Annotated in this window: 46 protein-coding genes (1 of these 46 running past the window's edge); 18 read left to right on the top strand and 28 right to left on the bottom strand. The window is 33.1% G+C overall.

Features of this window, described 5'->3' with window-relative positions; genetic code table 11:
* The 11 genes from D3P13_RS14100 to D3P13_RS14050 form a co-directional block, all read right to left on the bottom strand.
* Positions 1–1536, bottom strand: the 5' portion of a protein-coding gene (locus tag D3P13_RS14100) for an ABC transporter permease (protein ID WP_117883519.1). 867 nt of this gene lie to the left of the window's left edge; the window shows 1536 of its 2403 coding nt (coding positions 1–1536); the start codon lies at positions 1534–1536; its stop codon lies beyond the left edge, outside the window.
* A gap of 321 nt (positions 1537–1857) precedes the next feature.
* On the bottom strand, positions 1858–4272 hold the full coding sequence (locus D3P13_RS14095) for an ABC transporter permease (RefSeq protein ID WP_117883518.1): 2415 nt from the start codon (positions 4270–4272) through the stop codon (positions 1858–1860).
* Positions 4273–4286: 14 nt separating this feature from the next.
* Positions 4287–6677, bottom strand: a complete 2391-nt coding sequence (locus tag D3P13_RS14090) for an ABC transporter permease (RefSeq protein WP_117883517.1) — start codon at positions 6675–6677, stop codon at positions 4287–4289.
* A 94-nt stretch (positions 6678–6771) separates the two neighbouring features.
* Positions 6772–9201 carry an ABC transporter permease gene (locus D3P13_RS14085; RefSeq protein WP_117883516.1) on the bottom strand — a complete coding sequence of 810 codons (2430 nt, stop codon included), beginning with the start codon at positions 9199–9201 and terminating at the stop codon, positions 6772–6774.
* Between the two features lie 117 nt (positions 9202–9318).
* Complete coding sequence (locus tag D3P13_RS14080; protein ID WP_117883515.1) at positions 9319–11673, bottom strand: ABC transporter permease; 2355 nt, start codon at positions 11671–11673, stop codon at positions 9319–9321.
* A gap of 84 nt (positions 11674–11757) precedes the next feature.
* Entirely contained in the window at positions 11758–12516 is a 759-nt protein-coding gene (locus tag D3P13_RS14075) for a head GIN domain-containing protein (protein WP_117883514.1), read from the bottom strand.
* Between the two features lie 95 nt (positions 12517–12611).
* Positions 12612–15044, bottom strand: coding sequence for an ABC transporter permease (locus D3P13_RS14070; protein WP_117883513.1), 2433 nt, complete (start codon positions 15042–15044; stop codon positions 12612–12614).
* A 50-nt stretch (positions 15045–15094) separates the two neighbouring features.
* Positions 15095–15790 carry an ABC transporter ATP-binding protein gene (locus tag D3P13_RS14065; RefSeq protein WP_117883512.1) on the bottom strand — a complete coding sequence of 232 codons (696 nt, stop codon included), beginning with the start codon at positions 15788–15790 and terminating at the stop codon, positions 15095–15097.
* Between the two features lie 82 nt (positions 15791–15872).
* Positions 15873–18296 carry an ABC transporter permease gene (locus D3P13_RS14060; protein WP_117883511.1) on the bottom strand — a complete coding sequence of 808 codons (2424 nt, stop codon included), beginning with the start codon at positions 18294–18296 and terminating at the stop codon, positions 15873–15875.
* Positions 18297–18317: 21 nt separating this feature from the next.
* Entirely contained in the window at positions 18318–19565 is a 1248-nt protein-coding gene (locus tag D3P13_RS14055) for an efflux RND transporter periplasmic adaptor subunit (RefSeq protein WP_117883510.1), read from the bottom strand.
* Positions 19566–19806: 241 nt separating this feature from the next.
* Positions 19807–21165, bottom strand: a complete 1359-nt coding sequence (locus D3P13_RS14050; protein ID WP_117883509.1) for a TolC family protein — start codon at positions 21163–21165, stop codon at positions 19807–19809.
* Positions 21166–21396: 231 nt separating this feature from the next.
* Here D3P13_RS14050 and D3P13_RS14045 point away from each other — a divergent pair, with 231 nt between their 5' ends.
* The 16 genes from D3P13_RS14045 (at position 21397) to D3P13_RS13970 (ending at position 39999) form a co-directional block, all read left to right on the top strand.
* Entirely contained in the window at positions 21397–22761 is a 1365-nt protein-coding gene (locus D3P13_RS14045) for a sigma-54-dependent transcriptional regulator (RefSeq protein ID WP_117883508.1), read from the top strand.
* On the top strand, positions 22761–24110 hold the full coding sequence (locus D3P13_RS14040) for a sensor histidine kinase (protein WP_117883507.1): 1350 nt from the start codon (positions 22761–22763) through the stop codon (positions 24108–24110). Before D3P13_RS14045 ends, D3P13_RS14040 begins: the two co-directional genes overlap by 1 nt.
* Positions 24111–24193: 83 nt before the next feature.
* Positions 24194–25339: a beta-ketoacyl synthase N-terminal-like domain-containing protein gene (locus D3P13_RS14035; protein ID WP_117883506.1), complete on the top strand. Its 1146-nt coding sequence runs from the start codon at positions 24194–24196 to the stop codon at positions 25337–25339.
* A gap of 1 nt (position 25340) precedes the next feature.
* Positions 25341–25961 (top strand): 3-oxoacyl-ACP synthase, encoded by a 621-nt coding sequence (locus D3P13_RS14030; RefSeq protein WP_117883505.1) that lies wholly within the window; start codon positions 25341–25343, stop codon positions 25959–25961.
* The gene (locus tag D3P13_RS14025) at positions 25962–26219 is read left to right on the top strand and encodes a phosphopantetheine-binding protein (RefSeq protein ID WP_117883504.1); all 258 of its coding nucleotides are present in this window, start codon (positions 25962–25964) and stop codon (positions 26217–26219) included.
* Positions 26220–27416: a beta-ketoacyl-[acyl-carrier-protein] synthase family protein gene (locus D3P13_RS14020; protein ID WP_117883503.1), complete on the top strand. Its 1197-nt coding sequence runs from the start codon at positions 26220–26222 to the stop codon at positions 27414–27416.
* Complete coding sequence (locus tag D3P13_RS14015; protein WP_117883502.1) at positions 27417–28478, top strand: beta-ketoacyl synthase N-terminal-like domain-containing protein; 1062 nt, start codon at positions 27417–27419, stop codon at positions 28476–28478.
* 128 nt (positions 28479–28606) lie between these two features.
* On the top strand, positions 28607–29236 hold the full coding sequence (locus D3P13_RS14010) for a polysaccharide deacetylase family protein (protein WP_232829201.1): 630 nt from the start codon (positions 28607–28609) through the stop codon (positions 29234–29236).
* On the top strand, positions 29229–29852 hold the full coding sequence (locus D3P13_RS14005) for a LolA family protein (protein ID WP_117883718.1): 624 nt from the start codon (positions 29229–29231) through the stop codon (positions 29850–29852). Before D3P13_RS14010 ends, D3P13_RS14005 begins: the two co-directional genes overlap by 8 nt.
* Positions 29833–30450, top strand: coding sequence for a hypothetical protein (locus D3P13_RS14000; RefSeq protein ID WP_117883500.1), 618 nt, complete (start codon positions 29833–29835; stop codon positions 30448–30450). The genes D3P13_RS14005 and D3P13_RS14000 overlap by 20 nt, the downstream gene beginning before the upstream one ends.
* A 115-nt stretch (positions 30451–30565) precedes the next feature.
* On the top strand, positions 30566–30931 hold the full coding sequence (locus D3P13_RS13995; RefSeq protein WP_117883499.1) for a 3-hydroxyacyl-ACP dehydratase: 366 nt from the start codon (positions 30566–30568) through the stop codon (positions 30929–30931).
* Positions 30932–31138: 207 nt separating this feature from the next.
* Positions 31139–31636: a hypothetical protein gene (locus D3P13_RS13990; RefSeq protein ID WP_117883498.1), complete on the top strand. Its 498-nt coding sequence runs from the start codon at positions 31139–31141 to the stop codon at positions 31634–31636.
* Positions 31637–31654: 18 nt separating this feature from the next.
* On the top strand, positions 31655–32851 hold the full coding sequence (locus D3P13_RS13985) for a DUF2062 domain-containing protein (protein WP_117883497.1): 1197 nt from the start codon (positions 31655–31657) through the stop codon (positions 32849–32851).
* A complete protein-coding gene (locus D3P13_RS13980; RefSeq protein WP_117883496.1) occupies positions 32844–36536 on the top strand; it encodes an MMPL family transporter in 3693 nt (1230 codons plus the stop codon). The genes D3P13_RS13985 and D3P13_RS13980 overlap by 8 nt, the downstream gene beginning before the upstream one ends.
* Positions 36537–36540: 4 nt before the next feature.
* Positions 36541–38064, top strand: coding sequence for a phytoene desaturase family protein (locus D3P13_RS13975; RefSeq protein WP_117883495.1), 1524 nt, complete (start codon positions 36541–36543; stop codon positions 38062–38064).
* Between the two features lie 315 nt (positions 38065–38379).
* Complete coding sequence (locus D3P13_RS13970) at positions 38380–39999, top strand: C45 family autoproteolytic acyltransferase/hydolase (RefSeq protein ID WP_394336466.1); 1620 nt, start codon at positions 38380–38382, stop codon at positions 39997–39999.
* A 156-nt stretch (positions 40000–40155) separates the two neighbouring features.
* Here D3P13_RS13970 and D3P13_RS13965 read toward each other — a convergent pair whose 3' ends face one another.
* On the bottom strand, positions 40156–41847 hold the full coding sequence (locus D3P13_RS13965; protein ID WP_117883493.1) for an acetylxylan esterase: 1692 nt from the start codon (positions 41845–41847) through the stop codon (positions 40156–40158).
* A gap of 478 nt (positions 41848–42325) precedes the next feature.
* The gene (locus tag D3P13_RS13960) at positions 42326–42922 is read right to left on the bottom strand and encodes a porin family protein (protein ID WP_117883492.1); all 597 of its coding nucleotides are present in this window, start codon (positions 42920–42922) and stop codon (positions 42326–42328) included.
* Positions 42923–43466: 544 nt separating this feature from the next.
* On the opposite strand from D3P13_RS13960, the gene D3P13_RS13955 reads away from it, so the two are divergent.
* Entirely contained in the window at positions 43467–44621 is a 1155-nt protein-coding gene (locus D3P13_RS13955; RefSeq protein ID WP_117883491.1) for a N(5)-(carboxyethyl)ornithine synthase, read from the top strand.
* Positions 44622–44730: 109 nt separating this feature from the next.
* Positions 44731–45798: a methyltransferase gene (locus D3P13_RS13950; RefSeq protein WP_117883490.1), complete on the top strand. Its 1068-nt coding sequence runs from the start codon at positions 44731–44733 to the stop codon at positions 45796–45798.
* A gap of 79 nt (positions 45799–45877) precedes the next feature.
* Here D3P13_RS13950 and D3P13_RS13945 read toward each other — a convergent pair whose 3' ends face one another.
* The 15 genes from D3P13_RS13945 to D3P13_RS13865 all read right to left on the bottom strand — a co-directional run bounded on the left by D3P13_RS13945 (position 45878) and on the right by D3P13_RS13865 (position 57413).
* Positions 45878–46348, bottom strand: coding sequence for an OsmC family protein (locus D3P13_RS13945; protein WP_117883489.1), 471 nt, complete (start codon positions 46346–46348; stop codon positions 45878–45880).
* A gap of 57 nt (positions 46349–46405) precedes the next feature.
* Positions 46406–47068: a hypothetical protein gene (locus D3P13_RS13940; protein ID WP_117883488.1), complete on the bottom strand. Its 663-nt coding sequence runs from the start codon at positions 47066–47068 to the stop codon at positions 46406–46408.
* A 139-nt stretch (positions 47069–47207) separates the two neighbouring features.
* Positions 47208–47489 (bottom strand): hypothetical protein, encoded by a 282-nt coding sequence (locus D3P13_RS22240; protein WP_232829200.1) that lies wholly within the window; start codon positions 47487–47489, stop codon positions 47208–47210.
* A 406-nt stretch (positions 47490–47895) separates the two neighbouring features.
* On the bottom strand, positions 47896–48834 hold the full coding sequence (locus D3P13_RS13930) for an alpha/beta fold hydrolase (protein WP_198680032.1): 939 nt from the start codon (positions 48832–48834) through the stop codon (positions 47896–47898).
* A gap of 188 nt (positions 48835–49022) precedes the next feature.
* Entirely contained in the window at positions 49023–50042 is a 1020-nt protein-coding gene (locus D3P13_RS13925) for a serine hydrolase domain-containing protein (protein ID WP_232829199.1), read from the bottom strand.
* Between the two features lie 252 nt (positions 50043–50294).
* Positions 50295–50702: a hypothetical protein gene (locus D3P13_RS13920; RefSeq protein WP_117883484.1), complete on the bottom strand. Its 408-nt coding sequence runs from the start codon at positions 50700–50702 to the stop codon at positions 50295–50297.
* A gap of 138 nt (positions 50703–50840) precedes the next feature.
* A complete protein-coding gene (locus tag D3P13_RS13915) occupies positions 50841–51230 on the bottom strand; it encodes a hypothetical protein (protein WP_117883483.1) in 390 nt (129 codons plus the stop codon).
* A gap of 676 nt (positions 51231–51906) precedes the next feature.
* Entirely contained in the window at positions 51907–52179 is a 273-nt protein-coding gene (locus D3P13_RS13905) for a hypothetical protein (RefSeq protein ID WP_117883481.1), read from the bottom strand.
* A complete protein-coding gene (locus D3P13_RS13900; protein ID WP_117883480.1) occupies positions 52180–52680 on the bottom strand; it encodes a hypothetical protein in 501 nt (166 codons plus the stop codon).
* A 22-nt stretch (positions 52681–52702) separates the two neighbouring features.
* Positions 52703–53047 carry a cyclic-phosphate processing receiver domain-containing protein gene (locus tag D3P13_RS13895; protein WP_117883479.1) on the bottom strand — a complete coding sequence of 115 codons (345 nt, stop codon included), beginning with the start codon at positions 53045–53047 and terminating at the stop codon, positions 52703–52705.
* Positions 53044–53277 (bottom strand): hypothetical protein, encoded by a 234-nt coding sequence (locus tag D3P13_RS13890; RefSeq protein WP_117883478.1) that lies wholly within the window; start codon positions 53275–53277, stop codon positions 53044–53046. Before D3P13_RS13890 ends, D3P13_RS13895 begins: the two co-directional genes overlap by 4 nt.
* A 37-nt stretch (positions 53278–53314) precedes the next feature.
* Positions 53315–53644: a DUF6984 family protein gene (locus tag D3P13_RS13885; protein ID WP_117883477.1), complete on the bottom strand. Its 330-nt coding sequence runs from the start codon at positions 53642–53644 to the stop codon at positions 53315–53317.
* Between the two features lie 531 nt (positions 53645–54175).
* Entirely contained in the window at positions 54176–54871 is a 696-nt protein-coding gene (locus D3P13_RS13875) for a cyclase family protein (RefSeq protein ID WP_117883475.1), read from the bottom strand.
* A 166-nt stretch (positions 54872–55037) separates the two neighbouring features.
* On the bottom strand, positions 55038–55481 hold the full coding sequence (locus D3P13_RS13870; protein ID WP_157972923.1) for a hypothetical protein: 444 nt from the start codon (positions 55479–55481) through the stop codon (positions 55038–55040).
* Between the two features lie 267 nt (positions 55482–55748).
* A complete protein-coding gene (locus D3P13_RS13865; RefSeq protein ID WP_117883473.1) occupies positions 55749–57413 on the bottom strand; it encodes a S41 family peptidase in 1665 nt (554 codons plus the stop codon).
* Between the last annotated feature and the right edge of the window lie 258 nt (positions 57414–57671).

The raw sequence follows: 57671 nt of genomic DNA, 5'->3' as shown, positions 1-57671 counted from the left end.
ATATCCACTTCTGTTTGACCATATTTGTGTAGTAGGACTACTGGAGGCTGACATTTCAATCACTGCACCAGAATTTAAAAATTCGCTTCGCATTAAATCATATTTACCTTGAAAGTCTTGACTGTATGTCGGAATTTGAACCAATCCTTCTTTGTCGTAACCTACAGGTCTGTTTTTAGCATAATTTATCTGTTGCATAACAATTACTGTCCCTATAATAAAGGCAACAGAAACCGTAAATTGAACTACTACCAAAATTTTTCTGGGTAAACCTGCATGTTTGCCAGTTTTAAAAGTTCCTTTTAAAACATCAATAGGCTTGAAAGAAGATAGGTAAAGTGCGGGATAACTACCTGCCAATAATGTTGTAAATAGTATAAAAGCTAAAGATATTAGCCAAAAGTTAACATTGCTCCACGGAAATAGTATCTCTTTTTTTGCTAGGTCATTAAATCCGTTCAAAGAGAATAAAATTATTAATAATGATACCAAAAAAGCCAGAACTACCACCAAAAAAGACTCACTTAAAAATTGGTATATCAACTGTCCTTTTTGAGAGCCAATTGATTTTCTGATACCTACTTCTTTAGCTCTTTTTTCTGAACGAGCAGTGCTTAGGTTCATAAAATTAATACATGCTAATAATAGTACAAAAGCACCAATAATAGCAAATAACCAAACATATTTTATACGTCCACCTCCATCGTTTTTACCATTTTTAAAGCTGTTTCTTAAATACCAATCTTTCATAGGAAATAGAAACAATTGTGGATTGAACGCTGCAGTGTCTTCGTTTAATGTTTTCTTTACATCTTTAATAGTAGTAGATACTTTATCCATATCAACGTTGTCAGCCACTTGCACAAACATCTGAAAAGAGTTATTGCCCCATTGGTCTTCTGAATTTTGTACCCATTCTCTTGTAGCCACATATTGTTCCCATGGAATGATATAGTAGGTGTCGTTAAAAGTAGTATTAAGAGGAATGTCTTTGTAGACACTGGAAACCACTAAATCGTCCTGATTTCTAACTTTTACAACTTTACCAATAGGATCTTCAGTTCCAAAAAGGGCGTTTGCAATTGATTCAGATAGCATGATGGAATTTATTTCTCTTAGACCATCTTTTTCTCCTTTTATAATTTCTAAATTTAATAATTCAGGAGCGTCTCTTTGCATATAATTTCCAGACTTATAAAGACTGGTTTCTTTATATTTTAGATACACTTTATTCGTCCATGACGACATTATTAAATATTTAAAACTACTTCCATAATCTGTTCTTAATGCTTTTTCTAAAGGTCTTGGAATTGCAGGGCCAGTGCCCGTATTACCATTAAATGTTTGGGATTGGAATACAATGGCTATTTTATCTTTATTTTCAAAATGATTATCATAGGAAAGCTCGCTCTGAACCCATAACCCAATAATTATGGTTACCGCTATGCCTAAGGCTAGTCCGCCAATATTTATAGCAGAATATCCTTTATTTTTAGCTAAATTTCTCCAGGCAATTTTTAGATAGTTTTTAAACATGGTTAATTGTTTTATTAATGACAATAGAATTTTTTTTAAAAGAGTATGCAATTGTCATATTGTCGCTTTAAGTATTCTGAATTTGTTATACCTATAGTTGTGCCAAATATTTAATCGATTGTTTGTTAGGTTTTTATAAGAAATTAATTTTTAATTTTTTTTTAATATGTAAAATAATTTGACAGAAAGTGTCCAATATTTTTACAGTTCTTTTGAAATATTTCAATAGAAACGTTTACTAAAACATAGAATCCAATTTTAGTAAAGATTGCTTAAAACAATCATCTGATTAAAGAACGCCTTAGGCTACCTGTTCGCTTTTTATTCAGTTTTTAAGCTTTTAACAGGGTTTTGCATTGCTGCTTTTAAAGTTTTAACGCCAACCGTAAATAATGCAATTAATACTGTTAATAATCCCGCAAGGGCAAAAATCCAAATACTTAAATCAATTCGATATACATAATCTTGAAGCCATTGATTCATTAACCAATAGGCGACAGGTGCAGCAATAACAAAAGCAATTGCCACTAACTTAAGAAAGTCTTTGGTCAATAAATAAGTTATTGAAGAGATGCTGGCACCCACAACTTTTCGCACGCCAATTTCTTTAGTGCGTTGTGCGACCACCAATAATGAAATGGCAAATAGACCAATACAACTAAGAACAATGGCTATAATGGAGCCACTAGTAATCATCGTTGCCATAATTTTTTCACTTCTAAAAGTACGATCAATATTATCATTTAAAAAAGAGCCTAAAAATTTGGCATTGGGCTCTAACGTTTTCCAAGTTTGTTCAATAGCGTCGTAAGATTTTGATAAATTTTCTGGAGCAACTTTTACATAGGCATAATACAGATCCCAATCTGTATTCATAAAGAATGTTAACGGTTCTATAGACTTGGTTAATGATTCAAAGTGATAATCTTTAACGATGCCTAATACTTGATATTTAGTGCTGTCACTCATCATAATGGTCGCATTCAATGGATCTTCTTCATCAAGTTCGCGAGCCATACTTTCATTAATTACCATTCCGAGTGCATCACCAGGATATTGCCTATCAAAACTTCGTCCTTGTATAAGTTCTAACCCTAAAGTTTCTATATAATCATAATCAACTACGAGCATATTTGTTTTTACAACTCTTCCTTTATATTCAAAGCCTAAACGACTACTGAATTGACTGCCGTCTTTACCCAATCCTAAAATATTATCTGAGGCAGTGACGCTTATTATATTAGGATTGTCTTTAAGTTGATCACGTAATAAATTAACTGCTCTCCGGCTGTCCATTTTTCCTTCAATAGGAAAAGCTACAACTTGCGATTTATCGAAGCCAAGGTTTTTATTCCTCATAAATTCTAACTGACTCCATAAAACCAATGTGCCGCTAATTAATAAAATAGCAATTGAAAATTGTACTACCATGAGTACATTTCTAACTATATTTTTTCCGTTAGTTTCCACTTTGCCTTTAAGGGATTGAATAGTACTTAATTTACTCATAAGTATTGCCGGATAGCCTCCCACTAATAGCGTTACCAGTACTATTACAACTATAAATAGAACAATGTTTACGGGGTTGGTAAACATACTAAAGGTAACATTGGTTCGGAAAATTTCTTGAAAATCCTTTAAAAAGACAATGCTTAATCCAATACCAATAAATAACGATACAATAAATAGCATTAAGCTTTCGCTCCAAAACTGAAAAAATAGTTGCTTTTTTTGTGCTCCTAATGTTTTTCTCATTCCAATTTCTCGCAAACGTTGTGTACTCTTGGCGATGCTCATGTTGATAAAATTTACACAAGCAATAAAAAGAATTAAAAAAGCAACACTGAGCACTAAATAGGGTATTGTTCTACTTATTTTAGCATAGCCATTTTGAAAGTTGGTATAATGTATGTCCTTTAAAGGCAGTAGGTTAATAGTAAAATAGCGACCATTGGCGTCAGGTTGTGCTCCATCTCGTTTAAGGTTTTCAACGGACTCTTTATAGTGCAAATCAACAAAAGGGTTGGTACGGTCTTCAAACTGTTGTGCATTTACCTCATTTTGCAATTGTACATAAACATCGTGATATTGAGAATCCCATTCCTCTTTATTCTTAGTATAACTTTGATGGTTTTCAAAACGAATGGCTAAACCAAATTCTAGAGAGCTATTCGATTTTGTGTTTTCAACAACCGAAGCCACTGTGAATGGAGTTTCTTTTCCATTTATAAGGATATTTATGGTCTTGTCTATTGCATTTTCATCTCCAAATAATGCTGTTGCCATTTTTTTAGAAAGTGCGACACTTGATAGTTCTTTAAGAGGATTATCAGCATTTTCTGCAAACTCAGGAAAAGAAAACATAGTAAAGAAATCAGTATCAACCCATACGGTACTCATATTAATTTCTTTATCCTTATAAATAACTAAAGCACCATCTTGTAGATAACGTGTAACTTTTGAAATGCCTGGAACTTCTTTTTTAAGAGCATTTGCAAATGGAGCAGGTTGACTTGTACCAGCTTCTGGACCTCTAGGAGTTTGTATCTCATTATAAACCTTATAAATGTTATCACCATTGGTGTGAAATTTATCATACGATAATTCGAAAAAAGCCGCCATTGAAAGTAAAATAGCAACACCGAAAGCAACCGATAAACCTATAATATTTAAAAGGGTAAATGTTTTGTCCTTTTTCAAATTTCTCCAAGCTATTTTTATGTAGTTTTTTAACATGATATTTAAAGGTTTTACTCTGTTCTTAAACTTTTAACGGGATTAGAAAGTGCAGCTTTTACCGCTTGAAAACTAACGGTTATTAATGCAATTACAATTGCCAAAATTCCTGAAATGGCAAAAATATACCAACTAAAATCTATTCTATAGGCAAAATTTTGTAACCATTCATGCATCAGCCAATAAGCGATAGGGAAAGCGATTACAATGGCTACTACAACCAGTTTTAGAAAATCCATAGAGAGCATTTGTGTAATTCCCATGATAGTAGCTCCCAATACTTTTCGAATTCCAATTTCCTTTTTGCGTTGTTCAGCAGTGAACGCCGCTAAACCAAATAGACCTAAACAGGCAACGAAAATGGCTAAAATGCTAAAAGTGAATCCTAATATTGCTGTCTTCCGTTCTTGTGCATATAATTGTTCAATGTTTTTATCTAAAAAGATATATTCAAAGGCGGAATCCGGATTTATTTTTAGAAATTTAGATTCTAATTGATCCATGGTGTTGGTCAAAGAATTACTATTGAAGCGTACCAATGCAAAATTTTTGGCTTCAGTTTTTCGGTTGTGAAAAGCATACGCTCCAATGGGTTGATGCAGTGATTCGAAATTAAAATCATCTACGATACCTACAATAGATACATTACCTCTAAAACCTTGGATTATTACTTTTTTTCCAATCGATTCTTCGGGAGTATATCCTAAATAATCCAATGCTTTCTTATTGAGAACCACTTCTGATATTGTATCACCTTGTTGTTTTATCAGCGGTAACGTTTTACCTGCTATTAATTTTAGTTTTAATAAATCGATAATTTGAGCATCTGCACGATTGGTTTGAATTTTTAAACCACTTTCATCATTTTCAGTTTTAAATAACATTCTACCACTTACGGTAACACCAGGAAAACCCTGTGCCATGGCAATATTAGAAACCATGCTCAGCGATTCATATTCTTGAACTAGAGCTTCTTTTTTGTCATTACCGTTAACTGCTGTTGTAGAAATAGCGACCACATTATCTGAATCAAAACCTAATTTTTGATTTTGCATAAATTGTAATTGCTGATATATTACGAGTACCCCAACAATTAGAATTATAGAGGCTGCAAATTGTAATACCACCAAACCTTTTCTAATATTAATAATACTTGAACCGTCCTTTTTTGTTGAGGTTAAAGCTGAGTTTGGAGAAATACTTGAAAGATAAAATGCGGGGTAAGATCCTGCAACTAAAGTGACAATTACCCAAAATAATAGTATACCTATTAGGACTTGCGGCTTAAATAGCAATGAAACCTCTAATTGTTGAGCCGTTAATTGATTAAAAAGTGGAATGAATACTACAGTTATAAAAACACCAATTACTAATGCTAATAAGGTTATAATTCCTGTTTCAGCATAAAACCGAGCTATTAAGCTTTTAAAGGAGGCTCCTAACGTTTTATTAATTCCAACATCTTTGGATCTTTTTGCAGACTTTGCCGTCATTAAGTTCATGTAATTAACACAGGCAATCAATAATATGAGTATTCCTAAAAAAGAGAGGTTGTTTATTTCGTCAATATCTCCGACTCTTTTACTGTAAGAATTTGAAAAGTCAGCAGAGTAAAGGTGAACTTTTTCTAAGGGCTGTAACGTAAAGTGAAACCATTGCCCTTCTTTATCTACATTCTTATCTAAAAGCGACTGTAATTGACTTTCTGTATTTGCTTGTAAAATGTTTTCATTTAATTGTAAGTAGGTTTCAAAACTAGAATTTCCCCAACTTGGATTCTTAAAAGCGAATGTGGAGCTAAAAGAAGCTATTGCATTACAGTGTAAGGAACTGTTTTCAGGAAAGTCTTCAAACACGCCAGTAACTTCCAATTTTTCATCGCTATCAACTACGATAAGTTTTCCCATTGGATCAGCATCTCCAAAATATTTTTTGGCAGTGCTTTTTGAAATTGTAATAGTATTTGGTCTCGTTATGGCAGAAGAAGCTTCTCCTTGTAGGAATTTAATATTAAATATCTCAAATAATTCAGGGTCACACCAGTATAATTCCTTTTCAAGAAAAGTAGTATTGCCCACTTTGACGAATGCTGTTTCACCAAAACCATGTTTCAATATTCTGGCGGCATATTTAACATCGGGTATGTCATTTTTAATGGCTGGAGTTAAAGCAGCAGGAGCCGTACATAAAATTTGCTTGTCATAACTTTCATTAGTATTTACAAGAACGCGATATATATTTGCTTTATTAGAATACATGGTATTATAACTCCGCTCATAGGTAATAGAAAGAAAAAGTAGAATGGTTATAGATAAACCTAATGCCAGTCCTAAAATATTAATTATTGAAAACATTCGGTTTGTTTTCAAATTTCTCCAACCTATTTTTATGTAGTTTTTTAACATGATATTAAAGTTTTTACTATTTATATTCTATACGCCCTGCACATGATGATTACTTTCTGAGTTCGTTGGACTAAATAAGTCTATTTATCTAGTTTTATTCTGTTCTTAAACTTTTTACAGGATTGGCTACGGCCGATTTTAATGATTGAAATCCAACAGTTATTAATGTTATGATCAATGCAAAACCACCAGCGAGAGCAAATACCCACCATTGGATGTCAATTCGATATGTAAAATCTTCAAGCCATCGTTCCATAAAATAATAAGTAATTGGGGAGGCAATCAAAAAGGCGATTCCTACCAATTTTACAAAATCTTTGGTCAATAATTGCACTACAGATTTTATACTAGCACCTAACACTTTGCGAATTCCAATTTCTTTCTTCTTTTGTTCGGCTACATATGAAATCAACCCAAAGAGGCCTAAACAACTAATTAGAATGGCTAGAATAGTGAAGACAAACGAAATTTCACCAAGTCGTTTTTCTTCATCATATAGCTTTTCAACCTCTTTGTCAACAAACCTATAATCAAATGGGACATTGTTTACTGTCGTTTTCCATTGTTTCTCTAAATTGCTAAGTAATAGCTCGTAATTCTTTGTTTCAGTGCGAAGGAACAGCCAATTAGGTTCGCTTTCTTTGTGCAAAAATAATGGAGCTATTTCATCTTTTAAAGAAGCGTAATGAAAATCGGCTACCACACCAATGATTTCCATTTCATAGGTTTCATCTCCAAAACTTTGAACAAGTTTTGAACTCAGAGCCTCCTCACGTTTTATATTGAAGGCCTTAAGTGTGGCCTCATTTACAATTATCTGATTAGTAGTATCTGCTTCGCGAAAATCTCTTCCTTCTAAGATTGGAATGTCCATTGTCTTAAAGTAACCGTCACTGACGCCATTTCGTTTTACGATGGTATTCTTTTCTCTACTTCCACCAGGCAAGTATAAACCGTTATCAGACAAAACTATTTCGGACGGTGTGTAATTACCGCTGGATACTTCAAGTACACCAGGTATATTCAAAAATGCAGTCTTGATAGATTCAAACTTACTTGATGCTTCGTTGGTACCTATTCGTAAGGCCAATAGATTTTCTTTATTAAAACCAAGGTCTTTGTTCTGGGTAAATCTAAACTGTTGAGTTACTACTATAACCGTGGCTACTAGACTTATAGAGACCACAAACTGAAAAACTACTAATGCTTTTCTGAAGTTACCGTTTCCAGATTGTAATATAGTCGCACTTTTCAGGGCTTTTATAGGGTTTATCGAGGATAAAATTACTGCCGGATAAATACCAGCTACTAATCCTGTAAAAATCCCTAAACCGAACAATAAAGCTGTGATTTTCCAATTAAAAATATTTAAATAAGTCAATACTTCTTGAGTAAGTTCATTTACAAAAGGCAATAGGAAAATAGTAATAGGAATACTTATCAGCATTGCAAATACTGACAAGAGTAGAGATTCTCCTAAAAATTGTCGCATTAATGCTTTTTTTCCTGCACCTACAACTTTACGTACCCCAATTTCCTTTGCACGTTTACTTGCCCTAGCCGTACTGAGGTTTATAAAATTAATACAGGCTACCAATTGGATGAAAAAGGCTAACGTCAATAAAAAATAAAGATATGTTATATTTGAAATTCTACCAATTTGATTTTTGCGGCCTTCAGAATACAAATGAATATCGGTTACCTTTTTTAACAATAACTGTTTATTATCCATTCCTGCATCTGATAAGTTTTTAGATCCTCTACGATCGATAAAAGCAGGTAGTTTTTTTTGTAATAGGTTAGCGTCAGCATTAGGGACAAGTTTTGCATAACTATACACAAAATTATTGGTGGCAAAATCTTCAAAAGTCTGAACAAATGTACCCATTCCAGGCGTACTCATACTCACAATGTAATTAGGGTTGAGATGCGATTTGTAAAAATGCTCATCGAATACGCCTTTCACTGTAAGTGTTTGAGCATCTTCACCGCTACCCCAAATAACAGCCTTGCCAATGCTATTTTGATTACCAAACATTTTATTGGCCAAATTTGAGGAAAGTACTATCGAGTTAGGTTCATTTAGAGCGGTCTCAATATCACCTTGTAAAAATTTGAAATCGAATATTTTAAAAAAAGTAGAGTCGGCCATATAGCTTCTTGGCTCATAATAGGACTCTTTATTTTCTGCGGCACGGATTAAATTACTATAAAAAACATCTGTTAGTACTACCCGTGTAACTTCTTCAACTTCGCCAAAATCTTCTTTTAGAGCAAAGGCTATCGGTGGAGAAGCTGCTGCAGTGTCAAAACTTTCCTTACCATCTCTCTCTATTATGGTCTCCACGCGATAAATAGATTCAGCATTCGTAAAGTCTTCATCAAAGCCAAGTTGGGCAAAAACATAAAGTAAAATGGTCAAGCAGCTTACTGTGCCTAAGGTAAGACCCAACAAGTTGATAATGGTCTGTTGCTTGTTTTTTACAAGGTTTCTCCAACCTATTTTTATGTAGTTTTTTAACATGATTTTTTTATATTTTAAAGTGTTTCTTAAACTCGCCTTGCATCATTCCAATAGCTATCGGGATCTGGAGGCTCCTTCACTAAAAAGGTCTACTAGACCTTTTTTATACCTGCGGTCCTATTCTGTTCTTAAACTTTTTACAGGATTAGAAAGAGCAGCCTTTACGGCTTGAAAGCTTACCGTCAATAAAGCAATACAAATCGCGACCATACCTGCAATTGCGAAAACCCACCAATTAATTTCTATGCGATAAGCAAAGCTTTGTAACCAGTTTCGCATCACCCACCAGGCAAGAGGTCCGGCAAGCATCAAGGCAATCAATACTAAGCGTACAAAATCTTTAGACAATAACGTTACAATTCCAAGGACACTTGATCCTAGAACTTTGCGTACACCAATCTCCTTACGACGTTGCTCGGCGGTATATGCCGCAAGTCCGAACAGTCCTAAACAGGAAATAATTATGGTAAGCAGTGCAAAAATCCATGAAAGGTTCCCCACTAGTTTTTCACTCTTGAACCTTGCATTAAAGGCATCATCAACGAATTCAAATTCAAATGGAAATGCTGGGTTATGTGTTTTCATTACATTCTCCATAGCTGCAAGTGTTTTGTCAATTGCCACATCAGACTTCATTTTTACGTACATATATCGTGCATAATCGTTATAATTGAAAAACATTACAGGGTCGCTGGTACCATACATATCTCCATAAAGAAAGTCTTTGACTACCCCAATGACGGTATAAATTTCACCTCGTGTTATCGTCTTGCCAACTGCACTCCCTTGTCCCATTAATTTGGCAAAAGATTCCGTAATAATTGTATTGGTACTGTCTTTTGCTATGCTGTTGCTAAAACCTCTTCCTTCGACAATTTCCATACCTGCCGTTTCCAAAAAATTGGAACTTACGAATCGAAATGAGATAAGCACATCTTCCGTATCGGTGCCTCCTTGCCATTGAAGACCAGAGCCATTATTACCTCCCGACAAAATTCGAGAATTGTTCAATGCAACATTTTCGATCGCCCCAGAGGCAATCATATCTTGTTTTATGGGTACAAAATTTTTGATTACATCACCATTTACTGGCATTCTGACTAGAAGTTCACGACTATAGCCCATATCCCTGTCTTTTACATGCTTTATCTGTTGGTAAACTATAATGGTACTTATAATGAAAACTATGGAAACCGTAAACTGGGTAATCACCAAACCTTTTCGAATTAGCGAAGCTCCCCCTTGTTTTACACTCGTACCTTTAAGTACATCAACAGGTTTAAATGAGGATAGATAAAAAGCGGGATACCAACCAGCAAGAAGACCACAAACGATAGTAATTGCCATTAATGGAACTAGGTGTTCTCTATTGAAAAGTCTAAGAACTAATTGTTTGTCTACGAGAATATTGAACTGTGGTACTAATATCCAAAGTAAAATTATACTGACTAAGGTTGCCAAGGTTGCCGTTATTATAGCCTCTGTCATGAATTGGGAAATAAGTTTTCTTTTATCAGAACCTAGTACTTTTCGTACTCCAACCTCATTTGCTCTTCTTTCGCTCCTTGCGGTGGAAAGATTCATAAAGTTGATACAGGCAATTACCAATATGATAATAGCGATAAGGGTAAATAACCGTACATACGTAATTTGACCTCCTACATTTTTTCCACCTTCAAAATTAGACCTCAGGTGCCAGTCTTTCATTGCATGTAAAAAAGCATAGGTTTCTTCATGTTCTGTTTTTTCAGGAAGCATTTTGCGTACTTTAGCATCTACTACTTGAAAATCGGCTTCAGCAGAAAGCTCCACAAAAGTGTCGGAAAAATTATTCCCATATTCTTTCATCCAATCTTTATCGGCAGCAAATCTTTCAAAAGGGGCAACCCAATCAAAACCATAACTAACATTATTCGGCAAATCTTTAAAAACGCCTGAAATTGTGTAATTGGTATCATTGTTTACACGAATAACTTTACCTAAAACGGATGTGCCTTGGCCATATAGGGCAGTTGCGGTTTTTTTAGAAATGACGATGGCATCGACTTCCTTAAAGGCATCTTTAGTATTTCCTTCAATAAAAGAGAGGTCGAAAATGCTTAAAAAATCTGGATCAGCGAACCTTCCATATCGACCTATTGCTTTTTCATCGATAGTGAATAGGAGTTGATTGCCCATCGATCTAGAGCTACCTATAATACCCGGAATCTCTTTTTTCATGGCTTCGGCCAGAGGTCCAGGTGTAGATTGATAGAAGGTACGCCACTCTCCTTCATATTGCTGATTAGTAGGCAAATAGTAAATAAGGTCTTGGTTTTGAAAATTAGTATTGAAACTTAATTCGTCTTCAACCCATAATAATATCAAACTAGCACAGGTGATACCTATGGCCAATCCGAAAATATTGAGAAAGCTATAGCCCTTACTCTTCCAAAGATTTCTCCAAGCTATTTTTATGTAGTTTTTTAACATGCTTAGTTTTATATCATTCCCGTGAAAAAGGGAATTTGTTCAATTGAATCTCTATTTTTTTTTAATTTTCTTCGGTTTTTAGGGTTACTCAGCTATTTTCTGAATAGTAGCTTCACCAATTACAATTCCTTTATTTACATTAGGGTTTCCTTTATAGGCTACAACGGTTTCACCATATGCGGTTACCTTTAATTCTTTAGATACATTCACTCGGTAACTACCTTCTCCGTAAGCTGTAATTTTAGTACTATTGCTTACGACACCTAAGGTGTTTATTTTTGCTTCACCATAGCCTGTTATTTTTTGTCGGTCAATAGATCCTTCATTGATAACGATATAACTTTCTCCGTACATTGTTGTTTGCAATGTTTTTAGATTTACTTTATTGATTGTGATTTCAGATTCTCCGTAAACTTTTAAGGTAAAATCTTTTTGATCAATAGGGCTTATACATGTGAATTTTTCTTCGCCACGTAATGACAATTCGTCAATATGTTTATAGGTAACAGTTGCCGTAACTATCGTTCCATTGTACAACGAACGTGTACGTTTTTTGCCGTTTTTATAATATTTTTCGTTTTCAGTAACTTCTTTCGCTCCCTCCAAATAAATACGTAAAGTTTTGCCTTTGACTTCAATGTTCAGTTTATTTTTGTCCACTGAAATGGTTTCTATTTGTAAACTTTCAGTATCACCTTGAATAAAAGTTACTGATATATGTGGACTCACAACTATCTTATCAAATGGTTTGACAGTTCTTGTTTCTGATTGAGCATTTGCATTGCTCAAACCTAGAAATAGAACGGTTAAAACTAGGATGGTTTTAAGATTCTTATTTTTCATAATTTTATTAAATTTTAAAATTGTTTTTAAACTGCCCTATGCTTGCAGGCTCCTTCACTAAAAAGGTCTACTAGACCTTTTTTATACGTTCAATCCTATTCCGTTTTTAAACTTTTTACGGGATTAGTAATTGCGGCTTTTATACTTTGATAACTTACTGTTAGTATAGCTACTGCTATCGCCAAAAAGGCAGCCAATGCCAATATCCACCAACTAATTTCTATTCTATACGAGAAGTCTTCTAACCATTTATTCATAGTATACCAGCCCAATGGAAGTGAAATTAATATACCAAGACCTACCATTTTTAGAAAGTCAGTAGTAAGGCGATAGGTTATTTGACTAATACTAGCCCCTAATACTTTTCGAATACCAATTTCTTTTGTGCGTTTTTGAGCATTAAATGCTGCAAGACCAAATAGACCAAGACAGGCAATAAAGATGGATAATATAGTAAATACCATAAAAATTCGACCTAATCGTTGTTCAGCATCATAGCTAGTATTGAAAGCATCATCCATAAAACGATAACTAAAAGGTTGACCTGGTGCTAATTTAGTCCAGATACTTTCAATGCTTGAAATGGTTTGTTTAAAATCTCCAGCTTTTAATTTTATGGCTAAAGTTCCTGTTGATTTGTCTAGAAAAAGGCCAAGAGCATTAATATTTTCTCTTAAAGATTCAAAATGAAAATTTTTAACGACACCTATTACAGTAAAGAATTTGGATTTTTCAATTTCAATTTCTTCTGAGATACGCATCCCAAGTGCCGCCTCGGGGTTTACACCTAATCTTTTTAAAGTAGATTCATTAATAATAACTGCGGTTGAATCCGTGAGGTGCTGTTTGTCAAAATTACGACCGGCAATAAGCTTCATACTTAAGGTAGGTATATAATCCTCATCCACATACCAGGTGCCCATTTGAATGGCTTTATCTTGCTCGATGGCTCCTTCTTCAAAAAACGAACTACTGGAACGAGATGAAGGTACTGGTAAAAAACTACTAAAAGTAGAACTTTGTACTTGGCCTAATCGACCCACTTCTTCTTTAAAAGCTTTTACCTGTTTACCTGCTGCATACGTGTCATTGATCAATAAAACTTGATCTTTGGTAAAACCAAGATCTTTACTTTGTATAAATTTAAGTTGTTGAAATACGACCAAGGTACTTACAATTAGAAAAACGGAAATGGCAAATTGGAATACAACCAAAGCATTCCGAATATTTCCTCCTCCAACGCTGGTATGACTCCCTCCTTTAAGGGTTTTTACGGGCATCAATCGAGACATGAAAAAGGCAGGGTAGCTTCCTGAAAATAGTCCTAGAATAATAGTTGCCACGAAGAGTATTAACCAGAAAATCGGATTTGTAAATGGTAATGAAATCGCTCTACCTGAAAGTTCATTAAAAAGAGGGAGTACAGTAATAGATAAGGCAACGGCCAATAATAACGATATTAGAGCAATTAGTCCAGATTCAATTAAAAATTGTTGAATCAGTTCTGTTTTATTAGACCCCAACGTTTTTCTTACGCCTACTTCTTTGGCTCTTTTTAAGGAATGAGCAGTGGAAAGGTTCATAAAGTTTACACACGCCAAAATAATAAGGAACAATCCTATAAATGATAGGATATATACGTTTTGCATACTACTATTGGAACTCATCTCAGATTCACGTGCAGAATACAGATGAATATCCGTTAATGGCATAGTATGGTATCTGATTGAATTGCCCGCTGCGGCAAACGATTCTCCAGTCATGCCTGGAAAATATTTTTGTGCCCACGGCAGCATATATTTTTCGAGCATGCTTGCTAAAGGTATTTTTATATCGTCGGCATTTGCACTCGGTATCAGTTTTATAAAGGTATAAAAGTTGTTACCGCCCCAATTATTCTCTCTTGAGGCAACATGACCTGCCATTGCCATAAAAACAGAATAATCTTTCAAAAAAGAATTCGTTGGTAAATCATCTATAACTCCAGTTATGGTATAGGTGTCGGTATTATTCAACAGGAGGTTTTGGCCAATAGCATTTTTTATACCAAAATGTTTTTCAGCAGCAGTTTTTGTTAAAACTAATGTATTAGGCTGAGTCAAGGCAGTCTTTCTGTCACCCGAAAGTAGTTGAATACCAAACATATCAAAGAAAGTGGAATCGACAAATGTGGTTTGAAGCTCTTTTGAATTGTCATTGGTTTCACTTTTTCGAAGCAACATACTTCCTTTAGTTCTGAATCTAACCGTGTTTTTAACCTGTGCAAAGTCATTTTGCAATGCGTTGGCCATTGGTGCCGCAGCCTGTGCGGACTCCATTTCGGCCCCGCCAAATTTTATATCTGTATCTATACGATAGATTCGATCGGAATCTGCAAACATTTTATCGAAACTCAGTTCGTCATGTACAAAGAGTGAAATAAGAATCGCACCTGTCATCCCAATAGCCAAACCAAAGACATTTAGAAAGGTAAAGAAAGGTTGTTTCTTTAAATTCCGCCAAGCTATTTTTAGATAATTTTTATACATGATTGTTCTTTTTTGTATTGATGAAACAGCTGAAAATTGATTAATAATGTTTAAACTCTAGCTTCCATAGCTCTATTCTGACTTTCTGTTACAATTTGACCGTCAAAAAGATTTACAATTCGGTGTGCATAATGAGAATCTCTGTCAGAGTGAGTTACCATTACAATTGTAGTTCCTTCTTGGTTTAATTCCGTTAGTAAATTCATTACTTCAATCCCGTTTTTAGAATCTAAATTACCTGTAGGCTCATCGGCAAGAATCAATTTAGGGTTGGTAACTACCGCTCTTGAAATGGCCACACGTTGCTGCTGACCACCGGAAAGTTGTTGTGGAAAATGCTTTTCACGATGTGCTATTTTCATACGTTCTAACACGGCCATTACTTTTTGCTTGCGTTCACTTTTATTCATTTTTAAATAAATTAAAGGCAACTCCACATTTTCATAAACAGTAAGTTCATCAATTAAGTTAAAACTTTGAAAAACGAATCCTAAATTACCTTTACGTAATTCAGTTCTTTGACGCTCTTTTAAGCCTCCAACTTCATGGTCGCTGAATTTGTAGCTACCTTCGGTAGGGTTGTCGAGCATACCAATGATGTTTAACAAGGTAGATTTACCACAACCAGATGGTCCCATAATGGCAACAAATTCTCCAGAAGCTACGTTCAAGTTGACGTCATTCAATGCTAATGTTTCAACTTCTTCGGTTCTGAAACTCTTTTTTAAATTTTGGATTTTTATCATTTTATTTTTGTTTTAATTCCCCTCTCCTAGAGGGGTGTACCGCAAAGCAGGGCGGGGTGTATTTTTTGTTATTTATAATTATTTACTCACTACGCAAACTTTTTACAGGATTTACAATAGCCGCTTTTGTTGTCTGAAAAATCAATGTTAGAAGCACAATTGTTATTGTAATAATTCCTGCAATGGCGAAAACCCACCACTTTATATCTATTTTATATGCAAATTCCTGAAGCCATGTACTGGCACCGTACCAGGCAAAAGGGGTGGCTATTAATACCGCCAAGACCACCAGTTTTAAGAAGCTTTTTGAAAATAAAATTATGATAGAACTAATCGAAGCTCCTAGTACTTTTCGTATCCCAACTTCTTTAATTCTTCTTGCAACAGCATGTTCAATCAATCCAAAAATACCCAATAAGGCTAGAAACATACTTATCAAACTAAAGAATACAAACAATTTTCTAAATTTGGCTTCTTTGCTGTATTGTTGTTCAAGTAAATCGTTCACCCAATTGATACCCAATACTCTATTTGGAAAAAATTGCTTCCAAACGTTGTGGATTGCTGATAGTGTCTCTCTTTCATTTTTAGGATTTACACGTATTAACATACCTGAATATTTTGAAGGTGCAGTGGCAAAAATTATGGTTGGTTTCAATTTGTTTTTTAGGGATTCATTATGGAAATTATCAATTAATCCTACCGGGCTAGTTTGAGTTCCCTTTAACTCAATATCTAAATCGTTAACTTGGAGTATTTTTGCAGTATATGCCGTAACTAAAGAAGAACGAAGAGCTTTGGCAGAATCTTTTTCTTTAGCATTGAGAGAATAACCTTCCCACGACATTTTATCAGATTGAAAAGAATTATCGAACAATCTTCCTTTTTTTAAATGCAGCTTTAATGTTGTAGGCAAATCGGCATCACCTTGTATAACATTTATAGCTATTTGCTTATTTTCATTAATTGGATCCTTGATGTTTAAACCCATAGATCCAGCACCACGGCTTGGAATCCAATCAGTGATGCTTACGTTTTTAACAAAAGGTAGTTTTAATAATTCAACTTTAAAACTTTCTCCTTTTCCATTCCAAGATACAAAATCAATAGCGATAAGGTTGTCCTTATCATAACCGATATCTCTAGTATTTATAAAGTTTACTTGTTGTTGCACGATTATCAATCCGATAAGTACCGCAATAGATATAGAAAACTGCACAGTTACTAAACTTTTAAGCACAAAATTACCACTGCTTTTATTGCCCGAACCAAGAGTTCCTTTTAAAGCAGATATAGGTTTAAAACCCGAAATGACAAATGCTGGGTATAAACCAATTAAAAGACTTATAGCAACTATGATCAAAAAAACAATGACAAATAAATATTTTACGGTTACGAATGTTATTGTTAAATTATTGCCTAAGAAACGCTCAATATATGGAAGCGAACCGAAATAAAATAATACTCCAAAAACTGTGGAAATCATAAAAAAAAGTAAAGATTCCGTTAAAAATTGGAAAACCACATTGCGTTTGCCAGCACCCAAAATTTTTCGAACCCCAATTTCACGCATTCGGTATACTGTTCTAGCCGTTGTAAGGTTTATAAAGTTGATGCAAGCAATAATCAATAATAAAAGAGCAATTCCACTTAGTATAAAAATAGTGCTATAGTCCCCTTTAACAGGCTGATAATCGGCAAACTGAGAATGTAGATAAACATCTTTAATAGGTTGAAATTCGAATGTAGAAGGTTTTTCTTCTTTTACAAGACCAGCATACCATTTGTCCACTTTGGTCGTAAGTTTATTTACGTCAGTACCTGGCTTCAAAATCGTATAATAGAATGAAAAAGTATGCCAATTCTGATCAAAAGATTCTATTCTTGATGGTTTTATGAGAATTACATCGGCTCTTAAGTGCGTGTTTGATGGAATATCTTTGATAACCCCTGTAATTTCATATTCTATTGGCTCATTCCGATAAGGAGGTAAATGATAGATAATTTTTCCTACAGGATTTTCTCCAGGGAAATACTTTTTTTGAAAACTTTCGGAAATGACCAAATTATCCTTTCCCTCTTTAAACTCTTTCGGTGTTCCAAATAAAATGTTAAAGTCGAATAATTTCCATATTTCAGGGTCGGTTTCAATACTGGTCACTTTTATAGTTTCTGATGATATCTTTTCTTTTTTTAATTCAAGATCAGAAATATAAACACTTGAAACCGCTTCAATTTCTGGAAAATTTTCCTTCATTGCAGGATTCAAAGCAGTCATTGCTTGTGGGAATTTGTCATTTTCACCACCACCATCAAACTTAGTTAGCACACGATACAACCGATCAGCCTTGTTCCATTGTATATCATAAGAAAGATCGTCAATAACCACGGTTATCACCAGCATACTTGCATATAAACCAATGGTAAGCCCGATGATATTTATAAATGAATGCATCTTGTTTTTAGCAAGGTTTCTCCACGCGATTTTTAAATAATTTTTAAGCATTGTATTTATATTTTCTCTATTCTATTTAAGAACAATTCGCTCTGCTTCCCCAAAACTATCATAATTAGAAGTGATTACTTTTTCACCAGGTTCTAATCCTTCTAACACTTCGTAATATTTTGAGTTCTGTTTTCCTATGCGAATGGTACGTTTAATGGCTTCGTCGTTATCATTTACAACAAAGATCCATTGCCCACCTGTGCTTTGAAAAAAGCTACCTTTCGGTAAGAGAAGTGCGTCACTTGAGGCTCCTAATTGCAATTTGATATTATAAGTTTGACCTGCACGAATCGTTTCTGGTTTTTCGTTGGTAAAAACAAGATCTACCTTAAATTTCCCATTTCTAACTTCAGGATATACTTTTCTAAGACGCAATGGAAATTCTTTACCATTTCGTTCTAAACTAGCTGATAAGTCACGTTTTACACGATCAATATAGTGTTCGTCAATGGTAGCTTCAATTTTAAAATCAGTCAATACGTTTATTTGTCCAATACGTTCTCCTTGTCCAATATTTTGTCCAATTTCAGCATCTAAAAATCCGAGTTGTCCATCAGCAGGAGCACGTACATTCAAATGATCTAGACGTTCATATACCATAGATAAGGTTTTACGCATACGTTTTAAATCGGTATCTAAACCAGATAATGAAGTGATCCGCATTTTATCATCTTGCTCCGTTTGTAGTTTTACAATTTTTTGTTGTTTTATCGCAAGTTCATAGTTCTCTTTAGTTTGTAAATACTCTTCTTTTGATATTAGTTCATCTTTGTACAAGGCTTCGTTTTGTTCAAAATTTCGTTTTGTTTTGGTAAGGTCATAATCCGTTGTAGCTAACGATTTTTTACCACTTACTTGACGTGAATCAAATTCTAATTTTGTAGATCGTAAATTATTTTCCTTTAAAGCCATATTACTTTCACTTGCTAAAATTTGCTCATATAAGTTCATGTTTTCTAGCTTCAGAATAATGTCTCCTTTTTTAACCATGGTACCTTCTTCAATCAATTTTTCACTTACACGGCCACCTTCATAAGCATCCATATATATCGTAGAAATTGGAGCTACAGTACCATTAATAGTAATATAGTCATCAAATTTACCTTGCATAACTTCCGCAATAGATAATTTATCTTTCTCTGTTCTAAAAGTAGACATTGAGCTACTAAAAATCAGTTTCCATGCTGCAAATGCTATGAGTAATCCTAAAGCGATATATCCGTAATGCTTTGGTCTTAATCCTTTTTTCTTTTCAAGTTTTATATCCATTATTATTGTTTAATCGTTATTTCTCTAATTTTTAGTCTTGTTTCTTTTGGCTTAATCTTTATTTCAATACGTGGACATCTTAAGGTCCAATCGTTCACAATTATATTTTATTTTTAAATTCAAAAATCGTTAATCATCAATCGTTACTCGTTAATTTTTTTTATTTCCATCTCCAGTCTTAAGACTTCAAACTTTTTTCTTCGTACCTCGTACCTTCTTTAACTCTGAACTCATAACTTTTTTAATTTTTATCAATACTATCAAAAACTGGTAATCCTTTATAGAAATCAAGCGTTTTTTCAGTGACTTTCAATTGTAATTTTACTTGTAAGTTTTCATTTTGAGAAGTCGTATATAAGTTTTTCGCTTGATATAATTCTATGGCATTTATCATCCCCTTTTCATATTTCTTTTGTGCAATGGCAAATGTCAACTCTTGGGCTTTCATTTTTTTAGTACTTTGCTCAGACTCTACAGTAAATGATTTTTGATCTTGTACTAATTGTTGAATCAGCTTGTACAATTCTTGTTTTTGTATATCTAAATTATTATGGGCACGTTGAAGTTCAATTTTTTGTTGTTTTATATTTGAACGACCAGACCAACGGTTAAAAATAGGAACAGTTACAGAGATCCCGACATACCTCGAAGCATTATCTTTAAATTGAGTATTGAATGGAATAATATGGTCGGTATCATCAACATTAGTTTCGTAATAGCCGGTTCCATATCCTGCAAATAAAGATATGGAAGGGTATAAGTTACCTCGTGCAATAGCAACTTCTTTTTTAGCAGCCTCTGTTCTTAACTTTTCAGCCTTAATAAAAGGAATAAAACTAGTTGCTGTGTTATAAATAGTATCTAAGTCTGTAACTGGAGAATTGCTTTCTGTTGCTGTTATTTCGTCCAATGCTGTATTGATAGTGATAGATGTTTGACCTTCTAAATTCATTTCTTGAATCAGTTTTAATTGGGCAGTCTCTAAACTATTTTTACTTTGTGTTGCCGCCAATTGATCTGTTAATAATACAGATTCTGCTTCGTATAAATCAGCACCAGCCTTTAAACCTAATTCTACCTTACGCTTTACTAAATTGTAATTGGTTTCAGAGACTTTTACCTGATCTTCAGAAATAAGTAATAATCCTTCATAAAAGCGAATGTCATAAAAGGCAGACATTACCCTAAAAGCCAATAAATATTTTTCTTGTAATACATCTTCCTTTGCAGCCTTGTAGAGAAATTTAGAAGCTTTTATGGAATTTAGTTTTTGAAACCCTTGAAATATATCTACTGAAGAGCTTAAAGAATAATTATTAGAGAAAAAGTCGGTATTAATAATGTCATTGGTAAAACCATTAACCGAGCGTCCATAACGTATGTTGTAATCTGATGACCCAATTAAATTAGGTAGTAAATTACGAATAGACTGCTTGTACGTTTCTTTGTTAGAATCACTGTTGTATTTAATGTTATTCAATGCTAAGTTGTGCTCAACGGCATAGGCTACGCATTCATCTAATGTCCAAGTTTTTTGTGCACTAATAGTGTTGGCTATTAAAACGAAAAGTAAAAAAAATATATGTTTTTTAAGGGTCATGTTTAATTAATATTCAAGTTTAGAAAACTACTTTTATTTATATGATGCCAAAAGGTATACTAATGTTGTGCCATGTTTTTATTTAAATGTAAATCAGTGTGTTATGATTTTTTATGATTTGTGTTGTAATTTATTTGTAAAATATTTTGACAATAAGTGTAAAAAAATTTTACACTTATTTAAAAACTTAAATCTTTGTTTGTACATTTAAAAAATATTAAACTAATAAAGATGACTGATGGAAAAATTTTAATAATAGATGATAATAAAAGCGTGCTAAGTGCTTTAGAAATATTGTTGCAATTTGAATATAAAAGTATTGAAATACTTTCAAACCCGAATCAGATTTCATCGCTTAAGAATCTTACGGACTTTGATATTGTTTTATTAGATATGAATTTTTCTGCAGGTATTAATTCTGGTAATGAAGGTTTGTACTGGCTAAAAGAAATTAAAAAGAAATCACCTGCGGTTTCAGTAATCATGATGACAGCCTATGGAGCGATAGATTTAGCAGTTAAAGCCTTGAAAGAAGGTGCCGCTGACTTTGTGTTAAAACCATGGAATAATGATAAATTATTAGCCACTGTAAAATCGGCTTTTTTATTACGTAAATCGCAAAAGGAAGTCCATCAATTAAAAGAAAAAGAGAGTAGTTTAAAACAACTTATCAATCAAGATAAAAATTATATTATTGGTAATTCAAAGGCTCTTACGTCCGTTTTAAATCTTACTCGAAAAGTGGCTACTACAGATATTAATGTATTGATAACTGGAGAGAACGGTACAGGAAAAGAGTTAATAGCTAGAGAATTACATCGAATGTCGCCTCGTAAAAATGAAGTGTTTATTAATGTAGACATGGGGTCAATATCTGAAACTTTATTTGAAAGTGAATTATTTGGGCATGCCAAGGGATCATTTACAGATGCTAAAGAGGATAGGATAGGTAAATTTGAAGCTGCAAATGGTGGAACATTATTTTTAGATGAGATAGGAAATCTATCGCTACAAACACAGGCTAAATTATTATCGGCCATTCAAAATAGAATAATCGTACGTGTAGGGTCTAATAAACCAATCTCAGTTGATATTCGCTTAGTTTGTGCTACCAATTGCAATTTGGAACAAATGGTGAAAGATGGCATATTTCGTGAAGATTTGTTGTACAGAATTAATACAATCCATGTGGAAGTGCCTCCTTTGCGAGAACGCGATGATGATGTGTTGTTATTGGCTGATTTTTATTTAAATAAATTTGCGGCTAAATATGGAAAGCAAGGATTGAGATTAAATGCCATGGTCCAAGATAAATTTAAAGACTATGGTTGGCCTGGTAATGTTCGCGAATTACGACATGCCATGGAAAGAGCTGTTATTTTATGTGATGGCAATGTGTTAAAGCCAACAGATTTTTCTTGGTCAAATAAAACGATACCATCTAACGAAACGACTACAGCTACCCTAGAAGAAATGGAGAAAGTGATGATTTCTAATGCTTTAAATAAGCATGATGGTAATTATAGTGCAGCCGCAAATCAATTAGGGGTATCTAGACAAACATTGTACAACAAGATTAAGAAAATGGACAACTAATGGCGAGTAGAAATTTTTATATACACATTATTTTAAGGGTAACTTTTATAACCCTTACCGCTTTAGGTCTCGCTTTCTTATTTACAAAAGGGTATTATGTAGTTTGTTTTTTTATGCTTGGATTCTTATGCTTTCAAGCATGGCAATTGGTCTATTATATTAATAATATCAATAGGAAATTGGCCTACTTTTTTGATGCCATTAAAAATGAAGATTTTACATTACATTTTCCAGAAAAAGACCTTATTGAGTCTTTTCAGAGCTTAAATCAGAGTTTGAATAGAGTTAATGCTTTGATACAAGACGTGCATCTAAAAAAACAAGAACAAGAACAATATTATCAAGAAATTTTAAAGCATTCAAATATTGGAATCTTAACTTTTAATGAGAAAGGACATATTATTTTTTCTAATCCTACCGTTGAAAAATTATTAAATTATAAACCTCTGAATCATATAAAACAATTGGCTCAAGTTGATAAAGGATTGTATGCGTTATTTGAGGATTTAAAACCGTTTGATCAAAAATTATATCAGCTCACAAATGAAAGAGAGAAAACCCAATTAGCTATAAAATCGACTTCAATAAATATTAACAAACAAGAGCTTTTGTTGGTAGTAATTCAAGATATTAATAAGGAGTTGGACGAAAAGGAAACGGATTCTTGGGTAAAATTGATACGCGTACTAACTCATGAGATTATGAATACCATTACGCCCATAACCTCAATTTCAGAGTCAATTTTAAGGTATTTTAAAAAAGACGATAAAATGGTTAATGCAGATACCTTTGAGGTAAAGCATATTGAAAATACAATAAAAGGACTGGAGGTTATCAAAGAGCAAGGTAACGATTTAATGAGTTTTGTACAGTCGTATAGAACATTATTGAGCGTTCCAGAACCTGATAAGGAAATTGTTGAGGCGAAGAAGTTACTAAGTAAGGTATTGGTTTTAATGCAGCAAGATGGTGTCAATAATAAGGTAGAAATAAAATTAGACATTAGTCCTGATAATTTAGAATTGTTTGTTGACAGTAAGCAAATTACACAAGTAATGATAAATTTAGCTAAAAATGCCTTACAGTCTTTAAAGAATAAGGAAAACGGCATTATTAAAATGTCAGCAGGAATTAACAACGCAAACAAAAAATACATTACTGTTACTGACAACGGATCTGGTATAGCTCCAGAACTTATAGAAGAAATTTTTGTTCCATTTTTTACAACGAAAAATTCAGGAACGGGAATCGGTTTAAGCCTTTCTAAACAAATTATGCAGCTGCATGGTGGTAGCCTTATGGTGCATTCTGTTCCAGATAAGAATACCACCTTTGTCTTGACTTTTTAAAATAAATTAGAATTCAATTTTAACTGTGTGTTTCAACAAAATACTTTTAATTACTTTTGCAACGAATAATTTAGCGATAAAGCGTGTCTCAAACCTATCTTTCATACAATAATATCATCTCAAGTCTTGGTTTTACTACGGCTCAGAATATTGAGAATATCTCATTAGGGAATTCTGGTATTGAAAAAATAGATGACAAAAAGGTGTTACAAACACCCTTTTATTCCTCTTTGATAAAAACAGATCAATTAGATGCTGCTTTTCAAAAATTAGGGAGTAGTATTGATTTTACGCGTTTAGAAAAAATGATGTTCTTATCCTTAAATGATGTTTTAGAGCAGTCTAACTTAGAAATCACAGCTAAAACGGGACTTATCATTTCAACGACAAAAGGAAATGTAGATGTCTTAGATACCCATTCTCAATTCCCAAAAAAACGTGCATATTTGGCTGAATTAGGGAAGCAAATACAACAATTTTTCGAATTTAAAAACGAAGCGATAGTAGTCTCTAACGCTTGTGTATCCGGAATTTTAGCAGTCTCAGTGGCAAAACGAATGATTGAGTCTGGTGTGTATGATAATGTACTTATTGCTAGTGGAGATATTGTTTCTGAATTTATTTTATCAGGATTTCAATCGTTTCAAGCTATAAGCGACGCTCCTTGTAGACCTTTTTCTAAAAATAGAACAGGAATTAATATTGGAGAAGCTGCTGCTTCGGTTTTGGTAACCTCCAAAAAGGAAAACCTATCACCAGACGCAGTAGAAATATTAGGAGATGGCTCTTGTAATGATGCCAATCATATTTCTGGACCATCAAGAACTGGAGAAGGATTATACAGAAGCATACAATCTGCTCTGAAAGAAGCAACGATAGAAACGAGCACCATAGATTATATTTCGGCACACGGTACAGCTACTAATTATAATGATGAAATGGAGGCCATTGCTATTAATAGAATGGAATTAAGTGATGTGCCCGTCAATAGTTTAAAAGGATATTATGGCCACACGCTGGGAGCATCTGGTTTGCTAGAAGCCATAGTCGGAATGCAATCGGTATTTAATAATACCTTATATGCTTCTTATGGTTTTGATGAACTTGGCGTTTCTCAATCTATAAATGTAATAAAAGAAAATATAAAAAAGCCATTGCAAACTTTTTTGAAAACAGCATCTGGTTTTGGCGGATGTAATACAGCCGTAATTTTTAAAAAAGTGCATTAATTTGAAAATAGAAAATTACATATCAAACTATTGCCATATAAGGAATAACACAGTTTCGGTGAATGGAGAACTCATATTTAAAGAGGATTCCAATAGTGAATTTGCTGATTTTTCTAAAAAAGGGTATAAACAATTGAATTTAAGTTATTCAAAATTTTTTAAAATGGATAACTTAAGTAAATTAGCCTTTTTGGGAGCTGAATATGTGTTAAATGCAACTAAAATTGACGCTGATGATAATGTTGCTATTGTACTGACAAACAGGGCTTCAAGCTTAGATACAGATAGGAAACATCAAGGGAGTATTCAAGACAAGGAAAGTTATTATCCGAGTCCCGCTGTATTTGTATATACGCTCCCTAATATTACTATTGGCGAAATAAGTATTAAACATCAGTTAAAAAGTGAGAATGCTTTTTTTATCTTTGACGCCTTTAATGCTGATTTTTTGCATGCATATGCAAGTAGCTTATTAGAAAAAGAGAAAGCAGAAAGTGTGCTTTGCGGATGGGTAGATTATGATGGAGAAGCTTATGATTGCTTTATGTATATGGTATCCCAGAAAGGACAGAGGAAGCATACAACTAACGAATTAAAAAACCTTTATAAAAATAAAGATTAGATGGAAGGATTAAAATTAGAATTAAAAGAAAAAATTATAGAGCAATTGAATTTAGAGGATGTTTCAATCGAAGAAATAGGAGATGATGATCCTCTTTTTGGAGACGGATTGGGATTAGATTCTATTGATGCTTTAGAGTTAATTGTAATGTTAGATAAGGATTACGGTATTAAATTAACCGATCCTAAAGAGGGAAAGAAAATTTTTGAATCAGTTGCTATTATGGCAACTTATATTACTGCAAATAGAACAAAATAAATGTCTAAACGAGTTGCCATTACTGGAATGGGTATTGTTTCTTCAATTGGTAATTCAGTTGAAGAGAATTTGAATGCTTTATTGCAAAGTAAGCACGGTATCTCTAAAATTTCTAGCATAAAAACACGTCATATTGACGAAATTATGGTCGGTGAAATTGATTTGTCAAACGAAGAATTGATAAAGCAATTGCGTTTACCTGAATCTCAAAATTATTCCAGAACAGCTCTGTTGGGGGTAGTTGCAGCCAAACAAGCCGTTGAGAATGCTGGGATTTCTGATATTAATGATTGTCGTACAGGTTTAATATCTGCTACCAGTGTAGGAGGTATGGACATGACCGAAAAGTATTATTACCAATATTTAGAAGATGAAACCAATCACAAATATATTGGTGGTCATCATGCGGGTGATTCTACCCATAAAATTGCAGAACAATTAGGAATTACCGATTTTGTAACGACAATTAGTACGGCATGTTCTTCATCTGCAAATGCGATAATGCTAGGTGCTCGAATGATAAAAGCCGGTAAATTGGATAGAGTAGTGGTAGGCGGTGCAGATTGCTTATCGAAATTTACCATCAACGGATTTAAAACCTTGATGATTTTGTCAGATACCTACTGTAAACCTTTTGATAATGATAGAACAGGTTTGAACTTAGGTGAAGCGGCTGCATTTTTAGTCTTAGAGTCTGATGAAATAGTTGCAAAAGAAAATAAAAAAGTTCTGGCTTATGTTTCCGGTTATGGAAATGCGAATGACGCTTTTCATCAAACGGCTTCATCTGATAATGGTGAAGGAGCTACATTGGCCATGCAAAAAGCTTTTAAAGTTTCGGGAATTTTACCGGAACAAATAGATTATATAAATGCCCATGGCACAGCAACACCCAATAACGATTTATCGGAAAGTATTGCTATACAACGTGTTTTTGGAAGTAAAATTCCTGATTTAAGTTCAACAAAAGGATTTACTGGGCATACATTGGCTGCTGCGGCAGCAATAGAAGCGGTGTATTCTATATTAGCTATTCAACACAATCTTATTTTTCCGAATTTAAACTTCAATACAGCGATTGCTGAAACAGGCATTGTACCCGTTACCGAAGTAAAAGAGAAGCCTATCAATTATGTGCTTTCTAATTCTTTTGGTTTTGGTGGAAATTGCTCAACCTTAATTTTTTCAAAAAACTAAATGAAAAATTGTTATATCAATGGATTGGGGTGTGTTTCTGCACAAAAAACTACTGAGAGTGGATTCTTAGATGATATTGTCTTTTATGACACTAATATTTTACCGGTTATTAACCCTAATTATAAAGAGTATATTCCACCTGCAGCAGCGAGAAGAATGGCAAAAGGTGTGAAAATGGGTGTTGTGGCTTCAAGTTTAGCGTTAAAAGATGCTCATGTAGAAGTTCCTGATGCTATAATTACAGGCACGGGAATGGGCTGTTTACAAGATTCTGAAAAATTTGTAAGTGCCATAATAGATAATGATGAAGAATTTTTAACCCCTACTTCTTTTATTCAATCTACACATAATACAGTTGGTGCTCAAATAGCCTTAGGCTTACAATGCAAAGCCTATAACTTTACCTATGTACATTCCGCAATTTCTTTTGAATCTTGTCTTATTGATGCTCAGATGAAGTTTAATGAAGATGAGGCATCAACTATTTTGGTTGGTGGTGTAGATGAACATGGTAAACATACCAATGATTTGCATCGTTTGATTGGTCACATTAAAAAAGAAGAAGTAGGTAGTGCAGATTTAATTCATTCGAATACAGACGGTTCTATCTTCGGAGAAGGAGCCATATTTTGTACATTGTCAGATGAAAAAACGGAGCATAGCTATGCAAAATTAGTGGATGTTGAAATATATAGTCAACTTAGTGAAGAGAATTTAGAATCTAGAATTAAAACATTTTTAGAAGCAAATAAATTGTCTATTGATGATATAGACCTTGTTGTTTTGGGTAATAATGGCGATGTTACTTTCGATTCGTATTACAAAACGATAGAAGAAGGTCTCTTTAAGAAAACACAGCAAGTTTATTATAAACATTTGTCTGGAGAATTTAATACAGCCTCTGCATTTGGATTTTGGCTGGCTTCCAAAATAATTAAGGAACAAGAGATTCCTACTTTGGTTAAAATAAATGACCAACCTAAAAAGACCTACAAAAATGTACTTCTTTATAATCAATATAGAGGCGAAAACCACAGTTTAGTAGTATTACAGTCATGTTAAAATTTGGCAGAGTAAATAGCTTTTTTTTTATACTGGTGTTGCTTGTTTTGTCATTTGAACTTCCTAAATTTTTATATGTTGTTCTTTTTATATGTTGGTTGATTGTAACTTGTATAGGTTCATTTCATATGCGATGGAACTATCATGTCAATGCTCTAAATTCAAATCCGAAGACTAGTAAAAAACAAGTGGCCATTACTTTTGATGATGGGCCGAATTCAGAATTTACACCTCAAGTCCTTACTGTTTTAAAGAAATACAATAGCAAAGCTTCTTTTTTTTGTATTGGAAATCACATAGAAAAACACCCCAAATTAGTGCAACAAATAGTTGCTGAAGGACATGTCGTTGGTAATCATTCTTACAGTCATTCTAATACTTTTGATTTTTTTTCAAAGAACAAAATTGTTGAAGAAATAATTAGCACTAATAAATTGATTTACAATTTATTAAAAGTGAATAGCAAGTTGTTTAGACCCCCTTTTGGAGTTACTAATCCTGCCATAAAAAACGCAATTAAACAAACGAATCTTCAAGTTGTGGGATGGAATGTGAGGTCTTTCGATACAAAAATAAAAGAACCCAAAAAGATTCTAAATAGAATTACAAAGAACCTAAAAGCTGGTGATGTTATTTTATTACATGATTCTAGTAAACGAACCGTTGTGGTTTTGGAACAATTATTGTTATTTTTACAAGAACATCACTATGAAACCGTAACGGTAGATGAATTATTTGAAATTGAAGCATATGCCTAAATTAATACTTATCCTTTTCTTATGTCTTGGAACAGCAAGCTTCGCACAAAATGCGATGACTGCTCAAGAAATTACAAACTTTAAACAACGTGTAAAAGCAGTTGCCCAAAAAACAAAGACAATCGGTAGCGATTTTGATCAATACAAACACATGGAGTTTTTGTCAAATGACATTAAAACTTCAGGAAAAATGCTATTTAAGTCGCCAAATTTGGTAAAATGGTCATATACAAGTCCTTTTCAGTACAGCGTTATTTTCAAGGAAGACAAGCTGTTAATTAATGACGAGGGGAAAAAGAGCGATGTCAATATCGGCTCTAACCAATTGTTTAAAAAATTGAATCAGCTCATTGTAAAAAGTATTAGTGGTGATATGTTTGATGCTGCTGAATTTACTATGAATTTCTCCAAAAACGCTGAAACGTATATTGTTACGTTTGATTCTAAAGATGAGGAACTTAAAAAATACATCAAACAATTTGTGTTGCATTTCGATACTCAAAAACATACGGTGGTTGAGGTGCGAATGATAGAACCTTCTGATGATTACACACAAATTGTATTTAAAAACCGAAAAGAAAATCAAGTGATAAAAGATGAGGTTTTTAGGAATTAGTTTTATCGTAATTTTACTGTTCACTTCTTGTACTGTAGCCTCTACAAAAGATTTTGTGCTTGTGGAAAATTCAGTAGAAAAGTATAAAAATCCTTATTTCGCAGATTATTCTAAAGATTATGTTTATAAGGCAAATTTTGAAGTGTATGGACGTACTTTTGGTGGTCTTTTAATCATTAAAAAATTAGCAACTGAGCATCATAGAGTCGTTTTTGCCACAGAATTTGGTTCTAAAATGATGGATATGGAACTTAAAAATGATGTGTTTACCATTAACTTTATCGCGGATGATCTTAATAAGAAAATACTCATCAATACCTTAAAAAAGGATTTTAAAATTTTACTCCAAGAAGAAATTCGAGTTGATAAAGCCTATCGAACCACAGCAGCTACTATTTTTCAATTAGTTGATAATAAAAGATTTAGTTACTATTATATCAGTAAGAAAAACCAACAGTTGGTACGCATTTTACATGCTTCTAAATCCAAAGAAAAAATTATTTTCACCTTTGAGAGTAAGAAAGGTAAAATAGCTGAAAACATTTTAATAGACCATAAAAATATGAAGCTAAAAATTAAATTGAAGCGTATTGATTAGTGAACTGATACAATTAAGATTGAAGTTTTGTAGGAGTAAGGGCTCTTAAAAATCAACAAACCAATCTCTATTCAAAAAGAAATTCTATTTTTACCAACTATTAATACGTTATAAAATGTTACTCAAAAATTTATATACAATACAGTCTTTTGAATTTACAGAAGGTCAATTGGTTTCTGAAATTTTCATAAATAAAGATCATGATATTTTTAATGGTCATTTTCCTGGTAATCCAGTAATGCCTGGTGTTTGCATGATTCAAATCATCAAAGAATTGACGGAAAAAGCGTTGGAGAAAAAGTTGTTTATGGAAAAATCGAGCAATATTAAATTTATGGCGTTGATTAATCCTGAAGAAAATAACACTTTGGTATTAAATTTGAATATCACTGAAGAGGAAGGTAAATTTAAAGTAAAGAACATTACTAAAATGGGCGACACAGTAGCTTTAAAATTTAATGGTCTTTATAGAGAAGTTTAATAATAGCGATTTCTCGATACATTTTCTTCAACGCTATCGCATTGAAGAAAACACTCGAAGTGACGTTAGTACATTTCTCGTCCGTTCGAGTGATGCAAATGGAAATATTCGGGCTCCTGAGAAGACAAAGCATCGTATCGAGAACCGAGTGATGCTAGTAAAAGTTTAATGTCTATTAAGGGGTAGTAAAAAACAACAAGTAAAAACATGACAAAATTAATACTATACTTATCATTTTTTATAGCAATCACAATTAAACCTACGGTTGCAGAAATTCGCGAGCTCTATATAAAATCTGCAAATTCTGAGGAAGTCGCTAAGGACTTCTATCAAAAATTAGAAAGTGTTAAGGTTACCGATGATGCAACACTGGTGGGTTATAAAGCAGCTTCTTTAACGGTAAAAGCAAAATTTGAATCTAAAATAAAAGACAAAAAAGAGTATTTTAAAAAGGGAGCGGCAATGTTAGAAACGGTGATTGCAAATAATACAAATAACATTGAATTGAGACTCATTCGTTTAAGTGTTCAAGAGAACTCACCAAAAATATTAAAATACAAAACCAATATAGATGAAGATAAAACCTTTATTTATAGTCAATTGCCACATATAAGGAATGCCGCATTAAAGAAACATATTAGAGGCTATGTTTCACAATCCAATGCTTTTTCAACCGAAGAAAAAACTGTAATTTCGAAGCTTTAATGTAGTCCTTAACGTTTCGTGCAAAATCCCGAGAAAATAACTCAAAAAATAACCGATTTTAATTGTTGTGTCCTAATTCCGACCTACAACAACCAAGCTACGTTAGATCGTGTTATTCAAGGTGTTTTATATTACACCAATCAAATTATTATCATAAATGATGGTGCAACGGATTCAACTAAAAGGATTCTAACTCATTATCCGAAACTCACCCAAATACATTTAGAAAAAAATAAAGGAAAAGGCAACGCCTTACGTTTGGGGTTGCATAAAGCAGAAGCCTTAGGTTTTGATTATGCCATTTCTATTGATTCTGATGGACAGCATTATCCAGATGATATTCCACTATTTCTTGAAGAGCTAGAAAATTCTGAAACAAAAGATTTACTATTAATTGGTGCTCGGAATTTGAACGCCAAAGGCATGCCCAGAAAAAACAGCTTTGCCAATAAGTTTTCTAACTTTTGGTATTGGGCAGAAACAGGTTTTACGCTACAAGACACACAATCGGGATTTCGATTGTATCCCGTTAAGGAGATCAACAAAATAAAATTTTTAAGTACTAAATTCGAGTTTGAAGTAGAGGTGATTGTAAAAGCATCGTGGAATGGTATTGAAGTTAAAAACATACCCATTCGTGTGTTATACGATCCTGATGAGCGTGTCTCACATTACAGACCCTTCAAGGACTTTGTACGTATTAGTGCTATGAATACATGGTTGTTTACAATCGCTATTGTGTATATTAAACCACGCGATTTTTATAGAAAATTCAAAGAAAAGGGATTCAAACGATTCTTTAAAGAAGATTTAATTGGGAGCGAAGATTCTAATATAAAAAAATCACTTTCCATTGCTCTCGGTACTTTTATTGGAATTTCACCTTTTTGGGGATTCCATTCTATTTTATCCATTGTAGTAGCAGCAGCCTTAAAATTAAATAAGGTCATTAGTTTTGCCTTTTCAAATGTTAGTTTCCCTATTTTTATTCCTTTCATTCTTTATGGAAGTTTAAAGTTGGGTGGTTTTATGTTGGGAAGAAGAAGCTTAGATTTACATCAAATTGATGAAAATTTTAAAATTGGGGTTTATCTTTTCCAATACATTGTGGGGAGTTTTGCCTTAGCTTTTATTATGGCTGTGCTTTTCGGATTAGCGGGCTTTATTTATTTACAGATTAAAACGGGTAACAAAAAGAAAGTAAAACATGGATAATTTCTTTTATAAGACGTATCGTGTATTGCAAAAACAAAAGATTCTCTTTGCCAGTATCTTCTTGTTGTTACTATTTTTACTAGGGTTTTTAGCTTCTAAACTGCAATTTGAAGAAGATATAACCAAATTAATACCCAATTCTGAAAAATCTGACATCACTAATAAAGTCCTGCATAATGTAAAATTTGCCGATAAAATCATTGTTTATCTTGAAGCTAAAAATAAAGCTGATGTTAATGAATTAACTGCTTATGCCAGTGAATATATAGATAGCATTCAAAAACAAAGCAGCGAATTTATCAAAGAAGTACAGGGTAGAATAGGAGATGACGCCATTGATAAAACCCTTGGTTTTATCAATCAGAACCTACCATTGTTCTTAACTGATGCTGATTATGAACAGATTGAAGGTCGGTTGCAAAAAGATAGTATTGATGCTATTACCAAAGCAAACTACAAAACGCTCATTTCTCCAACCGGAATCATTGCAAAAAAAACCATTTTAAAAGATCCATTAGGCATTACTTTTCTAGGCTTAAAAAAGTTAGAACAATTAAAAGTAGACGACAATTTTGAAATACACAACGGGTTTTTAGTCAGTAAAGACCATAAAAACCTTTTACTGTTTATTGTGCCAGAATTGGCAGCCAATGAAACCGCGAATAACACAGAGTTTGTAGAGCAATTGTACCGTATTCAAGAGGCATTGAATGCCAAGTACCGTGCGTCCGTTTCTAGTGAATATTATGGTTCTACAGTAATTGCGGTAGCTAACGCCTCACAAATTAAAAATGACATTCAATTTACCATAAGTATTGCACTATCGGTATTGGTATTGATACTAATTTTCTTTTATAGAAAGTTGTTAATTCCCATTATTCTCTTTATTCCCACTATTTTCGGAGCCTTATTGACGGTAGCTGTTTTATATGTAGTAAAAGGTCAGATTTCTGCCATTTCGTTAGGTATAGGTTCTGTTTTATTAGGTATCACATTAGATTATGCCTTGCATATACTCACTCATTTTAGAAATAATAATGATGTAAAGCAATTGTATAAAGATGTTGCCAAGCCCATTTTAATGAGTAGTATTACCACAGCCATGGCATTTTTATGCTTATTATTTCTAAAGTCAGAAGCTCTTAAAGAATTAGGAATATTTGCTTCGGTTAGTGTTTTAAGTGCCTCTGTTTTTGCGTTGTTGCTCATTCCACATTTGTATCGTTTTAAAACAGAAAAAAGGCATTCAAAAGCAACACTTGTTGATAAGGTGGCAAGGTATAAATTTCAACATAACAAGGTGTTGGTTTTCGGATTGCTAATTGTTTTTGTAATCAGTCTTTTTACCTATCGTAATGTGATTTTTGATCAGGATATTTCAAAAATGAATTATCAAACGGAAGCCTTAAAAAAGACAGAAAAGAAGTTAGATACCTTATTGAATATGGCATCTAAATCAATATACGTTACGGCTTATGGAAATTCTGTAGATGAAGCCTTATTGGCTAACGATGCTATTTATAAAGACCTGGTAGATTATAAGTTAAAAGATTCTATATTGAGTTTTAGTTCTGTAGGTTCTTTAGTGCTTTCAGAGCAGTTACAAAACCAGAAAATACAACAATGGCGTCAATTTTGGACGGCCGATAAAAAGCGATCTGTAAAAGAAAACCTTATTGAAAGTGGAACTGCTATCGGATTTAAACCAACTACTTTTAATGGTTTTTATAAGCAGTTGGAAAGTGATTTTTCTGTAATTTCTTATCAAGACTATCGTCAATTGAAGTCGCTTTTTTTAGATGAATTTATTTCAAACGACACTTCTTTTGCAACGGTAGTTTCTATGGTGAAAGTACGTCCAGAAAATGTAAAGGAGGTGGTGTCTACCTTTGATAAATTACCACAAACGGTGGTTATTGATCGTCAACATATTAATGAAACGTTTTTAGGTAATTTAAAAGATGATTTCAATAAGCTTATCGGATATTCATTATTGGCGGTCGTACTTATTTTATTGCTTTTTTATAGAAGTATAGAGCTGACGTTGATTACTATTATTCCCATAGCATTAACTTGGTTGGTTACTATTGGTGTCATGGGCTTGTTCGGTATTCATTTTAATGTTTTTAATATTATCATTTCTACCTTTATTTTTGGACTCGGAGTCGATTATAGTATTTTTATTACCAATGGCTTGTTAAAAAAACATATTTATGGTGTAAAGGAATTACCGACATATAAAACGTCTATTTTATTATCGGTAATTACCACTATTTTGGGGGTAGGGGTGTTGATTGTCGCTAAGCATCCAGCATTAAAATCCATTTCTGTGGTTTCTATTATTGGCATTTTATCTGCTGTACTCATTGCTTTTACCATTCAGCCGGTACTGTTTAATTTTGTTATTGGTTGGCGGACTAAAAAGGGAGTTGCTCCATTACGATTGCGGACTTTTCTACACGCCATGTTGCTGTTTACTTTTTATGGCCTTGGCGGGATGATTTTATCAATAATAAGTATTACCATTTTACCAATCATTCCTATTTCTAAGAAAAAGAAGATGAAATGGTTGCACAATATCATGTCAAAAATGGTAACTGCAACGTTGTATGGCAATCCTTTTGTGAAAAAGAAAGTAATAAATCTACATCAAGAAAAATTTAACAAACCTGCGATAATTATTTCCAATCACGCCTCATTTTTAGATACGTTAACGATTGGAATGACCACACCAAATGTTATTTACTTGGTAAATGATTGGGTATATAAATCACCTGTATTCGGTTTACTAGCTAAGGTTGCTGGGTTTTATCCGGTGTCAAGTGGTGTAGATGGTAGTTTAGAACATTTAAAGGAGAAAATCCGTCAAGGGTATTGTTTGGTGGTCTTTCCAGAAGCGAGACGCTCCTTTATCAATAAAATTGGACGGTTTCATAAAGGGGCATTCTTCTTGGCTCAGCAATTAGAATTGGATATTTTACCATTATACTTACATGGAAACTCAGAAGTGCTACCCAAACGGGATTTTATCATTTATGATGGTAGTCTGACCGTGGTTGTTGGTAAACGGATTGCCTATGATGATACTGCATTTGGAAGCACTGACCGTGAACGAACCAAGAAAATAGGAGCGTTTTATAAACAAGAGTTTCAGAAAGTTAGAGATGGTATTGAAGATGCTGATTATTATAAGGACATCTTATTTAGTAATTATCGCTATAAAGGGGCAACTCTTTTCAATGCTGTTAAAAATGATTTTAAGGAAAATAAGATGCTTTATCAAAAGATTTCTGATCGTCTACCAGCAAAAGCAACTATTGTACATATAGCCAATGACTATGGGCAATTAGATATCTTGTTAGTATCTCGATTTTTAGATAGAAAAATAACAAGTTTTATCTCAGATAAAGAAAAACGTACAATCGCCAAAAACTGCCATACAAATCAGCGTCGAAATGTTGATTATTTGAACGATTTTGGTCAGATTTCATCAAAAAAGGCTGATATTTTGGTGATTTCAACTAAAATTAGCGATATTTCAGATATTAAGACCCTGTTAGAAATGCAGACACAAAATGTACTTTTGGTCCAAAATGATGCTTTAGTAGCTGCGTTTGTAGATAAAGGTTATCAAATACAGTATCAAGACCAATCTATTATTGATCTTGTTTTACAATACAAGTAGTGTAATGAAAGAAAAATACGACGTAGTAATTATTGGAAGTGGTTTGGGTGGACTCGTATCTGCAAATATTTTGGCTCGTGAAGGCAAAAGTGTTTGTGTGCTCGAAAAAAACAATCAATACGGCGGTAATTTACAGATATTTTCTAGAGATAAAAGTGTTTTTGATACCGGTGTACATTACATTGGTGGCTTAGATAAAGGTCAAAACCTTTATCGTTATTTCAATTATTTAGGCATCATGGATGGACTAAAATTGAAGAAAATGGATGAAAATCAATACGATGTTATCTCTTTTGATAATGACACGGTTGAATATCCACACGCACAAGGTTATGATAATTTTATTACCCAATTGAGTCAAAAATTCCCTGAAGATACCGATGCTATTCAAGCGTATTGCGATAAGATTAGAGCAACTTGTAATAGTTTTCCATTGTACAATTTAAAACCTGGGGATACCTATTATGACAACACTACGCTGCTTAGTCTAAAAATTAGTGATTTTTTAGATAGCATTACTGATAATGAAAAACTAAAGTCGGTGTTGGCAGGTTCTAATTTTTTATATGCCGGTGACAAAGATAAAACGCCATTTTATGTACATGCCTTATCGGTAAATTCCTATATACAAAGTTCGTATAGATGTGTAAATGGAGGGAGTCAAATTGCGAAATTATTAATTAAAAAATTGAAGGAATTTGGTGGTGAAGCCTATAAACGTAGTGAAGTAGCTTCATTTGGTTTTGAAAATAAAAAATTAGTTTCAGTACATACAAAAGCGGGTAACGAAATCAAAGGAGATATGTTTATCTCAAATATTGAACCTAAACACACTGTAAAAATGTTAGGAGATGATCGTCTTCGAAAATCATATACCAATCGGATTTCAAATATAGAAAGTGTAATTTCTGCTTTTAGTATTTACATCGTTTTTAAGCCTAAAACGTTCAAATACATGAATTACAACTATTATCATTTTAAAAATTATAAAAAAGTGTGGACTGCCGCTGATTATGATGCGGAGAGCTGGCCAGAAGGTTATATGGTTTCTATGAGTGTAAAGCAAAATAAAAACGAGTGGGCAGAGAATATGACGGCCATTACTTATATGCATTACGATGAAGTGGAGCAGTGGGAAGATACTTTTAATACCGTTGCCGAAAAAGGGGAGCGGGGGCAAACCTATGAACAATTTAAAGCAGATAAAATTGAATTAATGTTGGTGGAGCTAGAAAAGAAATTCCCAAACATTAGAGATTGTATATTGTCGGTATATGCATCAACACCACTTTCGTATCGTGATTATATTGGGGTTAACCGTGGTTCAATGTATGGTTATGTAAAAGATGCTGACAGTCCTATGAAATCGTTTTTATCACCAAAAACCCGACTAAAAAATTTGTTATTTACAGGGCAAAGCTTAAATATGCATGGTATTTTAGGGGTAACCATCAGTGCTGTGTTAACCTGCTCTGAAATTGTAGGAAGAGATAAATTATTAGCAAAGATTGTTAAAGCAAACGAATAGTATGAATCAAGATGCAAAAATTCCCCTCCTTTTTAAGGAGGGGTGCCCATCTGATGGTTTTGAATAGAAGAATTATTATGGGTGGGGGTGGTTAAACTAAATATAATCGATGTCAATTGTACCCTTGAGGATTAGTGAAAAACAAAATGTATTTTGTTTTGTAACTACCGAGCGAAGCTCATAGGGGTGTTCACAAAGTAAAATTGATACATAAAACCAATTATTATGTTTTTTATTAAACATCATGGACGGAGGGGTTTAAATTACAAACTACTAATTTTATTAGGACTAACCCTCCTAATATCCTCTTGTGGTGTGAAAAAATCACTCAGAGACCAACCGAAGCTAGCCGGCTACAACAACAATATCCCAGAAAGAATACAAATCAACGATTCTACATTTACAGTGGGTAAAAACCAACTCCGCAAAAATAAACACGGACTCTGGGAGCTATATATTAAAGGAGATCCGTTAGAACGCGGACTCGCAAACGGTAGCTTAACACGAGAATTACTTCAAAAACAAGAAAGTATATTTTTCTCTAAAATAGAGGAGATGGTACCTTCTAAGTTTAAGCAAATGCTATTGCGGAAGTTTTTGGCTTGGTACAATAGAAAGCTCTACTTGAACATCGTTGATGAATATAAAACCGAAATTTATGGGGTGTCTCGTTATTCGGGCGATGCTTATGACTATGTAGCGGATGATTATATGCGAAGCCTATATTTACATGGAGCTCATGATATTGGGCACGCGTTAAAAGATTTGGCCTTGGTAGGCTGTTCTTCTTTTGCAGTATGGGATGATAAATCTGTAGATGGAGGTTTGCTCATTGGTCGAAACTTCGATTTTTATGCGGGTGACGAATTTGCCAAACAAAAAATTATTGCTTTTGTGGCTCCTGATACTGGGTACAAATACATGTCCGTTACTTGGGGAGGAATGATTGGCGTAGTATCAGGTATGAACGATCAAGGGCTAACAGTGACCATTAACGCCGGAAAATCGGATATTCCATTGGTAGCAAAAACACCAATATCCTTATTAACACGAGAAATTTTACAATATGCTTCTACAATTGAGGAGGCCATTGCTATTGCTAAAAAACGCAAAGTATTTGTTTCTGAAGCGATATTGGTAGGAAGTGCTAAGGATCATAACGCGGTTACCATTGAGGTCTCACCCAATAATTTTGGAGTGTATGAAGTTGCCAATACCAGCCAGCTATTATGTTCTAATCATTTTCAAAGTGATGCTTATGCCAATGACGAAAATAATATCAAGCAGAAAGCAGAAAGTCATTCACAATACCGTTACGACCGGATGGAGGAATTACTTACTGAAAATGAAAAAATTGATCCTAAAAAAGCCGTGTCTATTCTCAGAAATACCAAAGGCTTACACGATAAAGATATCGGTTACGGAAACGAAAAAGCCTTGAACCAATTATTGGCACATCACGGTATTGTATTTCAACCAGATCAATTAAAAGTGTGGATTTCTACCAATCCATATCAGTTGGGTGAATTTGTGAGTTATGATTTAAATAACGTGTTTGAAAAGTTTGACCCGCCAAACGTCAGGTCAGACAAACAGAATTTTAAAGAAACTATTTCAGATGAGCAATTAGACATTCCTGCGGATGATTTTATCAAAACCAAAGCCTATAAAAACTATGAACGTTATCGCCAATTAAGACATGAATTAATGGCTGTAATTGATACTAAAGGCAAGGCTAAATCAACGTTGTTAACTGCCTTAAAAACGGCTAATCCTGAATATTGGGAAGCCTATGAATTAGTAGGTAGATACTATTATGATAAAGGCTATGACGCCGCCGCATTGATTGAATTCAAAAAAGCACTCACCAAAGAAATTACTACCGTACCAGATAGAGAAAGGATTGAAAAGTATATCAGGAAAATTGGGAACTGATAATAAGATGTTTACAATAAAAACGGGCGGTTTATTAACGGTTTAGAGGCAATGAATTTTAGAAATAAATACAAGTGTAGTACACTTGTAATTAAATATTGTTAAGCTCAAAACTGCATAATTGTTTTCATTCATCTCTATCATACGTTACAATTATCAAAAATCGAACTGTTTTTTGAAAAAGGACATGGCATCTTTTTTCCAATTTGATTCCCCAATATGACTATCATTTGGGAATATTTTAAACTCTTTTGGAGCATTTATTTCATTAAACGTAGAGAACCCTAATCTAGGAGGACAATCATCATCCATCAATCCTGTTGCATAAAAGGTTGGGCAATTTATGTTTTTTGCAAAGTATTTGGTATCCAAAAAGTCAAAAGTATTTACTGCGGTTTCAAAATCACAAGCATAATTATAATATTTTAGATAACTTTTGAGTTCATCTTCTATTAAAGTTCGAATTTTTATGTGATTCTTTAAATCGGCAGGAAAAGGGTCAAAATATGCACAAGCACTTACAAGTTCAGGTGCTAAACCTGCGACCATCAATGATAACCCACCTCCTTGGCTACCACCAATAACTCCAATCTTTGATTGGTCAACTTCATCTCTAGATGATAAAAATTCTAAAGCTCGTATGCCGTCCATGTATATTTGTCGGTAAGCAATATTATTTACATCACAAATATTATAACCTATAAATCCAGGAACGGGAAAATCCGTTGTAAAACCCGTTTTACTCAGTCCATGACCTCTTACACAGATGGCCAGTTCTATTACATCATCTTCAGCTTTTAAAAATTCATTTAAATATTCAAAACCATAGCCATATCCTGGTAAATTTAGAATAGCTGCATATTTTTTCTTTTCTTTTGGTACGAAGTAATAACCGCTAATAGTAATGTTACCAATTGATTTCATTTCTACCACAAAACCATTTCTTTTCTCAGTACATAGACTATCTACCTTCGTTATTTTGTATTGTGGCTCTACTGCATGTAATTCATTTAGAGCTTTATTCCAATACTCGTAGAACCCTGAAGGAGCTGTAGATGATTTTTTGATTTTAGTAGGAGATATTGTAAACCAACCCATAGTACCTGTATAACCTTGATCTTTTAGAGTTGCTATTATTTCATAAAAACCTGCAGGAAATTTTTCCTGTTTTAAATCAATAGTTTGTACTTGCTTTCCTTTTTTTACTGGTATTTTTTTTATGAGTAATGTATCAAGATAATCGTTGCGAATTAATAGGTTTATATTTCCGTCTGAATTGGCAGTTGTATTAAACTTAAATGATACTTCTTGAGAATCATTAAAAAGATGCTGATTGGCATTAAAAAGTAATTCTATTTTTGATTTAGGAATTGAATTTTCAGGATTCAATAATACCTTATTTTGACTTTTTCCTCCAGTATAAGAGTAGTTAGAACAACCAATAGTTATGGTGTTATTTTGCCCGAAATTAAGGTACTCCTTTGGTATCTTTATTTTTTTTGATTGATAATCAGGAGTTGCAGACCAAATAAATTTGGTAGTAAAATTTCCGTCAATATAGTTTCCGTTAATATATATATCATCAACTTTTGATAATAGATTAACCTCAAGTGTATAATCAATTGGTGTTTGTGTTTTTAGAATATGAAAAACATTAGAGAGTTCTCCAGATGGGCTTAAGTAAGAAAGCCCTTGTCTTTCCCAAGATAATAATAAGTTAATTGATTGTTTCTTATTTTTAATTGAATCTTTGTTTAAAGTAAGCTCCCAATCATAGGGCATTAGGTTTTGAGAAAAACCATTGGTAATAATTAGGAAGAAACAACAAACTGAAAATATTTTTAGCATTTATTCTTTTTATAGCGTACAATAAGCTGCTAATTGCAGTTTTGATTTGCGAGTGAAAAGGTAAGGCTTTAATTCAAAATTATTTTAGAAAAAGACAATTATAAATGAGGTAAAAACATCTAACCTAAGTATTGGGAAGTCTATGAATTGGTAGGCAAGTACTATTTCAAAAAAGGCTATAATGCTGCCGCTTTAATTGAATTCAAAAAAGTACTCACCAAAGAAATTACTACGGTACCAGATAGAGAACGGATTGAAAAGTATATTAAAAAAGTAAACTAATAGTGCCCTTTATTTATACAGCATTTGTATCTATACGTCCGTTCGAGTGATTTTCTCCCGAAGTTTCGGGAAGACAATTGTATCGAGAACCCTAATAAAACTGCAAAATTTTAACGATACATTGTATAAAAAAGAAGAAAGCACTTTATAAAAATAAAGCACCACCTTCCCTAATTACTCCACTTCGTATATATTTTTAAAAATCGATCCCCACCGAAAATTGCCACATTCTATTTTTAGGTTCACCTTCATCATAAATCTCTCCCATACCTATATGGTAGCGAATCCCTAAACTAAATCCGGAGTGCATTTTGATACCACTACCAACATTAAATCCCCAATCAAATCGATCAGGTGTTATATCAGATTCCGCATCAAAAAGATTAAAGCTACTATCGTACGTTTCTTTATGAGATATGGCATAACCTACTTGAGCACCACCTTCCAAAAAGACTTGCTTAATGGGATATAGTTGTAACATTACCGGTACATTAATATAATTCAGTTTTTGAGTGTAGGTGCCTGAATCATTTTTTAATTGATATCCTTGTTGCGAGTACATGGCTTCCACTTGAATGGCCATCAAACTATTAATGGAGGAATTACCATATACACCTAAATGAAAACCATGGCGTTGCCCTGTTTCTGTTTCACCATCATAAGTAACGGCAGCGAGGTTATAACCTCCTTTAATACCAGTAGTTGAAGTGCCTTGTTTTTGATTTTGTCCGCTTAGGCTTAAAATAAAGCCCATAAAACCTATTATAATTATTCTTTTCCTTATCAATTCCATATTCTTATTTTATTGAATAGTTATTTTATTGAATAGTTATTTTATTTAATGGCTGCTTTATTGCAGCTTTAGTATAAAACAACCGTATGGCAAAAAGTCCTGAAACAAAATGCTGTTTTATTTAAAATGCTTTTCTTTTTAAAAAGAAGTGGTCAATATTTTTACTGCTTTTGGTGGTAAGTAGTATTGCGAAAAAAGCTTTAATTGAATTCAAAAAAGCACTCACCAAAGAAAATATTACCATGCCCTTTTGGATCAAAAAACGGCTGTCTTTCTACGCTGATAGACAATACTTTACTATTATCCCGAAAATGTGTTTTAATAAAGTATCTTTGCATTATATTATTTTTCTGTTAATATTAATTCTCATTCGCACAACTTCGGCGAACTTATAAGGCTTTATTTCTTAAGCTCTTCTTTGATTAACGGAACTCTGGTGGCCAACTTAATGCCTGATTGCTAGTAAATAACTATCTAATAGTGATTTTAATCTGACGCCTTGCTCATCTCATTACTCTGCAATCCGTTTCTATTCAATAAAAACATGGCTCTATTAAAAATGGGGGTAATTGGTACCTCAAAAAAAGAAGATGAAAGGCGTGTGCCTATTCATCCAGAACATCTTAAAAGACTACCTGAGCAGATTCGTAAACAACTCATCTTTGAAAAAGGTTATGGCAAGCCCTTCAATTTTACGGATAAAGAAATTAGCGATTTAACAGGAGGTATAGCCTCTAGAAGCGAAATACTCTCAGATATTGGTGCAGCCATTATTGCCAAACCTATTTTATCTGATTTAGAAGAATTAGTAGAGGGCGGTATTATTTGGGGCTATCCGCATTGTGCACAACAAAAGGATATTACACAAATAGCCATCGATAAAAAATTAACATTGATTGCTTTTGAAGATATGTATGTGTGGGGTCCTAATGGACAAATGGGGAGACATACATTTTATAAAAATAATGAAATGGCCGGCTATAGTGCCGTTATCCACGCACTGCAGTTGAAGGGAATAGATGGTCATTATGGCAACCAACGAAAAGTAATTATTTTCAGTTTTGGTGCGGTAAGTAGAGGTGCTATTTACGCTTTAAAAGCACATGGGTTTAGAGATATTACCATCTGTATTCAAAGACCTGAGTTTGAAGTAAGAGAAGAAGTTTTAAATGTACATTATGTCCGTATTAAAAAAGGTAACGAAAACGAGCCAAGATTAATTGTGGTGGAACATGATGGTGCAGAACGCTCGTTATTAGACCTAATTAATGAATCTGAAATTATAATTAATGGAACTTATCAAGATACGGATAATCCGATTGATTATATAAAAGTCGATGAAAAATCTAGCTTGAAACCGGGTACACTTATTATCGATGTAAGTTGTGATGAAGGGATGGGTTTTTATTTTGCCAAACCAACTACTTTTAAAAACCCAATGATTGAAATTGATAATATTGATTATTACGCTGTAGACCATACCCCAAGTTATTATTGGGAAAGTGCCTCCAGATCTATTTCTGCTGCATTAATGGTGTACGTACCTATGGTAATATCTGGTCGTGACAGTTGGAATGAAAATATGACCATTAAAAATGCCATAAATATTGATCAAGGAGTTATTGTAAAAGATACCATCCTTAGATTTCAGAATCGGCAAAAAGAATATCCGCACCGAATACAACTGAGCATTGTATAGCAAAGCGAAAACTAAAGAGTTGCATTGCATTTTATTTTTTATAAGCCCTATTAATTGAAGGAGTTCGTAAATAAAACACGACTCCATAACACGAATACAAAACCAATTTATGAATACAGATATAGCTTTACATAAACCAGAACCGATGGTATCTGGAAAACAATTAGAGGCGTTTAATCGCAATTCAGATATTAAAAGTACTGTGAGAGCACTTGAAGCAGGTAAGCCTGTATTAATTACAGCGTTTTATAGTAACGGAATGGTTCTTTTGAAGGAGATACAGTTGTATTTAAAAAGAAGGATGCCTAACAAAACGTTTAAAGAGCAACGTGAGTTTCGGGCGGCTTATCGTAAAATGTCCAACCTGATGCTCATAGAAATTGTTGCTCATAAATTGAATGTAAAAAAAGCACCGTCTATTGGTTGGTTGGCAGAGTTGTATCCGGAAACGAGCGACTTTATATTAACTTTTCCTCAGGTTCAAGGCCTAAATAGCTCTTGGCAGTCCTACCAAAATGGGATTTCAATTCCTGTATTGCGGAATAAGATTCATCCTTATTATGGTACGTATTATCCAACACGTTTTGATCATTTAATACTTTTTGACAATTGGTTAAAACGTTATAAAGGAGTTAAGAAAACAGCAATAGATATTGGAATTGGCAGTGGAGTACTGGCTTTTCAAATGGTAAAGCATGGTTTTCAAAAAGTTTTTGGTACAGATACCAATCCGAATGCAATTGTGGGACTCACCGAATTTATGAAAGACACCAAGTTGTCTAGAAAGGTAGAATTAAACCTTGGACATCTTTTTGGGAAATGGGAAAAACAAACCGAATTGATTGTTTTTAATCCACCATGGTTACCCGTATCTGAAGTGTTAGAAAACCAGGACGAAGCTATGTATTACGATAAAAAACTTTTCCCTGAATTTTTTAAAGCTGCTGAAAAAATGTTGTTACCTGAAGGAAAGATTGTGATCTTATTCTCTAATTTAGCTCAAATAACAGAGGTTACTAAAGACCATCCCATACAAAAGGAACTTGATAAAGGGGGGCGATTTAAATTGGTGAACTGTCTTAAGAAAAATGTAAAATTGTCTTCTGATAAAACAAAACGAGACCAATATTGGCGTTCTACTGAAGAAGTTGAGCTGTGGGAGTTGGCAAAAAAATAAATTGTTGAGGTTTTAGAGAAAACAGAACAAAAGGATATAGGGAAAAGCGATTTACGGACCGAATTGGTGTAAATCGTTTTTACTCCGCCATCGTATTCGGGTTGTGTTTAATTTTGAAATTACAAGAGTTGGCTATAAAACACATGGTGTTGGCTTCTTTGTGTAAGGCATTGGCTTTTGCAATTTGACTCGCATCTGTTATGGTTACAGAAGGGTTGAGGGTAACCTCCGTAAATCGTCCACTTCCGTTTTTTGTTTCTTCCATTATTCCCGTAGCATTATCTTCATATTTTGTAACTACTATGTGATGTACAGAGCATAAATGCAAATACCAAAGCATATGACAAGCAGACAAGGAAGATAAAAAGAGGTCTTCAGGATTATAACGCGTGGCATCTCCTAAAAAAGAAGGGTCAGAGGAACCTTTGATGTTGGCGTATTTTCCTTCAGCCGAAATGGTATGGTTACGGTTAAAAGCTTTGTAATTTAAGGTGCCTTCACCTTCATTACCTGTCCATGTTACGTTTACTTTGTAATTGTGCTTTTTCATAACTATTAATTTTTTGTCAAAACTTGTTTCAGGGTAAAGTCAACGCTTGTCTATTTTTTATCTGTTGTTTACTTTTTGAGGAACGAGTTTTAATGCGGCTCTATTTTTATTAATCACAAAAAGACAAGATGAAACCACCCACCAAGTATCTATTGCAAAAGTAATTTTCTGTAAAAAAGGTAGGTAATAAAACCCAATTTTAGTCTGAAAGCTTAAAAATACGATAATGCTCAATGTAAAGCAAAAGTACATCAGTCGTTTTAAGCCTTTATTTTTGAAACGTCGCAACTCTATAAATAATGGAATCATTGCCATTGTACCTAATACTCCAGTAAAAGTTACCATTAAATCATGATAGGGTGTAAACATAAAAAGAAGTGCCGTCATTGATGCTATTCCGAAATAGGTAATCATTTGTGTATTCCGATTTTTTTCATTGAATACCTTCGGTAAAATATAGAAAAAAGAAATCATGGTTAAACTGAGAATCAAATGTGAAATGACTGCAATGGGACGAGCATTGTTTATAGCACCGCTTTCTGTGATAGGGTTCATGGCATCGCACAAGAAGTTGTTAGCAAAACTATACCCATTATTGGCATTTGGGTAATTATAAGATCCTCCAGGATAGGCAGACGCAGCAAAGTAAAATACGATGAGGTAGAGCCCCAAACCGAAGATTGGAAAATAGGGGAGGTATTTGGTGTCGAATTTGTTCATTTATTCTTACTGAAAAAAGTAAGCGGCAAATATAGTTTTAAAACAATGGTTAACCAAAATACCAACAACAACTACTGCTTATCATAAAAACTTGTTTTTTTCAGTACTTCTTAAGCGTATAATTCAATAAATATAATAATTAATTAGAAAGGTCAAAGATAAAATGAACCGTACACGATGTCATATCGCCGTCATTGTTAAAGTCATATTCCCCACTATCAGTTCCCCCATTTAAGGATAGAGTGGTGCCGTCAAAAGTGTGACCGTAGGTATCCCAATCATCAGAATCAGAATCCCAGACAATGGCAAAATAGTATGTTTTTTGCCACTCCTCCCAAAACATTTCACCAGTTATGGTATAAGCATTCCGATCTATAGGATCTATTGTCATGGTAAAGCGACCATCTGATTGCACAGACATACTGACGGTTCCGCCTTTTTCAACGACGTCTACGGAAACGGTGCCTACACTAAATTGGGCTTTGGTAGCATCCCAGTTTCCTGTGAGTTCGCTGATCTGGAACGGTCCATCTTTGGTAAGTTGCTTGTCTATGGTATCGTCATCATCTGAACTACAAGAAAAATTAAGGGAGATTAACGCGATTAAAAAGAGATAGGTGAACGTTTTCATGGCGATATATTTAGGAAGAAAGGAATGTGCACCCTTCTGATTAACCCTTTAAATGTATTGAGACTTACTGTTGTCTGCAATGATATGCATCAGTTGGTTGGGATGCGTATTTCTGAATGTTGAGAGACGTGCTGACTAGGATGTGGGCGATGCGTTTATAGTTGTGTTTTTATCTGTTACGCCTAAAAAGATAGTATTATTTTAAAAAGGCTAGCATTTTTTCATTCACTATTGCTGCTTGATCAATAGATAAAAAATGCCCTGCATTTTGTATCACTTCACCTTTCCCTTTGGGTAGCATATTTGCAATGGCAACTGTTCTTTTTTCATTAATCATATCGTCATCACCAATTAAAACTAAAACAGGCATTTGCAATGATTTTAATTCGTCATTAGAAAAAGGTTTCATGCTCGTTATAAATTTGTTTTTAGAATCTTTTTCTGTAGCTAACTTATATTGCTTTAAGTAGGCTTCATTAATATTTGCAACATTGCTAGACATGCTTTCTAGGCTCTGTGCAATTTGTTTTTCCTTTGAAGAAAGTAACGTAACAATATTTTTAAATAAATCGGCACTTGGTTTAATCCATGTAAACGTCTGAGCGGGACTTAATAAGATTAAGCTTTTTATGTTTTTCTGATTGTTTAAGGCAAGGTTAACGGCCAACCAGCCACCTCGAGAAGCACCAATTACATGAAAGCTTTCTAACTCTAAAACAAATAAAACTTCTTTATACCAATCAGTAACTTGTTCTACACTTTCAATATCATTATACAAATGAGATTTTCCTAGTTCTAAAATAAAGTCAATGGCAAACACACGATGGTTTTTGCTAAGTGCTTCAATATTTGGATACCACATCGTGGAACTAGCATTCATTCCGTGAAGTAATACAACCGGTTCTCCATCTTTAGGGCCACTTACAATAACATGTGCAATACCATTTGTTGTAGCAATATATAATTCTTCAAAAGAGACATTCCATAATTTTAAAGTTTCGTCATAGGCTTCAAAATAAGCTGAATTTGAAGCAGATGCTTTTGTAATATAGTCTGGTGTTTTTTTATAGGTATCGTATTTATCAGTACAACTCATAAACAAAAGAAAAAAAATAAGTACGAAAAATAGTCTCATAAAATGGATTTTACTTATAAAAATCTAACTGTAATTTTGGGTAATAGTACACAATTATAATGTTATTTGTATGCATTTTACCTATTGAGAAGGGTATACATGTTATATAACATAGCAAAATGTTTTAAAATCACTACCTCCGATCCAACACTATCCGCTAAATGACCACTATTTATGAGTATCCATTGCTATTTTTGATTTATAAATGTAGGGATAAAAATATCATTAACTACAGCAAATGGTAACATCTGTTCATCTGAATTATAGGCACCACCTGTAAAAATAGCAACCATATCTAATTCGGGTAGCACGATAATATATTGCCCTCCATTACCTGTTGCGGTTTTAGAAACAAATACTTTCTCGTTTACGGTAAACGGAATATTCCACCATAAATAACCATAATCAATTGCTGTAATTTTAGTTTTTGGAAGGGTTGATTCTTCTATCCATTTTTTCGATACCAATTGTTTTTCGTTCCACTTACCCTTATTAAGTAACAATTGTCCAATTTTTGCCAAATCACGTGAAGTCATATATAATCTCTGACCTGAAGGAATAATCTCTTTATTGGAAGTATGGCCCCAACGTACATTGGTAATACCTAGAGGGGTGAATAAATACTGCTCAGCAAACTTATCAATTGTCATCCCTGAAGCCTTACTCACTATTTCTGCTAATAATATCGTGCCCATAGAACAATAATTTGAAACGGTTCCTGGCTTATTCAACATGGGAAGGTTAAGTGTGTATTGAATCCAATCCTTTTTTTTATGAACTTTATCTTCTTGTCCTTTTGATTTCTTATCCCAATCATTGCAATCGAGCCCTGTTGACATTGTTAGCAAATGTCGGATTGTAATGCTATCTTTTCGTTGGTCACTATTTTTATTTGGCACTACTTGGAGATACTTTGATATTGGGTCGTCAATACTTTCGATAAATCCATTATCAATCGCAATACCCGTTAATAATGATCGAATGCTTTTTGTTACGGAACGAAGATCGTGAGGTTTGTTTACAGAGTTTCCTTTAAAGTATTCTTCAATAATTAGTTGGTTGTTTTTCACCAATAGCACACTGTGAATTTCGTTTTGCCTCGTTTTTATTTGGTTAAACATCTTATAAACTAATGTGGTGTCCACCTGTTGTGAAAGCAGATTCGCTGTTTTCCATCCATCATCAAGACTTTTGGGTTGAGTATACATATATGTATGTTGTCCATGGCAAAGCGGACTTATACATAAGATGAAAATTGTAAATAATGTTATATTTTTCATGGTATAGGGAACCAATTATTTTAATTATAAAACGGTTATTCTTTTTACAACAATAAATAGACCATTATTCAATTAATGCAGTGTGTTCTTAATTTTTTTAGCGTGTTTTTTACAAATGCAAGAAGTATCGTATTGAAAACGATGCATAAGGTTTTGTCAACAATATAGATAGTACAGGTTTTATTGCTTTACCTTTTTTGTTGATTTGTAAAGGGTGGCTTCTGCTAAAGGGTTTATAGAATCATATGCTCTAGAGTAATATTCCACTTTAATAGTGTTTTCATTAATTTTACTTACAAAGGCTTCAACACCTTGGTCACAGTTTGAAATACCATAGGCGATATTTTCTTTAAACACGATTTCTTTTTTGTTCTCTTTTAATAACGTCCAAACGCCTCCGCAAGCTAAATCGGGATATTTAATGCTAATATGTTCTTTGTCAGTATAAATTAAGTTGACTTCCCAAGTTTCACCACTAACTTGATTGCCTGTTCCTTCCCATTTTCCTACTAACCATTTAGAGCTGGAACAGGAAGTGATTAGAAGTATAAATGGCAATAATAAAACTGTAAATTTTAAATTTTTCATGGTATAGGGAATAACATTTTAGAGACTTGTTGTGCAGCTTAATTAAGCCGTCAACCTTGGTGTTCGTCCAAAGTTAATATATTGGTGCGAATTTCCCGTAAAATATATTACCTAATGAAATTAGTTTGTTGAACTACGTTATTTTTCACGCTGATATTTATAGCTACAACCTTCAATACAAATGGGGCCGCTCGTTGGGGTAAGGATAAAGTATTTGGAGTACATTTCGATATCGTAGGTAATTATTCCATTTTCATTTTCTGATGGAGTTTCAAATCCGTCACAGTCATATTCTAAAAATAATTTATTATCATCAATCGAAAAACTTCCAGTACTACATTCTGTAAAGTTGTTCGAAGAAAATGTGCCATCATTATAAAATTCAATTTCTTCACCATTTTCTAAATCAACCCAGTATTGGGGTCCGCCTGCACTAATATAAGCTTCATTTTGTTTCCATTTTCCCTCTAGTAACGTTTCATTGGCTGTAATGGGTTCATCTGTGGTATTATCACAAGCAATAAACAATGCTAAAATTTAGAATAAAAAATACGAAATTTTCATAGTTATGCGTGTTTAGTCTTAAGATGTTGTTAACCAAAAATGGTTGCTTTTATGAATATATTTTTTACTCCATTAAATTTAACTTGAATAAAAGTCCAATCAATTATTCAAGTGAAGTGTAAGGATATGCAATAACACATTTACATGTTTATTTTCTTGTTTGTTTTAAATTTTTATATCGAATCAAAATAAAATAAGACTATTATAATGAAAGCCAAACTAACCGTAAAAATTGAAATCCTCTTGATATATTTTATCATTTCTTCAGTTGTAATACTAAAATAAGAATAGATTTCGCTCTTGATTAAAAATGTAATAAAAACGGTATTAATAATTATCCCAATTATGAACTCGCCCATATCACTTTGATCTGCATACTCATAAAATGTTATAAATAAAAGTATAGATATAACTGAAGTCACTCCAGAAATTAGATAATTGGAAAATAATAATATCCATCCCCACTTTTTTTTATTGTATAAAAGAAATACTATTACAACTAAATAAATGAGTCCTAAACCGTAATAAATAATTGTAACAGAATCTAGATATGCGTTTAATGATGTTAAGATTTCAATAAAAACCCAAACAACTTGGATGCCCACAAGAAACAAAAAAGAGTTTATCCATTTTTTTGGTGTTATATCTTCACCATTAGAAAAATTGGTTTAAAAAAATCTATTGCTTTTTCCTGAAATGAAGAAATGTAATTTAGCGTATCTGTTTGTTTGTCTTGAGCTTTATTAAAATGTAGCGTGGCATAATTTATATCTTCTTTACTTATGTTTCTTTCACTAATAATTTCATGAGCTTTTTTGACAGATTCAATTTCGTAAATGCCGGGATCAAGAGTGATTTCAATAAGTTCTTGATTTGTTAGGGTTCTTAAATATTTGGAGTAATCTTCTTTCATTTACTTCCTTTCCAATATATTTACTTGTTCATCTTCGGCTTTATAGCGAATGGCGGTATACGATATGATTTTCCAAGCATTATCTTTTTTAATTAGGGTAATGGTTGCTTTTGCAACACTTTTTTCTCCAGAAGGGCTGGTCCAAATTTGGTCAAATGCCACCCAAGCTAAATTTGTATCATAATAAATATCATAATTGGTGTTTTCAAAAGTAGCTGTTATGGGCTCAGGATGCTCCTTAAAAAAGGATTCTAATTTTCCACCATTGTTAGCCCAACCTCTATCTTGAGAAAAACCTGTATCATTTACATTTAAGCGTAATACATCATTAGTATGGTCCCAGTACGATGCCCATTTCTGATAATCTTTCTCCATATAGGCATAAGTTTCTCCTTCTACCAAGGTTTTAAGGGTTTCTTTTACATTTTCTGAAGCTGGTGTTTTTTCGTTGTTGCAAGAAAAGAATAATGCAACACACATTACAAAGAGGTATTTATTCATATTGGGTTTGTTTTAGGCTAATTTACAAATTTGTTTGTGTTTTCAAATGTTTGATATAGTTATTCAAAAGACCTCTTATTTGTTCGGCTGCTACGGGATTTGCTGAATGTACTTTAAATTGTAAATTTCTTAAATCTAGACCAGAATCATATACTAACCATTTAGCTGCAGCCAATCCATCAGGTGCTACTTTCCCATCTGTACCAAGCCCAAGATCGTTATCAAAACTTATGTAATTTGGTAGACCGTTTTTCTTGATGTATTTCACAAACGCCTCATAAGTTCTAACAATATCAAATTCAGCTTCCATTGATTTGTCATAAACCATTTCGATAATACGAACATCATCTAAAAATAATTTTTTCATTCTTCAGTTGTTTTTACAATTTGAGGATTATGTAGTCGATAACTTTCAGAAACCCAAAGTTCACCTAATGGTCCAGCAGGACTCAAACCACGTTCTTCGGCTCGTCTCATGCTTTCAGGGTCATCTATGTCAACCGTCATGTGGTCAGGACAATTATTATCGTCAGACGAACAATTAAGGCCAATGATAGAAAATGAAATCAATAATACGGTTTTATAAAGTTTTGTCATTTTTAGTATTGAATTAATTTAAATGATACCGGATTTACTAATTTACTAAATTTATTTTTTCAGGCTTCGGAAACTCAGCCAATTTAGTGAAGTCTGTTTTCCAAAAATCAAGTTCAAATAAATTTCCGTTTTTGTCTTCCGTTAATGTAATTAAAACATGAACTCCATCCGAGTCGCTAAATTCAGCTTCGACGATAACTTGCCCAAATTCTGCTTCACCGTCAAGATTAAAAGAGAATGAACCCATTTGACCATCTTGCATAGTCCAAGCTTTTTTAGGAATTTCTTTTTTAATGTCAGGTATTAAACTTAACAAATACCTTGTCAGTTTAAGTTCTTCTTGAGTTAAATTTCTTCTTGAGTTCATTCTTTTTTAACACTATATGATAGAAACTTCTTTGTAAATAATTTCATTTCTTTCCTTTTTTTATAATAATCAATTCCTAAAATTAGAGTAAGAAATAGTATCAAAATGAATGAAAGAATCCAGTTACCTTTTAATAAAGAAAGAAAACATATTATAGAATAAATTAATAGAAAAAACTTATATAATAAAGGGTTTTTGTTAATAGATTTTGTCTCAAACTTACTGTGAGAATTTAGAACTCCTACAATTTTGTGGTTTACGATAAAATCAGACCGTGTTAAATCAAATCGGTTTTCTTGAATTTCTCCTTTATAATAACCTGAAGCAATTAATTTATTTAGAGTTTGAATTGATTTCTCAGATTTAGTAATTAATTGGCTCATTATTGTTGTGCCTTTCGTGTTAGGTTGCTATTAGGTGCCTATTTCAAACTTTTAATTTAGTAAATAAATACAGGATAGGAAACCTATATTCGTAAGTAAACTACACCTAGCAATAAATTAAATATGCTGTTGCCAATAGTTTATGAGTTTATTTTTCAAAAATGGCGACTGCTCTAACAGGAGAACCTGTTCCTCCTTTTATTTTTAAAGGTAAGCCTATAAATCTAAACCTTCCTTTGTCAATTAGTAAATGAAGGTTTATCATATTTTCATAATGTGTAAAATTTAGTTCTCCACAAATATGATGAACTTCCTTATTTGATATTCCAGGAACTCCAGGTGACATCGTTTCAACTCCAAAAGCGGATATTTTCTTTTCTCCAAGCCATCTGGCTGAATCAGTTGTAATTCCGGGACCATTACTCCAATTTTCACTATTAAAATTTTTTCGATAATGGTCTGTATAAAATAAAACGGTATCTCCTTTTTTTATTTTTAAACCAGCTTTTTTACAAGCCTTTTCAATTTCTTTTGGTTCAATTAATTCTTTTAACCCTTTATGCGAGAAATCTAAACAGATACCTTCTGTATAAAACATTGATAAAGGCATTTTGTCAATTGATTTTCCTTTATGCTGAATTTCCATATGGTTTATAGCGTCAACATGAGTCCCGGTATGTTCACCTAATTCTAATTTATGGACAGCAGGTGTTTTTGTCTTTGGGTTTTTTATACCATTCCACTCTTCGTGAGTATTATGAATAGTCATTTTAACCTGTGGAAGGTCTTTATAAACAGGCATCCCTTCGTAAATTTCTTGACTCAAATCAATAATTTCTGTCATATAGTATGGTTGCTTTTTTAATTGGTGTTTGGTTTGCTTCTCCAGTTGACTTTGCTCGTGTGTTACATGTTTTAAGAATCTGATTTAGGCAATAAAAAACTAACTTGTTTGCAAGAATAAAACATTAATTTTGAAGTTCTTGTTTAATACTTTTTACAGGTAATAGTTAACATACGTTTTTCTCAAATATAAAAAATATAGTAGTAATAATAAAGAAAGGAAAGCTGAAAATATTTACGGTATACCAACCATTATACCACTTATTTTTTACATCTCCCTGGTTTTTAACCCAAATTCCGTCCGATAATTCTCCACGATGCATTTGAAAAGCTTCTCTTTTAAATACTTCTTTATAAAACTTAATAATTCCTTTTGTAATTAATAATGTCAAGAAAGGGGAAAAGGTTATAAGAATACAATTAAACTTACAGAAGTAATTCCAATTTAGTATTTCCATAATTGCTCCAATAAATCCAATTCCGAATGTGATTTTAAAATATCTATTGTAATATTTATTTTCTTTTATGTCTTCTGAGAATGTTACAATCAACAAACTAAAGAGTAGGAAAATAAGAATTATCAAATAAAAGTATACTTCGGAAAGAGTCATTTTGTTATTTATTTGGTCTCTACAATTATTTTAACAACTAATTCAGCAAATACAAACCGAAATAGCTTGCAAAATGCCACTATAAAATTGGAGTTTTCCAATTTCGTTTATTGTAAAGTTAGGTTTTAGCTTTTTAATTTGTTGTGTTGTTTTATACGGTTTGATTTGTCAGTTCGGTTCGGGATTTGTCATTAGACTCGCACTAGCAATTAATTATACACATCTTAAGTTTGTTTTTTAACTCAGTTCTTTGTTAGCAAAAGTTTTTTATTTTTGGTTAATTAATTTCATCGCTTTCTCAATATATAAATTATTGTCATATTGCAATGCACTCTCTTTTATTTCATAATCTAATTTTAATCCTTTTCGTTGTACGCTTTCATCATTTGGATAAAATGCTCCAACTCCTGTATAGTCAATTGTGGTACTATCGATGAGCGGTATTTGATTTCTATTCATCACTGCACCAAAAGTTTGTTCTCCAATAGTTGTACAGTTTGGTGATGCTTGAATTGCCATTCCCATCCACTCTGCTTTACTTGCTGTTGTTCTATCGACTAATAGGATTATTTTCCCTTTAAAATAGGCTTTATTCCTCGTTCCAGCTTCAAAAGGATTGTTTATGAAACTCAAAGCTGTGTTTGAACCATAATCGCCATAAGACGGTTTTATTGATGTAAGTGCTTTTAAAAATGTGGTTTTTTCTGGATAAAGGTGTTTCGCTATATCTGATGCGCCAATATTTCTTGGATAGTTTCTCAAATCTATAATTACGCCTTTAAAAAGGTTAAAATGGTTGAATGCTTGCTTTAATTGCTTCTTGTCAATGTAGTTTAAATTTATATATCCAATTTCTGTATTTAACTCCTTCCAGTTTTCAGTTTTTGAAGGTCGTAAACGCATATATTTTTCGGCGGGATATTTTAGAGGACTTAATTGGATGTATTGCTTTATGTTTTGACCGTTTGTTTTTAATATATTAACAAGAATTGAATCTTTAGTCGAGGCTAATAAATATGTTTTTTCAATAGCTCTTTTTAAATAATTTTGATTTGAAACGCTTATTACATCAGAAAATTTACTTTGATAATATTCATTTAATGTTACACCATTTATTGCGTAAACAATATCTCCTTTAGATAAAGAATCCTCTTGAAACACTTTTTTGTTATAAACGGAAGTTATTACTAACGAATCATTTATTATTTTCCCTCCGAAATTTGGAAACTTGTTTAATAAATTAAGTGTGTAACTGTATCCATAATCTGAATGTGAATCATTTAATTTACTGAACAAATTCTCTTTAGCTTTTTCAAAATTTTCCTTTCCGCTTGAAGTGAAGTCTGATATTAATTGATTTAATACCTTTTCCCAAGGTGTGTCAGTCAAGTAAATATTTACATTCCAATATTTCATTGCATTCCAAAATGAAGCAAGAAATAATAGTCGATGCTCTTTTTTAGAATAATCAAAATTTGCTAATGGAATTTCATTACTAAAATCTACTGAACTACTTAATTTTTTAACCTTTGCATAGTAGTTTTTGTAATTGGTATTTTTTCTCAACCGATTTAGCAAACCAAAAAGTTTGGAATTATAATTTGATTCATTAATCCATTCGAAATTATAATTTTTGGTAAAAAGCTTATCCTGTGAAATATTTTCTTTTGCTACAAGTTTATCTATCCCATAACTTTCTATCCAATCAATCATTTCCTTATCAAAAGCTTCCTTTGTCTCAATTAATTCTAACTTTTGATATTCCTTAATAAACTCTTTATTGAAATTAAATTTTCCATCACTTATTTCTGGGTGATAATATTTTAATAAGCCCCAAATTTTAATGAAGCTCTCATTTTTTTCTATTTCGTTTACTTGACTAAATGTGTTTGCAAAATGAAAGCATAGACAGAATAATAAAATATATTTCATAGGTTGATTCAATTTTTGCTAACGGTTTGTATAACTAAAGTTGCGTTTTGATAAACGCATTTATTTGTTGGTTAAAATTAATATTATTTGCTGTTAGAATCATTCTATATTCCTCAATTTAGCAATTTTGGTTATACGTTGTGTGTGCCCAGCATGGGCATCTTTTCCTTACGAAAGTAAAGAATTAATCTAGAGGGTGCAAGTCCCTTATGGGCATGGGTAACGCCCTGAACCATTAGTAAGCTGCAAGGTTGCTAA

The sequence above is a fragment of the Aureibaculum luteum genome (assembly GCF_003449015.1).
GTDB lineage: Bacteria > Bacteroidota > Bacteroidia > Flavobacteriales > Flavobacteriaceae > Aureibaculum > Aureibaculum luteum.
This window is presented reverse-complemented; position numbering and strand designations above follow the sequence as displayed.

What these genes read in the sequence shown, in the direction of transcription:
- D3P13_RS14015 (WP_117883502.1), top strand. Translation starts at nt 27,417, where the DNA reads ATGAAAAATTGTTATATCAATGGATTGGGGTGTGTTTCTGCACAAAAA.
- D3P13_RS14095 (WP_117883518.1), bottom strand. Translation starts at nt 4,272, where the DNA reads ATGTTAAAAAACTACATAAAAATAGCTTGGAGAAATTTGAAAAAGGAC.
- D3P13_RS13965 (WP_117883493.1), bottom strand. Translation starts at nt 41,847, where the DNA reads ATGCTAAAAATATTTTCAGTTTGTTGTTTCTTCCTAATTATTACCAAT.
- D3P13_RS13955 (WP_117883491.1), top strand. Translation starts at nt 43,467, where the DNA reads ATGGCTCTATTAAAAATGGGGGTAATTGGTACCTCAAAAAAAGAAGAT.
- D3P13_RS13905 (WP_117883481.1), bottom strand. Translation starts at nt 52,179, where the DNA reads ATGAAAGAAGATTACTCCAAATATTTAAGAACCCTAACAAATCAAGAA.
- D3P13_RS22240 (WP_232829200.1), bottom strand. Translation starts at nt 47,489, where the DNA reads ATGTCTGTGCAATCAGATGGTCGCTTTACCATGACAATAGATCCTATA.
- D3P13_RS13940 (WP_117883488.1), bottom strand. Translation starts at nt 47,068, where the DNA reads ATGAACAAATTCGACACCAAATACCTCCCCTATTTTCCAATCTTCGGT.
- D3P13_RS14005 (WP_117883718.1), top strand. Translation starts at nt 29,229, where the DNA reads ATGCCTAAATTAATACTTATCCTTTTCTTATGTCTTGGAACAGCAAGC.
- D3P13_RS14060 (WP_117883511.1), bottom strand. Translation starts at nt 18,296, where the DNA reads ATGCTTAAAAATTATTTAAAAATCGCGTGGAGAAACCTTGCTAAAAAC.
- D3P13_RS13975 (WP_117883495.1), top strand. Translation starts at nt 36,541, where the DNA reads ATGAAAGAAAAATACGACGTAGTAATTATTGGAAGTGGTTTGGGTGGA.
- D3P13_RS13875 (WP_117883475.1), bottom strand. Translation starts at nt 54,871, where the DNA reads ATGACAGAAATTATTGATTTGAGTCAAGAAATTTACGAAGGGATGCCT.
- D3P13_RS13960 (WP_117883492.1), bottom strand. Translation starts at nt 42,922, where the DNA reads ATGGAATTGATAAGGAAAAGAATAATTATAATAGGTTTTATGGGCTTT.
- D3P13_RS14055 (WP_117883510.1), bottom strand. Translation starts at nt 19,565, where the DNA reads ATGGATATAAAACTTGAAAAGAAAAAAGGATTAAGACCAAAGCATTAC.
- D3P13_RS14065 (WP_117883512.1), bottom strand. Translation starts at nt 15,790, where the DNA reads ATGATAAAAATCCAAAATTTAAAAAAGAGTTTCAGAACCGAAGAAGTT.
- D3P13_RS14000 (WP_117883500.1), top strand. Translation starts at nt 29,833, where the DNA reads ATGAGGTTTTTAGGAATTAGTTTTATCGTAATTTTACTGTTCACTTCT.
- D3P13_RS14085 (WP_117883516.1), bottom strand. Translation starts at nt 9,201, where the DNA reads ATGTTAAAAAACTACATAAAAATAGGTTGGAGAAACCTTGTAAAAAAC.
- D3P13_RS13920 (WP_117883484.1), bottom strand. Translation starts at nt 50,702, where the DNA reads ATGAAAAATTTAAAATTTACAGTTTTATTATTGCCATTTATACTTCTA.
- D3P13_RS14075 (WP_117883514.1), bottom strand. Translation starts at nt 12,516, where the DNA reads ATGAAAAATAAGAATCTTAAAACCATCCTAGTTTTAACCGTTCTATTT.
- D3P13_RS14070 (WP_117883513.1), bottom strand. Translation starts at nt 15,044, where the DNA reads ATGTATAAAAATTATCTAAAAATAGCTTGGCGGAATTTAAAGAAACAA.
- D3P13_RS13945 (WP_117883489.1), bottom strand. Translation starts at nt 46,348, where the DNA reads ATGAAAAAGCACAATTACAAAGTAAACGTAACATGGACAGGTAATGAA.
- D3P13_RS14090 (WP_117883517.1), bottom strand. Translation starts at nt 6,677, where the DNA reads ATGTTAAAAAACTACATAAAAATAGGTTGGAGAAATTTGAAAACAAAC.
- D3P13_RS13950 (WP_117883490.1), top strand. Translation starts at nt 44,731, where the DNA reads ATGAATACAGATATAGCTTTACATAAACCAGAACCGATGGTATCTGGA.
- D3P13_RS14045 (WP_117883508.1), top strand. Translation starts at nt 21,397, where the DNA reads ATGACTGATGGAAAAATTTTAATAATAGATGATAATAAAAGCGTGCTA.
- D3P13_RS13980 (WP_117883496.1), top strand. Translation starts at nt 32,844, where the DNA reads ATGGATAATTTCTTTTATAAGACGTATCGTGTATTGCAAAAACAAAAG.
- D3P13_RS13990 (WP_117883498.1), top strand. Translation starts at nt 31,139, where the DNA reads ATGACAAAATTAATACTATACTTATCATTTTTTATAGCAATCACAATT.
- D3P13_RS13925 (WP_232829199.1), bottom strand. Translation starts at nt 50,042, where the DNA reads ATGTATACTCAACCCAAAAGTCTTGATGATGGATGGAAAACAGCGAAT.
- D3P13_RS13865 (WP_117883473.1), bottom strand. Translation starts at nt 57,413, where the DNA reads ATGAAATATATTTTATTATTCTGTCTATGCTTTCATTTTGCAAACACA.
- D3P13_RS13885 (WP_117883477.1), bottom strand. Translation starts at nt 53,644, where the DNA reads ATGAACTCAAGAAGAAATTTAACTCAAGAAGAACTTAAACTGACAAGG.
- D3P13_RS14010 (WP_232829201.1), top strand. Translation starts at nt 28,607, where the DNA reads ATGCGATGGAACTATCATGTCAATGCTCTAAATTCAAATCCGAAGACT.
- D3P13_RS13890 (WP_117883478.1), bottom strand. Translation starts at nt 53,277, where the DNA reads ATGACAAAACTTTATAAAACCGTATTATTGATTTCATTTTCTATCATT.
- D3P13_RS14025 (WP_117883504.1), top strand. Translation starts at nt 25,962, where the DNA reads ATGGAAGGATTAAAATTAGAATTAAAAGAAAAAATTATAGAGCAATTG.
- D3P13_RS14020 (WP_117883503.1), top strand. Translation starts at nt 26,220, where the DNA reads ATGTCTAAACGAGTTGCCATTACTGGAATGGGTATTGTTTCTTCAATT.
- D3P13_RS14040 (WP_117883507.1), top strand. Translation starts at nt 22,761, where the DNA reads ATGGCGAGTAGAAATTTTTATATACACATTATTTTAAGGGTAACTTTT.
- D3P13_RS13995 (WP_117883499.1), top strand. Translation starts at nt 30,566, where the DNA reads ATGTTACTCAAAAATTTATATACAATACAGTCTTTTGAATTTACAGAA.
- D3P13_RS13930 (WP_198680032.1), bottom strand. Translation starts at nt 48,834, where the DNA reads ATGAGACTATTTTTCGTACTTATTTTTTTTCTTTTGTTTATGAGTTGT.
- D3P13_RS13870 (WP_157972923.1), bottom strand. Translation starts at nt 55,481, where the DNA reads ATGACTCTTTCCGAAGTATACTTTTATTTGATAATTCTTATTTTCCTA.
- D3P13_RS14080 (WP_117883515.1), bottom strand. Translation starts at nt 11,673, where the DNA reads ATGTTAAAAAACTACATAAAAATAGCTTGGAGAAATCTTTGGAAGAGT.
- D3P13_RS14050 (WP_117883509.1), bottom strand. Translation starts at nt 21,165, where the DNA reads ATGACCCTTAAAAAACATATATTTTTTTTACTTTTCGTTTTAATAGCC.
- D3P13_RS13895 (WP_117883479.1), bottom strand. Translation starts at nt 53,047, where the DNA reads ATGAAAAAATTATTTTTAGATGATGTTCGTATTATCGAAATGGTTTAT.
- D3P13_RS13900 (WP_117883480.1), bottom strand. Translation starts at nt 52,680, where the DNA reads ATGAATAAATACCTCTTTGTAATGTGTGTTGCATTATTCTTTTCTTGC.